Source organism: Janthinobacterium sp. Mn2066 (genome assembly GCF_049319705.1).
Taxonomy (GTDB): domain Bacteria; phylum Pseudomonadota; class Gammaproteobacteria; order Burkholderiales; family Burkholderiaceae_D; genus Janthinobacterium.
In genome coordinates this window covers 630,173-686,480 of the sequence record NZ_JBMOUF010000002.1, presented here as the reverse complement: position 1 = coordinate 686,480, position 56,308 = coordinate 630,173, and the positions used below count along the sequence as shown (strand labels likewise).

Below are 56,308 nucleotides of genomic sequence, written 5' to 3'. Positions count from 1 at the left end.
CAGACGTTGATGCCGAGAAAGCTCAGCGAACTGTGCGAGCCATGCCTGCCATTGCGCTTGTTGCATGCTGATCTCCCTGTTTGACTGGTCTGATGAGTCAGACCTCAGCCTTGCAGGAAGATTCCCCTATTTATCGAGGACAGAGCCTTTTTTCATGCCGGCAGGCCATACCTATTTTTTGGCCGCCGTAACTTCATGCCGGCCAGCATGCTGGTGGTCGTCATGCGCATGGGCCTTGTCGGGCGCCACCTCGATGCGCGTGATGCCGGCGTCGACGGAAATCGGATCGCTGGCGGGGAACGTCATTTCAACGGCATCATCGAGCAAGGCATCCTTGGCCCTTTCCTCGCCGCTCATGCCTTCCTCGTCCGCCAGGATGGCCAGCGCACTGGCCCATTTGACGAAGTTCAGGTTCGATAATTCACGCACGGTGCTGACGCCAAATGCCTGCTGCAAAGCCTTGGCGTCCTTCGCGCTGACGCCGCGCAAGGCGCTGATGGGCGCATTGACGATGTCGCGAAAACTTTTATCGGCATATTCCTGGTCAACGATGGTATCGATATTCATGGTATTTCCTTTCAACTCGGTGGTAGGGCCGTGGGCGCGTGTGATCGCCACGACAGGACAGCCCCACTATGGCAGGGACATGCGCGGCGGTATGTGCGCAGCCGTACGTAGAAACCGAGGCTTGCGATACCCACCCGGCAGGGATTAAATGATCCGGACACACGATAATTGCCCAAAAGACATATTTTTTCCATACATGCGCCTTGCGGCGAAATCCTCATGTATGATCCTCACCTTCCATCCTGTCATATTCTTTTATTATTTACGGGGCGCCATGTCCGCACAAAAAAATCCGAACCAGGAAGCTTTCAGGGCCGATGCGGAACGCGCTGCCGATCTCAGCGAGTTGCTGGGGCATGTCAATACCAGTTGGGACAATGAACGGCGCGCCCTGTCGCGCCAGTTGCACGACAGCCTGGGCTCCTCGCTGACGGCGCTGACCATGCATCTGTCGCTGCTGACGCAAAAGATGCCACAGGAAGCGCCGCTGCTGGACCGTGCGGCAACCATGAAGCAATTGCTGCTGAACGTGATTGAAACCAATCGCCAGATGCAGATGAAATTGTGGAACGACAAGCTGGAATTTTTGGGCGTGAATGTGGCGCTCAGCGAACTGGCCGCGCAATTTGCCGAGCAGCATAAAATCACCGTACGCTGCAGCCTGCCCGAAGATGAACTGATTTGCCCGCGCAACGTGGGCGTGGCCCTGCTGCGCACCCTGGAAGAAGCGCTGGGCAACATCGCCGCACACGCGCACGCAACCGAAGTGGACATCATCGTCGATGATAATGACGATGGGCTGATGCTGACCATCAAGGATGACGGCGTGGGCCTGCCTGTCAACAAGCCCGTTGAAATGAGCAAGCATGGCTTGCGCGCCGTGCGCGAGCGCGTGCACTACCTGGGCGGCAGCTTGAGCCTGTCGGCCAATCCACAGGGCGGAACGATCCTGCAAGCAGTCTTGCCACGCATTTTACCGAAAGAATAAATCAGACAAAGGGGACGACATGCACAGATACACCACCGCTATTTTGCTGGTAGCGCTTATCGGTATTGGAAATGTGCAGGCGGCCGAAAAAATCGTGCCGCCGCCGGAGACGGTCGACAAGCTGGCCTGGCTGTCCGGCTGCTGGCTGGTCGATGGCGCCGAACCGGGCACGGGCGAGCAATGGAGTACGGCGGCGGGCGGCACCATCCTGGGCCTGAGCCGCACCGTCAAGGGTGGCAAGACCACCGAGTTTGAATTCGTGCAGATCCGCATCACCGAGCCGGGCCAGCTCGCCTACATCGTGCAACCGTCGGGCAAGGCGCCCGTGGTCTTCAACCTGCTGCGCCAGGACAAGCCGAACGAATTTATTTTCGCCAACCTGGACAACGATTTCCCTAGCCGCATCATCTACCGCCACGACAGCGAGCGCATCTTGCACGCCAGCATCACCGGTACCCTGAAGGGGAAATTCACCACCATCAATTTCCCGATGACGCGGGCGCGCTGCGATACTGTCACCGGCGAGCGCTCCCGCTAAGGCCAGGCAAGCCCGCACACCTCGTCAGTGCAGCTTGACCTGCGGCGTGCTGCGCTTGATCAGGAAACGGCCCATCGCCATCACGCCCGTGCGCACGCTGCCCAGCACGGCCTTGTGGTGCATCAGGTGCAGGCTGACATACATCATGCGCGCAATAAAACCTTCGACGAACCAGCTCAGGCCTTTGAGCGAGCCCATCAGGGTGCCCACCGAAGTGGTGCGGCCGAAGGACACCAGCGAACCGTAATCGAGATATTCATACGGCCTGGTTTGCGGCGGCTTGCCTTTCACCTGCAACAGGAAGGTCTTCAGCAGGTAATCGGCCTGCTGATGCGCCGCCTGGGCGCGTGGCGGCACCAGCTTGCCATCGGCGCCGGCGCACGCGGCACAGTCGCCCAGCGCAAAGATATTCGCATGGCCCTGCACATTGAGCATGCCCGTCACTTCCAGCTGGCCGGCGCGGTTGGTCGGCAAGCCTAAAGTCGACAGGAATTCGGGCGCGCGGATGCCGGCCGCCCAGACGCAGATATCGGCCGCATAGGTGGTGCCGCTGGCGATGGTGACCTTGTCCGCTTCGATCGAGGTGACGCGCGTATCGGTGGCCACCGAGATGCCATGCTGGTTGAGCAGCTTCAAGGCCGCCCGCGAAACACGCTCGGGCAGCGGCGCCAGGATGCGCGGCGCCCCTTCCAGCAGGGTGATGCGCACATCCTTGATGGCGTTCAGGTTCTGGAAACCGTACGCCGCATACACGCCGCTCGCTTCGCGCAATTCGGCCGCCAGTTCCACGCCCGTGGCGCCGCCACCGATGATGACGATGTCGACGCCGGGATGGCCCAGGTCACCCTGGCGCTGCTCGGCCATGGCCAGCAGTTTGAGCAGGGTCAAACGGAAACGTTCGGCGTCTTCCGTGGCGTTGAGGGAAATCGTGTGCTCCTGGGCGCCGGGCACGCCGAAATAATTCGAGGTGCTGCCTACGGCCAGCACCAGCTGGTCGTAGCCGATCTGGCGCTCTGGCAACAGTTGCTCGCCTTTATCGGAAGCGATAGCGCCCACCGTCACGCGGTTGGCCGCCGCATCGAGTCCGGTCAAGGGGCCGTACACATAGGTAAAGCCGTTATCGTGGGCCAGCATCTGGTAGGACAGGCCTTCCTGGTGGATGTCCAGGGTGCCCGCCGCCACTTCATGCAGCGACGGTTTCCAGATATGGTAAAGACGGCTGTCGACCAGGGTGACCTGGCCGGGGCCGAGTTTGCGGCTAAGTTTGCAGGCCAGCTCCAGGCCGCCTGCCCCACCGCCTACGATGAGTATTTTACTGTGCAAAGATCCTCCGTACGATTGCTATGATGAATTCTGTTACTGCCTGGTTTTTGCTTAGTTCCTGCGGTCGCCGCCGCGGTCGCCGCCACGGTCGCCGCCACGATCATTGCCCGGGCCACGGTCTCCTGGCCCACGGCCATTGCCGGGCCGGTCGCCGCGATGGTCGTCGCGGCGGTCATCGGGCCGGTTGGGCCTGGCCTGCGGTGGAGGTGGCGGACGATAGCCTGGACGGCCATGGTAGCGGTCCGGATGCTGCTGGCGATAGCGCGGTATAAACTGGTTGGTATACCAACGGTCCTGGACAAAGTATACCTCTTGGTTACAGGCATTGTACACGCGGCAGTAGCGGGGCCAGTTTTGCGCGTAGCCGGGCGGCACGCGCAGGTAGATAGGACGGCCAGCATAATGGCTGGGGCGCTGGACGATGATCGGTTGCGGATAGATCAGTTCGGGGGCGGGATAGTCTCCCACGTCGATACGGCCGAAGAAGCCGGGCTGGCCGATACTGATCGATACACCTGTTTGCGCCTGGGCGCCGGCGGTGATCGCCAGCAAGGCAGCGGCAAGGGTCAGGGTTTTCATTGAGAACTCCTGTAGATGGCAGTACGTCAATTGTAGTCCTTGTTTGAAAACAAGTCGGTACGCATGAACACTTAGAGCCTCCAAGGCGCGCGGCGCACGCCATCCACGGAGAAATGCGCCGGAATCAGGCCAGGCGGCGCACCTGTGCCACAGGCGACGGACGGCGCAGCGGCGTCACATTGCTGGCTGGCGCCGCGGCCGGGCCTTGCTGCTGGGAATGCAGGCGAAACACGCCCACCAGGTCGGTCAAGGCATGCGCCTGCTCCTGCAAGGATTCGGCCGCAGCGGCCGCCTCTTCCACCAGCGCCGCGTTTTGCTGCGTCACCTGGTCCATCTGCACCACTGCCTGGTTGACCTGTTCGATGCCCGCGCTCTGCTCGGCACTGGCGGCCGTGATTTCCTGCATGATATCGGCGACCCGGCGCACGCTAGTGACGACTTCATCCATAGTCAGTCCCGCATCGTGCACCAGCCTGGCGCCGATTTCCACCTGCTCGACCGAATCGCCGATCAGGGTCTTGATTTCCTTGGCCGCCGCCGCGCTGCGGTGCGCCAGGTTGCGCACCTCGGTCGCCACCACCGCAAAGCCACGCCCCTGCTCGCCCGCCCGCGCCGCTTCCACGGCCGCGTTCAAGGCCAGGATATTGGTCTGGAAGGCGATGCCGTCGATCACGCTGATGATATCGACGATCTTGCGCGAGGAAGCGTTGATCGATTCCATGGTCTGCACCACCTGCCCGACCACCGCGCCCCCCTTGCCGGCCACTTCGGAAGCGGCGCCGGCCAGCACATTGGCCTGGCGCGCATTGTCCGCATTCTGGCGCACGGTGGAGGTCAGCTCTTCCATCGACGAGGCGGTTTCTTCCAGCGAACTGGCCTGCTCTTCCGTGCGGGACGACAGATCCAGGTTGCCCTGGGCGATTTCACCCGATGCCGTATGAATGGTGTCCGTGCCGGCGCGCACCTGGCTGACGATGCCAACCAGTTTGTCGCGCATGCCTTTCATGGCATACAGCAAGCTGCTCTCGTCATGGCGGGCCGTGCGGATCTCGATCGTCAGGTCGCCCTCGGCAATCGCGCCCGCAATTTTGACGGCATAGTCCGGTTCGCCACCGAGCTGGCGCGTCAGGCTGCGGGTGATCAGCGCACCGAGCGCCAGCCCGGCCACCAGGCTTCCCAGCACCAGCGCGATCATGAAGCTGCGGCTGGCCTCGTAGACACGATTGGCCTGCTCGGCGGCAACCTTGGCCCGCTCTTCCTTTTGCTGCGACAAGGTATCGAGCACGCTGTCGAGCTCATTGGCGTGCGCGCGCGTCTTGTTCAACAGCGCATCGAGCTCCGCGCTGTGCTGCGACAGCGGTTCGGCAGTGGCCAGCGCCAGTGCCTGTTGCATGGTGCTGCGGTATTCGGCGTCCACCGTGGCAAAACGGGCAAACAATTGCCTGGCCGCCGGCGTGACGAACAGCGGTTCCGCCTTGGCCAGGTTGGTCTTGTTGATGTCGAGGTATTTGGCGATATCGGCCTGGCGCGTGCTGCGTTCTTCCGGGGTCGTGGCCAGCAAGAAATTGCTGCGCGCCCGGCCCACCTTGGTCAGCGCAATATTGGCTTCCTTGATGTAGGACAGTCCCAGCAACTCATTGTGGTACATCTGTCCAGCCATGGTATCGATCTTGCCCATATTGAAGATACCGATGCCCGCCACGATGGCGCCCAACAGCGCGACGCAAAAGAATGCTGCGATCAAACGTGTTCCGACCTTCATCCGATTCAACATGTTTCCTCCTTTTCTAGTCGTCCGACACATTGGCTATATAGCTAATCCATTGATTATAAAGAAAAAAAGGCAGAACATATGCTCGGATTGTCACTAAGCAATAATTCCTTGATTCAAAGCAACATGTAAAACGGCTTGCCATGCTAGGCAAGCCGTTTGTTGCACTGCGGCATGATCCGCTATATTAATGGTCCATCGGTCCAGCAGGTTTGCGCACCGTCATCTCAAGGCCATGTTGACCGGGCGCCAGGTGCTTGCCCACGCCCTGCCCCCTTACCGGTTCCGGCAAGGCGCCCGTCCATTCATAGGCCAGGGTGCCGGCCGGGTGCTTATACCAGCCCGGATCGCGGTAGTCGCCCGGTTTCTGGTCCTTGCGCACCTTCACCGTGGTAAACATGCCGCCCATGCCGATCGCGCCAAACGGACCATCGCCTGCCATCATGGGCAGGGTATTGTCGGGCACCGGCATCTGCATCTCGCCCATGTCGGCCATGCCCCGCTCGCCCATCACCATATAGCCGGGCACCAGTTGGTTGATCTTGGCGGCGATGCCCTTGTGGTCGACGCCGATCATGGTGGGCACGTCATGGCCCATGGCATTCATGGTGTGGTGCGACTTGTGGCAATGAAAAGCCCAGTCGCCCAGTTCGGTAGCCGTAAATTCCATGGCGCGCATCTGTCCCACGGCCACGTCCACCGTCACTTCGGGCCAGCGCGATTCGGGCCGCGTCCAGCCGCCATCGGTGCCCGTTACCTCGAATTCATGGCCATGCATGTGGATCGGGTGATTGGTCATGGTCAGATTGCCGACACGCACCCGGACCTTGTCCCCCTGGCGCACCACCATCGGATCGATGCCGGGGAACACGCGGCTGTTAAAGGTGTACAGGTTAAAGTCGTTCATGGTCATGATCTTCGGCGTGTAGCTGCCGGGATCGATATCGTAATTGCTGAGCAGGAAGACGAAATCGCGGTCGACCTTCATGAAATTCGGGTCTTTCGGGTGGGTGACCCAGAAACCCATCATGCCCATCGCCATCTGCGTCATTTCGTCGGCATGCGGGTGATACATGAAGGTGCCGGGGCGCTTGGCGATGAACTCGTACACAAAGGTCTTGCCGGGAGCGATGCCGGGCTGGGTCACGCCCGTGACGCCATCCATGCCATTGGGCAAGCGCTGCCCATGCCAATGCACGCTGGTGTGTTCCGGCAATTTGTTGGTGACGAAAATACGCACGCGGTCGCCCTCCACCACTTCGATGGTCGGCCCCGGCGACTGGCCGTTGTAGCCCCACAGATTGGCCACCATGCCGGGCGCCAGTTCGCGCACCACGGGTTCGGCCACCAGGTGGAATTCCTTGACGTTGTTATTCATGCGCCAGGGCAAGGACCAGCCATTCAGGGTGACCACCGGATTAAACGGCCGGCCATTCGGCGGCGGTGGCGGCGTTTTGGTGTCGGCCGTGGCCATCGTCACCGCTTCCGGCAGGGAGGCAGCGCCCACGCGGCTGACGGCGGCCGCGCTCAAGGCGACGGCGCCCGCATTCATGAAGAAATTTCTACGTGTGATCATCATTATTCCTTATGCGCAGAGCCAGAGCCATTGATGGCGGCCTGCAAGTCGGTTTGGGCGATCCAGAAGTCGCGCTGGGCTTCGATGGCGCCATTCACGCTCATCACCTGTTCGCGCGCATCGGCCAGCAGCTCGAACACGCTGGCCAGCATGCCGTTGTAGCGCAGCAGCACTTCATGCGAAATCGTCTTGCGCAAAGGCACGACTTCATCGCGGTAATGGCGCGCCAGGTCATACGCCGTGCGGTAGCCGGAATACGCCTCGCGCACTTCCGAGCGGGCGCGGATGGCGGTGTCGGCCGTGCGGTGCATGGACTGCTCGTACAGCGCTTGCGCCCTGGCGTTGCGGGCCGTGCCCCAGTCGAACAGCGGCAGTTCCAGCGACACTGCATAGCCGTTTTCACGCGGCGCGCCATTCACGCTCTTGTTGGTGTAGCCGGCGTCGAGCACGTTGACCAGGCTGGTCACTTTCGACAGCCCCAGCGCATCGGCCGTGGCGTGCGTTGCAATCTTCGCGCTTTGCACGTCCAGCCGCTGCTCCATCGCCTGCGCCTCGATATTGCCCGCTTCGGGCAAGGTGGCCGGCAAGTCCGGCAAGCGGTCCGGCAGCTTGATGTCGGCCTGCGTGCCCCACAATCCCAGCAAGCGCGTCAGGCGCTCGCGCGCCACCGTCGCCTGGTGCTGCGCACGGGCCTGTTCGCTGACGGCGTCCGCATAAAACACTTGCTGGCGCGCCTGGTCGAGCCGGCTCCAGTTGCCCACCTGCTGCATGCGGCCCGCCAGTTCGGCGCCCGCTTCGGCGGACACCCTCGCCTGCTGCATGAATTTTTCCGTCTGCACGCTGGCCACGGCAGTGAAATAGGCGCGGCGCGTCTCGGCCGCCAGTTGCACGGCGCTGCTGGCCGCTTGCAGCTTGGCCTGCTCGAAGCGGTTCCGCTCGATCTTGACGCGCATCGGCATGGTCAGCAGGCCGGCCAGGTCGAAACTGACGCTGCGGTCGATTTCGTTACCATCGCCGCCATGCACCCGGCCAAACGACAGGCCGGGATTGCGCAGGCGCCCCGCTTGCACCAGGTCCGCTTCGGAAGCGCCCAGCTCGGCCAGGGCGATTTTCAGGCTGCGATTGTTCAGCAAGGCAATCTGTACGGCGCTGTCGGCGCTCAAGGGCTGGGACAGTAATTGCGCCAGTTGCGCATCATCGCCGTCTTTCGCCAGGCTGGCGGGCTGGCCGACGCGGGCCGAGGTCAGCGCCGACACATCGTGCAAGCCGCCATCCTGGCTGAAACTGGCGCATCCGCCCAGCAGCAAGGCCAGCGCCAGGGCGCTCAATTTTGGATACGCCATGTCAGTGCCCCTCATGCCGGTGTTCAGCTGGCTTGGCAGGCGCCACGGCTGGCATCTTCATGCCGTCCATCTTGTCCATTTTCATGCCATCCATCTTCATGTGGTCCATCTTGCCCATGCCACCCATGTGGCCCATATGGCCGCCGGCATCGCCGACGGTCTTGTTGGCGGCCACCCAGGCTGCATCGGGCGTGCTGTCGGCTTCCTCGAACGCCTGGTAATTGTCCAGGGCGGAGTGGAATCGGGTGGCGGGAACGGATGCGGCGGCATCCTGCGGCTGTGGCGCCACCGGAGATGCGGCGGCCAGCAGCGGCCAGGCGACGAACGCCAGGCAGAGTAATTGCTTCATGTTATTTCCTGATGGTAAAGAATCGCGCACGGGGCGCGCCAAGACAATGGCATAGCGGCAGGCGCAACAAGACAGCGCCGCCGGCTCAAGGGCGGTCAGGCGGAGCGGACCAGTCTCGGGGGGCGTTCCAGGCCGGCAGGGATATGCCCGCTGAACAGCAGGCTGCCGGCGATGGGCATGGGCACGCCCGACAAGCTCAAAGGCTGCAGCAGCGGCATGCCAGGCGGGGCCGTGGCGCCCACGGTGCACGCGCCATGGTTGCTGCAATCGTGACCGTGGTGCATGCCCATGTCGGCATGCTCAACATCATCGGCAGTGTGCACCATCGGCTCGGCCATGTCGTGGCAATGGGGCGTCTGCGCCGTCATCACCGGCCTTGCCGGCGTTACCGTCGCGTCCTCCACGCAACAGGCGCGCATGGACGACGCAAACCCTTGCAGGGGGAGCGCGGCGATCAGCAGCCAGAGCAGGAAGCGGAAAAAAACGCGGTGCATGGAGTCAGGTATTTTTTATAATAAACTTCATCAATGAGATTACTATAAACCTTCCCATGCAAGGAAGGTCAAGCATTATCGCTCAGCAAATGTGCATGCGCATCGGCCACGCCCACGCAGTTGCGGCCCTTTTTCTTGGCTTCATACAGCGCTTCATCGGCGGCGTGCAGGATCGCGGCGACGTCCCCGGCCTCTTGCGCCGAGGCCACCACGCCCAGCGACACCGTGACGGCGCCGGCGCCTGGAATATCGGCTTCGGCCACCCGCGCGCGCAGGCGCTCGGCCACCCGCACGGCCGCGTCCAGGCCGGCGTCCGGCAGCAGCATCAGGAATTCATCGCCGCCATTGCGGCACAGCACGTCGGCATCGCGCGAACAGGCCCGCATCAGCTGGGCCAGGCGCAAGATCACTTCATCGCCGACGGCATGGCCGCGCTGGTCGTTGACCTGCTTGAAGTGGTCGATATCGATGGCCACCACCGAGAATGGCCGCGCCTGCGCCTGCCACGCTTCCAGCGCCGCCGCCATGCCGCGCCGGTTGGACAGCCCTGTCAGCGGATCGGTCTGCACGTCGAACTTCAGTTTGCCTATCTTGTGCTGCAACAAGGACAGGCCCTGCAGCAGCGCTCTCTTGATCTGCGACGCTTCCAGATACCACGAACGGATGGCGGCGATATGCTCGGCCGTGCCCGGCTTGTCCATGCGGCTGGCGTTTTCCGCCAATTGCCCCAGCGGCCGTGAAATCAGCCTGGCCAGCCACCAGATGAAGGGCAGGCTCAGCAAGGCGATCGGCAGCGAATGCCAGACGGTATCGGCCATCAGCTGGTTCAGCGGGGCCAGGGTCATCGCCGTGGGCCGCTGGGCCACGATGCCCCAGCCCGTCGACGGCATCACGGCGTAGCCGGCCAGCATGTCGACACCGACGCTGTTGACCATGCGGGTGCTGCCCGCCTCGCGCTGCGCGATGATGGCATCGATCATGCTGTTGGCGCCGACCTGCTCGCCCAGCCGTTCAGGGTCCGGGTGGTACAGCAGGCGCCGGCTCTGGTCCACCACATATAAATAGGAGCCATCGCGGTAGTAGTGATGGCCGAGCATGCTGAACAGGATGCTCTTTTGCTTCAAATAAATGCTGCCGCCCACGTAACCAAGATAACGGCCGCCCTTGTCGATGATGGGGTGCGAGATAAAGACCACCAGATTGCCTGCCGAGGAGACATACGGATCGCTGATGACGGGGCGGCGCTCCTGCAGCGCATGTCTGGCGCCCGGCGAATCGAGCTGGCGGTTTATCAAGCCCAGGGTTTCCGGCGACACGCCCAGCACCTTGCCCTGGGCGTTGACGATCAATACGGAATTAAAACTGTTGGTTTGCAGGCGCAAACGTTGCGCCTCGTCGGCCAGCATATCGCCATTGGCCATGTGCCCCGGCAAGCGGTCGGCGCTGTAGGCCAGTTGCTGGCGGGCCGATTGCAGGAAGTCCTCGGCCGTGCTGGCCAGCTTGCTCGCGTACGCGTGGTTGGCTTCCAGTGTGGTGTCGATCAGCAGCTGGCGCTGCACCTTGTAGCTGGCATAGAAGGTATTGACCAGGGAAATCAAGGCGCTGGCGAAGGCGACCAGCACGATCAAACGGCGCAAGTTCATGCGCAGAACAGGTTTAGTCCACATGGAGTCGGCAACGATGCGCACGATTGCGCGTAGCAAAAGTGCACATTATACGAGCAGAAAAGTGGGCCTAAGCTGTAAAAAAACAAATACACGCCATAAAGGACTGTTTTCAGGCGGCAATGATCACCTTGCCGCCCGAGCCAGCTACTGCCTTGATCAGGCGTGAATCGCGTGCTTTTTCACCCAGTCCACATAGCGCTGCATCCAGCCCTGGAAAAAGCCCAGGCTGGCCGCTCCGATGGCGCCATGCTCGTCAAACAAGCCTTCTTTGGCCTGGATAAACATTTCCGGCTGCCCCAGCAGCGGCACGTCCAGGTAGGCCAGCACATTGCGCAAATGCTGCTGCGCCAGGGCCGTGCCGATGGCGCCCACGGAGACGCCCAGCACGGCGCCCGGCTTGCCTGCCCACACGCTCTGGCCATACGGGCGCGAAGCGTGGTCGATGGCGTTTTTCAGCACGCCGGGGATGGAGCGGTTGTATTCGGGGGTAATGAAGAGCACGGCTTGCGAATCGGCAATCTCCGTCTTCAGGCGCCGCACCTGCCCGGCCTGGGCGCCGTCGTCGTCCTGGTTATACAGGGGCAAGTCGCCGATTTCGATGTGTTTAAAGGAAAATTCAGGGGGCGCCAGCTTGATGATGGCGTCGGCCAGTTTGCGGTTGAAGGAATCCTTGCGCAGGCTGCCAACGATGATTGCCACTTGGTATTGACTCATGGGAACTCCTGATATGGTTGAAAAAAAGCCCTGGAGCAGAACATCACGCCAGGGCCATCTTGCCACAAAAATCAGGAATGCTTCCTGCTACCGTGCCGCCCCTGCCAGGCCTTGATATTCGCGGTAATAACGCCCGCCCAGGTTCGTCAGCACCTCGTAGCCGATGGTATTGGCCATGGCCGCCACGGCGTCGACCGGATGTTCGGCGCAGATCAGGTCGACCAGGCTGCCAGGCGCCAGGCGTTCCGGCGCGATCGCGCTGACGTCGAGCGTGATCGAATCCATCGATATATTGCCGATTTGCGGCACCTTGACGCCATCGACGATCGCCAGGCCCTGGTTGCTCATGCTGCGCAGCCAGCCATCGGCATAACCGACGGACACCGTCGCCACCTGGCGCGGCTCGCTGGCCGTGTAGCGGCGGCTGTAGCCCACATGGTCGCCAGCGGCAATCGTGCGTGTCTGTAACACCTTGCCTTGCAAGCGCACCACCGGACGCAGCGGATTCGGCGCATCGGCGTGCGGCGCAATGCCGTACAGGGCGGCGCCGGGACGCACCAGGTCGAAATGATAGTCGGGCGACAGGAATACGCCCGATGAATTGGCCAGGCTGGCGCGGTATTGCGGCAGGCGCGCGCGGATGGCCGTGAAGCGGGCCAGCTGCTCGGCATTCATCGGGTGGCTGCGTTCGTCGGCGCAGGCCAGGTGGCTCATGATGTAGCGCACGTTGATGCCATCGAGAAAGTGCGCATCGCCCAGCCAGGCGTCCACTTCCTGCGGCGACAAGCCCATGCGCGACATGCCGCTATCGACTTGCACGATGGCGTCCAGCGGCTTGCCCAGGGCGGCCGCGTGCGCGCGCCAGCCGGCCACCTGCTGCGTGCTGTTGAGCACGGGGATCAGGCCATGGGCCAGGAAGGCGCCTTCCGTGCCGACCGGCGGGCCATGCAGCACAAAAATGGCGGCATCGATCGCCACGTGCGGGCGCAGGCTGATGCCCTCTTCCAGGTGGGCCACGAAAAAGTGGCGGCACCCCTCTTCATACAGGGCCGCGCCCACTTGCGCAGCGCCCAGGCCATACGCGTCGGACTTCACCACGGCCGAGCAGACGGCCGGGTGGGCAGTGTCACGCAATAAACGGTAGTTGGCGCGCACGGCGCCCAGGTCCACCGTCAGGATGGCGCCGCTACGCTCTTTCGGAGGCATCGTCATCTCAGGCACCCGCGTATTGCAGCTTGCCACCACGCTGTGCGCCGCTGTAACGGCTAACGGACAGGTCGTCGGCCAGGATGGCGGGCTTTTTCGACGACATCAGGTCCGACAGCAACTGTGCCGAACCGCAAGACATGGTCCAGCCCAGGGTGCCGTGGCCCGTATTCAGGAACAGGTTGCGCAGCGGCGTGCGGCCCACGATCGGCGTGCCGTCCGGCGTCATCGGACGCAAGCCCGTCCAGAAGGTGGCTTCGGCCGTATTGCCGCCACCGGGGAACAGGTCGTTGACGACCATTTCCAGGGTTTCGCGGCGGCGTGGATTCAAACGCAGGTTGTAGCCGGCGATCTCGGCCATGCCGCCGGCGCGGATGCGGTCGTCAAAACGGGTAACGGCGATCTTGTAGGTTTCATCGAGGATGGTCGAGGCCGGTGCTTTGCTGCCATCGACGATGGGCACGGTGATCGAATAACCTTTCAGCGGATACACGGGAATGTCCAGCAGCGGCTGCATGAAGCCGGTCGAATACGAACCCAGCGCCACCACATAGGAATCGGCCTTGACCACTTCCGCGCCACACTGCACGCCGGCAATGCTGTCGCCTTCCGTCAACAGGGCGTCGATCGCCACGCCGTAGCGGAATTTCACGCCCAGCGCCACGGCCATTTCCGCCAGGCGGGTGGTAAACAACTGGCAGTCGCCCGTTTCATCGTTGGGCAAGCGCAGGCCGCCAAACAATTTGTCTTTCACCGCTTCCAGCGCCGGTTCGGCGCGCGACAATTGATCGCGCTGCAGCACTTCGAACGGCACGCCCGCGTCTTTCAGCACTTCGATATCCTTGGCGGCATCGTTGTATTGTTTTTCGGTGCGGAACAATTGCATGGTGCCTTGCTGGCGGCCTTCATAGGTGATGCCCGCTTCGGCGCGCAAGACTTTAAAGCAGTCGCGGCTGTACTCGGCCAGACGCACCATGCGCTCCTTGTTGACGGCATACGCTTCCGGCGTGCAGTTCTGCAGCATTTGCCACATCCATTTCAGCTGCGACAGGCTGCCATCGAGCGAAATCGACAATGGCGCGTGGCGCTGCATCATCCATTTCACGGCTTTTAAAGGAATGCCAGGCGCGGCCCACGGCGAGGCGTAGCCGGGAGAAATCTGACCCGCATTGGCGAAGCTGGTTTCCAGTGCCGGGCCGGGCTGGCGGTCGATCACGGTCACTTCATGTCCCGCCTTGGCCAGATAGTAGGCACTGGTGACGCCGATGACGCCGCTACCCAGAATCACGATACGCATAATTTCCTCAATTAAATTTAGGGCACATTGCCAGATTTACCGCTATCATATTGGGAATGATCCAGTATTTGTTCACGTATAAATCGAGAAATTCAGCAATAAATCATGAGAATTCTTAAAGAATCGGCGCGGGGACTCGATAAGCTGGACCGGCACATCCTGCGCATCCTGCAACAGGATGGCCGCGTGTCGATGAAAGAGCTCGGTGAACAGGTAGGTTTGTCGATCACGCCCTGCATCGAAAGAGTCAAGCGCATGGAGCGCGACGGCGTCATTACCGGCTATCACGCCAAGGTCAATCCGGCTGCGCTGGGCGCCAAATTGCTGGTGTTTGTCGAGATTACCCTGAATCAAAAGTCGGCGCTGGCCTTCGAGCAATTCCGCCGCGAAGTGCTGCAAATCCCCGAGGTGCAGGAATGCCATCTGGTGTCGGGCGACTTCGATTACCTGATCAAGGCGCGCATCCACGAAATGGCCGAGTACCGCAAATTGCTGGGCGACATGCTGCTGCAGCTGCCCGGCGCCGCGCAATCGAAAAGCTATGTGGTCATGGAAGAGATCAAGGAAACCCTGGCGCTGTCCACCGAGGTACTGCAAAACCGCTAAAAGTACCGGCATACGGTACTGGCGGCATCATTATTTGCACCTTTGTATAATCATGTAGCCTGTTTGACGAAACGCCAGCACACTGCAGTCCTGACATCACGCCCCGCCCCCAGGATGGGCAGTGTGATGCACACAGGGAGCATGTTATGAATACAATCATGAAACTGGCGTTTTGCTGCCTCGCGGGCCTGGCCGTTGCCATGTGCACCGCCAGCGAATACAAGGTCAACCGCGCCCCGGTGAATGGCGCCATTTATCAGAACATTACCGTCGGCAAAACCACCCGCGTCGACCTCGACGCTGCCCTGGGCAACGCCACCGTCGTCAGCTTCGATCCCGGCTATGAAGTCTGGGTGTATAAAAACCAGCTGCAATCGCCGGCCGTCAGCCGCTACATCCCCCTGCTGGAACCGAAAGGCACGCGCGAAGTAGCCGTCATGTTCGACCAGGCCGGGGTTGTGAAGAAATACCGGATCCATGAACCAAGGCGATAACAGTCGCCCAGATCACCAGTCACCCCGCTCAGCCTGATGGCATGCCATCGGGCTGAGTCCTTTTCAGCGCCACCTGCGGCGATGGCCGGTGGTGGGCCATGGCGCAGGCCACCACGCCCGCCACCAGCAAGCTCATCGCGGCGCACTCGGCAGCCGTCGGCCAGCGCTGCTCCCAGAGATAGCCATATAACAGGGCGAACAGGAATTCAAACACGATCATTTGCCCCATCATGGCCAGGGGCAAGACGCGGCTGGCGTAATTCCACAAGCCATTGCCCACCACCGAACATAAAATCGCCACGCCGCTGACCACGCCGGCAAATACCAGCCATTGCGATGGCGTACGCCCGGCCGTCGCCAAGCCCAGCGCGGGGATCACCAGCAATAACGCGCCAACGCCCGTCACCAGCCCCGTCAGCAAGTTCCATTCATGCGCCGACACGCCGCGCAGCCGGCCCAGCCATCGGCTATTGCTGACGGCATACATCGTCCACGACAGCAGCGCCGCCATCGCACACAGCAAGCCGATCAGCGAGGCATGGCCCGGATGCGACAGCGATTGCCAGCTGATGCACAGCAAGCCGCCAGCGCTCAACAGCAGCGAAGGCAGCAGGCGCCGCAGCGGCACGGCGTGCCGGTCGCGGCTGCCGACCAGCGTGACGACCACGGGCAGCAAGCCGATCACCATCGAGGTCAGCGCCACGCCGCCCGTTTGCACGGCGCTGGCCAGCAAGATGTAATACACGATATTGCCTGTCAGGCTGAGCCAGATCAACGCGCGCCAGTCCTGCCAAGTCAGGGTGCGCAACAAACGCTTCCAGGCAGGTGCGATCAGCATGGCGGCAATCAGGCCATAGGCCAGGTAGCGCCTGGCCGCCAGTTCCAGAGGGTGAAACGCGGGGATCAGGGCCGGCGCCAGGAATACCAGTCCCCACAGCGCCCCCGCGACTATGCCCGCGGCCATCCCCGGACGGGTCTTGTTCACTTCCATACACAATCTCCTGAAAAGAAGACAGTGTGGCCGGAGTAAGCCCGCCATTCTTGACGTGCTCTACTGCACTTTTGACCTGGTCTCGCGAGATTGCCGGCGATATGCGGACGGCGTCACATCGATGCTGTCGCGCATGGCCCGCGTCAATGCGCTCTGGTCGGAAAAACCGGCCGCCAGTGCAATCTGCGCAATCGTGGTCTTGCTGGACGCCAATAGCTCGCATGCGCGGCTGAGGCGCTGCTGCAACAGCCAGGCATGCGGCGTGGTCTGCAGCTCCGAACGGAACAAGGCGTGCAGGCGGCTCACGCTGAGGTTGGCGCAACGGGCCATGGTGTCGGTCGACCACGGCTGGCCCGGATCGCCTTCCACGCGCACCAGCAGTGCACTCAGGCGTGACGTAGCCTGCGGCTGCGCCTCATCGAGCGCCAGCGTGTCGAGCAGCAACGGTGTCCAGCCCTGCGCCAGGGCCGGCGTCAGCCTGTGTTGCTGCGCCATCAGGCCCATGTATTCAATCAGTTTCCGCGCCCCCTGGCCGAGCGCCATATACGGCTGGTCCAGCAGCCGCTGCCACCGGCCAGCGGTCACGGCACTTTCCGCCACGTCGAGAATGATGGAACTGTTCGCCACCCGGCTATGCTGGGCATGCCAGGCGCCCGAGGGAATGATCGCGCCCTGCTGCGTATCGACCCGCCCTGTCCTGCCCTCTATTTCCAGCAGCAGCTGCCCATGCATGGGCAACACCAGCTGCACGTAGTCATGCCGGTTCGACGCGCGCAGTTCCGCATAACTGCGCAGGCTGAGGTCGATGAGAGTGGATGAGGTGCTGGACATGGCATGGCCGTGTGGTACGGTGAAGTGTTTATTTTAGCAGTTCAGCTTGCTGCCGGAACAGCTTGCGGTAGGCCGACGGTGACGTCTGCAGGCTGGCGCGGAAATGCTGGCGCAGCGACAGGGCCGTGCCGAAACCGGCTTCCTGCGCCACGACATCGATCGAAGCTGCGCTTTTCTCCAGCATACCTTGTGCGTGGGCCAGGCGCTGGCTCAGCAGCCATTGCTTGAAGGAGGTACCCGTGGCCTGGCGGAAATGCCGGGTGAAGTTACGCCGGCTCATGGCGGCCCGCTCGGCCAGGGCATCGATGTTGTGGTCCATACCCAGGTTGGCCGTCACGCAGGCCAGCACCTCGGCAAACCGGCCGTCACTGCCAGACACGGGCAATGGCCGTTCGATGAATTGCGCCTGTCCGCCCTGGCGATGGGGCGCCACCAGCAGGCGCCGCGCCACCCGGTTGGCCACCTCGGCGCCCGCCAGCTGGCGCAGCAGAAACAAACAGCAGTCCAGACCCGCCGCCACGCCGGCCGAGGTCAGCACGCCGCCGTCATCGACATACAGCACTTCGCGGTCGACTTTGACTTTGGGAAAGCGGGCCGACAGCACGTCCGCCATGCTCCAGTGCGTGGCGGCGATCTTGCCATCCAGCAATCCGGCCTGGGCCAGCGGAAACGCGCCCAGGCACAGGCCCACCATCCGGGCGCCGCGTGCACTGGCGGCGCGCAAGGCATCGAGCAAGAGCGTAGTTGCGTCGCGGCCATCGTCATGCCAGGCCGGCATGATGACGATGTCGGCGCCGTCCAGGCCATCGAGCCCGAACTCGGGCGTGATGGCAAAGCCGGCTGCCGTGCTCAGAGGCACAGGATCGGCGGCGCAGACGCGTACGTGGAACTGCGGTAGTCCAGGCTCGTTCATCAGGCGGCCGAACACCAGGCAAGGCACGGACAGGTGAAACGGCGTCATGCCATCAAAGGCCAGCACGGCCACGGTCAGGGGAGTGTTTATATTCAGCATGGCCTGATTCTATCGCATAATGGCCTTCAGGCCACTCGCCGGGCAAAGCGCAGCAATTCAGAATGCGGATATCAGCTTTTCAACCACCGGACTTTTCAAGGAGAACTCCATGTCCCCAGCTCCACGCCGCGCCCTGCTCGTCATCGATGTGCAAAATGAATACTTTACGGGCAATCTGCCGATCGCATTTCCGTCGGTGGATATTTCATTGCCGAATATCAGCAAGGCGATGGATGCCGCCCGCGCCGCCGGCATACCTGTCATCGTGGTCCAGCACGACGCGCCGGAAAACTCGCCCGTGTTTGCCAAGGGCAGCGACAACTGGCAATTGCACCCGGCCGTCGCCAGCTTCCCGGCGGACCACCGCATCAACAAGAGCATGAGTAACTCTTTTGTCGGCACCGACCTGGCCGCGTGGCTGGCCCAGCACGCTATCGACACCCTGACCATCGTCGGCTACATGACGCACAACTGTAACGCAACGGCTATTTTCCACGCCGCCCAAAACGGCTTGCAAGTGGAAACCCTCAGCGATGCAAGCGGCTCCCTGCCTTACGCCAATGCGGCAGGCCAGGCCAGCGCCGAAGAAATCCACCGCGTCTTCAGCACAGTCTTCCATTCCAACTTTGCCCCCGTGGTCAGTACGCAAGAATGGATTGCGGCCGTGCAGCAAGGCAAGCCTTTTGAAAGGGACAATATTTACCTGTCGAACCAGCGTGCCCGAAAAGGACAGGTATGATGTTGCCATTCCCTGTTTTCCGATAAAAGATGCACAAACTCATACTGCTGACCTTGGCCGCTGCCGGCGCCTTCCTGCTGGCCACCGGCGCCCTGGTTGCCGCTGGTCTGCATGATCAGGAAGCGCAAGCCGACCTGATCGTCGTTCCCGGCAATACCATCGCGCCCGATGGCAGACCCAGTCCCCGCTTGCAGGCGCGGCTCGACGTTGCCTTGAAGCAGTTCCGGGAACGGCGCGCGCCGCGCCTGTTTGTCAGTGGCGGCACGGGCAAGGAAGGTTTTGATGAGGCCGCTTCAATGGCCAGCTACCTGCGCCAGCAGGGCGTGCCGGACAGCGCCATCATCGAGGATAACCAGGGCTGGACCACCGAAGCCACCGCCCGCAACGCAGCCGCCTATCTGCGCGGCCATGGCTTGAAGACCGCCATGGTGGCAACCCAGTATTTTCACGTGCCGCGCTTCCGGCTGGCGCTGGAACGCGCCGGCATCGCCGTCAGCGGCAATGTGCACGCGCCCTATTTCGAGCTGCGCGACCTGTATTCGATACCGCGCGAAACGGTGGGCTACGCCGTGTATTACGCCAGAAACTAGGCGCCGACCGGTCCCCTACTCGCTCCAGTCGCGCGAGCGGTCCACGGCGCGCTGCCATTTATGCAGGCGGGCCAGGCGTTCATCGGCCCCCATGGCGGGCTCGAAGCGCCGCGCCACCTGCCATTGGGCGGCAATTTCCTGTTCCGACTTCCAGAAACCCACGGCCAGGCCTGCCAGGTAGGCGGCGCCCAGAGCCGTCGTTTCCGTCACCACCGGGCGCACCACGGGCACGTTTAAGATGTCGGCCTGGAATTGCATCAGCATATCGTTGCGGGCCGCACCGCCATCGACGCGCAATTCGCGCAGCGCAATGCCGGCGTCATCCTGCATGGCGGACAGCACGTCCACGTTTTGATACGCCACCCCTTCCAGCGCGGCGCGCGCGATATGCGCCTTGCCCGTGCCGCGCGTGATGCCGATCAGGGTGCCGCGCGCATACGGGTCCCAGTACGGCGCGCCCAGGCCGGCAAACGCGGGCACGAACACCAGGCCGCCGGATTCGGGCACGCTGGTGGCCAGCGCTTCGACTTCCGATGAATCGCGGATGATGCCCAGGCCGTCGCGCATCCATTGCACGGCCGCGCCGGCGATAAAGGCGCTGCCTTCCAGCAGATAGTCGGTGCTGTTTCGCGCTGCGCCCAGGCTCCAGCCCACCGTCGTCAACAGCCGGTTTTTCGAGGGCAGCGGCTGCTTGCCCACGTTCATCAGCATGAAGCAGCCCGTGCCATAGGTATTTTTCGCCATGCCCGGCTGCAAACAAGCCTGGCCGAAGGTAGCGGCCTGCTGGTCGCCCGCGATGCCGGCAATCGGCACGGGCTTGCCCAGCAGCGCCGCATGCGTGTGCGCGGCCACGCCGCTCGACGGCACGATGGCGGGCAGCAGCGCAGCGGGAATATCGAGCAGCGCCAGCAAGTCCGTATCCCATTGCAGGGTGTGGATATTGAACAGCATGGTGCGCGAGGCATTGCTGGTGTCCGTGATGTGCGCGCCGCTCAGTTGATAAATCAGCCAGCTATCGATGGTGCCGAAAGCCAGTTCGCCCCGTTCGGCGCGCGCGCGGGCGCCCGGCACGTGATCGAGCAGCCATTTCAGCTTGGTGGCGGAAAAGTAGGCGTCCAGCACCAGGCCCGTCTTTTGCTGTATCGATTCCGCCTTGCCCTGCGCCACCAGCTGCTCGCAAAACGCGGCATTGCGCCGGTCTTGCCAGACGATCGCGTTCGCGATGGGCTCGCCCGTGGCCCGGTCCCACAGCACGGTGGTTTCGCGCTGGTTGGTCACGCCAATGGCGGCCAGCTCGCTCGCTTGCACGCCGCTGTCGCGCATCACCTGCTGCAGCACCGCCAGTTGCGAGGCCCAGATTTCATTGGCGTCGTGCTCCACCCAGCCTGGTTGCGGGAATAACTGGCGAAATTCCTGCTGTGCGCTGGCGTGCGGACGGCCCGCGTGGTCGAACAGGATGGCGCGCGAACTGGTGGTGCCTTGATCCAGGGCAAGTATGTATCGTTTCATGGTTGTTAAAGGTCTTATATGGGATGGTCTTGCAGCCAGCTTTCCAGCCTGGCAGCCGTCTCGGGCGGCAAATGCAGGCCCAGCTTGGAGCGCCGCCACAGTATATCGCCGGCGCTCATCGCCCATTCGTAGCGCCGCAAATAGTCTACTTCAGCCGCATACAGGCTGGCGGCAATTTCCTCGCCCATCTCGGGCACACTGCTGCGGCCGGCAAGCAACACGTGGATGCGGGTGCCGTAAGCACGTGCATAACGGGCCACCAGCGCAGGCGGCAGCCAGCCATATTGCTGCTGCAGCGCCAGCACGAACTGGCCAAATTCGCGCACGGAACGATTATCCGGCACGCTGCCAAACAGGTCGCCGCCGGGCAGGCAGGCGTGTTTCGTCCAGGCGCCGCGGGTATTGCCCAAGAGCGGCGCCAGCAAGTCCAGCGCCTCTTCGGCCAGCTTGCGGAAGGTGGTGATCTTGCCGCCGAAAATGCTCAACAGCGGCGGCCCTTGCTGCTCCAGCTCGAAACGGTAATCGCGCGTGACGGCTTTCGCATCTTCCTGGCTACCTGCCTGCGTCTCTTCCACCAGCGGACGCAGGCCCGCATAGGTCCAGACCACGTCGGCAGGCAGGATGGGCTGGCTGAAATACTCGCTGGACAATGCGCACAAATACGCAATTTCCTCCGCCTCGATTTCCACCTTGCCACTGTCGCCGTGGTAATCGAGATCGGTGGTGCCGATCAGGGTAAAGTCGTGCTCATACGGAATCGCAAACACGATGCGGCCGTCGTGGTGCTGGAAGATATACGCATGATCATGCGCGTACAGGCGCTTGACGACAATATGGCTGCCCTTGATCAGCCGCACATGCTGGCGGTGGCTGCCAGGCGCCGCCAGCTGCAAGAAATCGGAAGTCCAGGGACCGGCCGCATTGACTACGGCGCGGGCCCGCACGGCGAACTGCCTGCCATCGGCATGCTGCAAGCTCGCCCGCCAATGCTCGCCGTCGCGCGCCAGGCCCGTGCAGCGCGTGCGGGTATGGATGCGCGCCCCCTTTTCCCTGGCATCGAGGGCGTTGAGCACCACCAGGCGCGCATCGTCGACCCAGCCATCGGAATACACGAAACCGCGCGTGAACTCCGGTTTCAGCGGCTGGCCCGCCACATGCCTGCGCAAGTCGACGCCATGCGAGGCAGGCAGCAATTCGCGTCTGGCCAGCCGGTCGTACAAAAACAGGCCGGCCCGTATCAGCCAGGCCGGGCGCTGTCCCCGGGCGTGCGGCATGACGAAGCGCAAGGGCCACATGATGTGGGGCGCCGAGCGCAGCAGCACTTCGCGCTCGGCCAGCGCCTTGCGCACCAGGCCAAATTCGTAATATTCCAGGTAGCGCAAGCCGCCGTGTATCAGCTTGGTGGACGCGGACGAGGTATGCGCGGCCAGGTCATGCTGTTCGCATAACAGCACCGACAGGCCGCGGCCGGCCGCGTCGCGCGCGATGCCGGCGCCATTGATGCCGCCGCCGACGACCAGCAGGTCGCATTCGGCATGCATGGAAGCTGGCGCTGAAACGGGTACGGCAGCTGATTCATCGTACGGTGTTGCGGCCATCTGGACTCCATGATTGCCTGCGCCGGGCAGAAACAGGAAGGTTACGCCAGAATATGGACACTGGGCAACCGATGCTCGCCCGGTCGCTGCTAACCATCTGTTTGTTTTTATGGCTTTCAAGTGGTCTATCGCGATCGGCAGAGGCGAGGCCCCACGCGGCCACTATCAGAAAGTCCAATCAAAGGTTGATCGATGCACCAAAATGGTGTTACCATAGATACAACATGCATTATTTTTTTAATCTTGCTATCTAGCAATACAGTTACACAAAAGACATTGCCTTAAGTGCATCTTAAGCAAAGAAAATAAAGATCTGCATGGAACGTTGTAATTCTTGTCAAATCAGTGAGAAATAATTTCGCAATATGACTGTTCCCCAACAAACCACTCGACAGCAAAAGCGCGAAGGCCTCAACCCCGCCGGTTGCGCAGCGAAGTGAAGGAAAAAAAATGAGCCATAATTTTGAAGCGGCCGTCATGCCGCCTGTGTCCCACCCGAATACGGCCCCTGTCAGCGAACTTGAAGCGCACCTGGGCTACTGGCTACGCTTTGTTTCCAATCACGTCTCGCACAGCTTCCAAAAGAAAGCCGAAGCCAATGGCGTGACCGTTTCCGAATGGGTGGTTTTGCGGGAAATGTTCCGCCTGGGCTGCACTTCGCCCTCGGTGCTGGCGCAAGTGGCCGGCATGAGCAAGGGCGCCGTCTCGAAACTGATCGATCGCCTGGAAAGCAAGGGCATGGTCAGCAAGTCCATCTTGCTGGCCGACCGCCGCCAGCACTCGATCGAACTGACCAGCGAAGGCGAGGCGCTGGTGCCGGTACTGGCCGACATGGCCGACCAGAACGACGAGGAATTCTTTGGCAAGCTGCCGCAGCAATTGCGTGAGGACTTGCTCGAAGCGATGAAGGAAGTGGCGCGCACCCACCAATTGAAGAGCGTCCCGCTGAATTAAAAGCGGAACAGGCGCGCCGGCGTATCGCGCAGCACCACCTGGCGCTGCGCCAGGTCGGGCAGCCAGCTTTCCATCAACTTGAATTCGGCGTCGTAATACGCGGTTTTCTCGAACAGCGTGTGCGGCCAGTCGCTCCCCCACAACAGCCGTTCCGGACCAAATTCGCGCAATAGCAAGGGCATTGCGGCCAGCGCCGTTTCCTCGCCGCGGCCACCAGGGCCATTGCGGTAGGCGCCGGACAGCTTGACCCAGACGCGCCGCGTCTGTCCCTGCGACAGCAGATAGCGAAAACCGGGATCATTCACCCCCAGCATGGCGCTGGGGCGGCCAAAATGGTCCACCACCACCTTGACACCGGCGGCCAGCAAGGGCGCCAGCACCGGCTGCAGTTCCTGCGCAACCTGGTGCACCTCGACTTGCCAATCGCGCAAGCGCACCTGCTCCAGCAACTCCGGCCAGCCAGGACTGGAAAAATCGGGCGCCGGCAAGCCGACCAGGTTCAGGCGGATACCCACCACACCAGCCTGCTGCAAGGCGTCCAGCTCTTGCAGCGAGACGCCGGGCGCCACCACGGCGATGCCGCGCAAGCGCTGCGGATGGGCGCGCAATACACTGAGCAGGTAGCTATTGTCGAGGCCGAGAAAACTGGGCTGCACCAGCACGCCGTGCGACATGCCGTGGGCGTCCAGCAAGCCCAGATAGGTGGCCGGCGCCGCATCATAACCGGCCGGTGCGCGGCGCGGGTCCGGCATCGGCAAGCTGTGCAGGAATACGTGGGCATGGCAATCGATAGCGGTCATGGAAGTCATTCTTTGCGTGGTCGCGCATCCGGCCAGCGGCGCAAGCGCCATCCCCGCAGCCGAACACATCAGGGTAAAAGTAAAATCGCGGCGCGTCGTCATCGTGGTCATCCGATTCGTGCATCAATGGGCAACTGCAGCATCGGGCGTGCCGTCAAGTTTCTTGCCCATCGTTTCAGGCAGCAGCAACACGGTGATCACCACCAGGCCATAGGCGATGGCGGCGTCGATGCCGATCGCCTCGCCCAGCGGCATGGAGCGGCTCATATAGCCGACCAGCAGCGGAAATCCGGCCGAGGCGATACGGCCGAAGTTGTAGCAAAAGCCGACGCCAGCGCCCCGTATCGCGGCCGGATACAGTTCATTGAACAGCGCTCCCAGGCTGGCCGGAATGCCGGCGGCAAAAAAGCCCAGCGGAAAACCGAGAAACAGCATGGCCGTATTGCCCATCGGAATCAGCAGATACACCAGCACGGTAATCGTCGAACAGATGGCGAACAGGGCCACGTTGCGGCGCCGCCCTATGCGGTCCAGCAATTGCGCGCTGGCGATGCAGCCGAGCCAGAACGCCACGATAATGACCGCCAGGTAGCCGCCCGTGCCGAGCACCGACAGATGGCGCTCCGTGCCCAGGTAAGTCGGCAGCCAGGTCATCAGCGCGTATAGCCGCCGTGCGCGCCCATGCCCAGCAGGCTGCCGATCACGGTGGTTTTCAGCAAAGCGGGGGAAAAGATGCCGACCAGCGCCACCTTGTCGCTGGATGGGGCAATCACGGCCCTGGCCGGTTCGGGGATCGAGCGCCGCACATACACCACCAGCAAGGCTGGCAGCAAGCCCAGCATGAACATGGCGCGCCAGGCCAGGTCCGGCGACAGCCAGGAAAACAGTACCGTGTACAGGATCACCGCGGCAGCCCAGCCCACCGCCCACGCGCTTTGCACGGTGCCCATGGCCTTGCCGCGGTGCTCGCTGCGCACCGATTCGGCCATCAGCACGGCGCCGGCCGCCCACTCGCCGCCAAAACCAAAGCCCTGCAAGGCTTTGAGCACGATCAATTGCGGGAAGGTTTGCGCAAACGAGCATAAAAACGTGAACAGGGAAAACCACACGATGGTCAGTTGCAGGGTACGCACGCGGCCCAGGCGGTCCGATACGGCGCCGATGAGCCAGCCGCCCAGCGCCGACGAGACCAGGGTGGCCGCGCTGATCATGCCGGCCTGCCCCTTGTCCAGGCCGAAGGCGGCGATCAGCGCGGGAATCGCGAGCGTAAAAATCTGTACATCGAGCGCATCGAGCGCCCAGCCGCTGAAGCAGGCCCAGAACGTCTTGCGTTCCAGCGCGGATACCTGCCGATACCAGTTAAACATTGTGTCTCCTCACATTGCGTCTCATGAATTGCATGCCGACCGATGGCCTGTCTGTTTTTATCAAATCATCCAAACATATATATGTTTGAATGAATCTTAGGCGCAGAGACTGGCTTTGTCAATCGACTTTGGCCACCGCCGCAGGATGGACTGGCAGCCCATATCCAGATACAGTGCTGTGCATTCCCCTTATTCTCGTCCAGTCCATGATGAAACACACCGTTCCCGCCCTCGATGACCGTTTGCCCCTGTACCAGCGTCTGCGCGACGACATGCTGGCCAGGATCGCTGGCGGCGAGTGGCAAACGGGGGTGGCGATTCCCACGGAAATTGAATTGACCAGGCTGTATGGCGTGGCGATCGGCACGGTGCGCAAGGCGGTCGAAACGCTGGTGGCGGACGGCATGCTGGAACGCAACCAGGGACGCGGCACCTTTATCCGCCGGCCCAGCTTCGACAGTTCCCTGTTCCGTTTTTTCCGTCATCAGGTCAGGCAAGGCCAGCCCGTCGTGCCGCAAAGCCGCATCCTGGAACGCAGTTTGACGACGCCGCCGGCAGCCGTAGCCGCCGCGCTGGGATTGACAAAGAAGGCGCAGACCTTGCGCCTGGAGCGCTTGCGCCTGGTCGATGGCAAACCGGTGCTACTGGAGGAAATCTGGCTGCCGCAAGCCCCGTTTGCCGCGCTGATGAAGGTCGAGGTGGAGGACTTCCCCGATTTGCTGTATCCGTTTTATGAAGCGCGCTGCGGCAAGGTGATCGCTTCGGCGCAGGAAACCTTGACGGTCGCTTCCGCCAGGGAGGACGAGGCCAGGCTACTGGAAATCCAGGCCGGCCAGCCGGTGGTGATCATCGAGCGCCTGGCGCTGGGCTATGACCGGCAGCCGCTGGAATGGCGGCGTTCGCGCGGCCCGGCCGAGGGTTTCCGCTACCAGGTAGAGATACGCTGACTAGCCTGCCAGCCGGCGCCGCAACAAGGCAACCGCCTCGTCGAGCGACAATAGGCCCGTGTCGAGCGACAGGGCGGGCGCCAGCGGCGCCTCGTACGGTGCGGAAACCCCCGTAAATTGGGGCAGTTCGCCGGCGCGCGCCCGCGCATACAAGCCCTTGGGATCGCGCGCCTCGCACACTGCCACCGGCGTGCTGACATGGACCTCGATGAACTGCGCCGCGCCGATGATTTCGCCCGCCATGCTGCGGTCGTCGCGGTACGGTGAAATCAGCGCCGCGATCACCAGCACCCCAGCCTGGTTCATCAGCCGCGCCACTTCAGCCGTGCGGCGGATATTTTCACGCCGGTCGCCCGGCGCAAAACCCAGGTCGCGGTTCAAGCCTTGCCGTAACACATCGCCATCGAGCACGAACACGGTCCGCCCTTCTGCGCGCAGCTGTTGCTCCAGCGCCTGCGCGATGCTGGTCTTGCCCGCGCCGCTCAGGCCCGTCAGCCAGAGCGTGGGCGGCGGGGTAATGGCGTAGGTCGGCTGTGGCATCGTCAGTTCCTGTTCAATTTGTAGATTGCAATATAGCAAAGCACTGAAAAAAAACCTACCCTCGCCGCTCATCTGGGCATCCATTTGCGCCAGATCATGTTGCATCCTCATTCCGGCCAACGACAGGGATTGCCGGGGAACCCTGGCATTGCGGTTTTGTCCAATCGTTATTGACATGAAAAAGCGGAGGTCGGCATGTGCCGGCAGCACGCGAAGTGGATGGCTTGCACCATGTGTATCGGCTTGCTGATGCTGGCCTGGAGTACGACGGCCGCCATGCAGGCAGATGTCCACGTGAGCCGGCCCGAAGCGAAGGAGCACAGCGAACTCGAGGCCACTTTATATGTCCCCTTCCGCGCTGCGGCTGGCGACAGGCGCGCGCAGGGCCGCAGCTTTCAGGTGAGCCTGGCCTATCCGGATGGCGGCCAGCCGCATCGCGTAGCCTGGACGGTAACCTTGGCCGGTTCCGCGCCGCAGGCTGCCGTGTTGCAGCAATGGTCGGGACAGGACAGCCTGGGGGCCAGCGCACTCGACATCAATCTGCACTGGGATGGCTGTGCCCGCGCACGCGCGCCGCCGCACGCGGCCTGCTCACCGGCGCCCGATGGCCTGTACCAGTTGCGCCTGACGGCCATCGCCGACCAGGGGCAAGGCAATGAAGAGGTGGTCGAGCAGCAATGGCAGCTTGCCGTCGATCGGGGTAGTGGCGTGCGGCCGCACGTGCCCGCCTTCGGCATGAAGGCAGGCACCGGGCCTGGCGCCACACCCGACTCCCCGCTGGAAGCATCGCCCTACCGCGTGGTCTACGCCAACCTGCATAGCCAGACTAACCACAGCGATGGCGGTGGGGCGCTGGCTGCCTGCCACGGCGCGCAAGAACCGCAAACCGGGCTCTTCGGTCCGCTGGACGCGTATGCCTATGCGCAGCAGCATGGCCTGGACGTGCTGATGGCGTCGGAACACAACCATATGTATGACGGTTCGGACGGTACGAATGGCACGGCCGATCCGGCCGCCGCGCTGGCCTTGTACCGGACCGGATTGGCGCAAGCGGCCGCCTACACGGCTGGCCATCCGGGATTCCTGGCCTTGTACGGCATGGAATGGGGTGTCATCAACCAGGGTGGCCACCTGAACATTGTGAACAGCGATCTCTTGCTGGGATGGGAAAGAAATGTACTTGGGGAATTACTGGCCGACGTGGAAACGCCGAAAAGCGATTACGCGGGCCTGTATGCGCTGATGCGCGCACAGGGCTGGATCGGCCAGTTCAACCATCCGGCGTATGCAGGGCAATTCCTGCTCGATGGCCAGCCGCTGGGCTACAGCGCCGACGGCGATGCCGTCATGGTGCTGTGCGAAGTAATGAACACGTCCGCCTTTTCCAATAACGACAGCGAAACGGAAACCCGGCGCAGCAATTATGAAGCGGCGTGCAACCGGGCCCTGGAAGCCGGCTATCACGTCGCATTCAGCAGCAACCAGGACAACCACTGCGCGAACTGGGGCGCTGCCTATGGCAACCGCACGGCAGTGCTGGTGGCGGCCGGAACACCACTCTCGCGCGACAGCCTGTTCGAGGCGCTGCGCGCGCGGCGCGTGTTTGCCACCATGGACAAGCATGCGCGCCTGCTGTTGACGGCCAATGGCCACCTGATGGGCGAGCGCTTCGACAATCACGGCCCCTTGCTGCTGGCGACCAGTTTCAGCAATGACGCCGGGCGGCAGGCGGCGGCCATCACGCTATTTCAAGGCGTGCCCGGGCGCAATGGCACGGTCACGCCCCTGTCCGACCAGCCCAGCATCAGTCTTACGCCGGCGCCCGGCCCGCACTTTTATTTTGCGCGCCTGATCCAGGACGATGGCAATGTCATCTGGTCGGCCCCGATCTGGGTGATGCAGGGTGAAAAGACGCGGGGTGAAGAAGCGCAGTGGCAAGAACGGCCTCCGGTGCCTGAAAAAGTGGCCGCAGATTCTACGGCCAACGGACACACAAGCAAATAATATTGGAAAGGCATGTCTTTTCCTCACTATAACGACACGACACTGGTTCCTCGAAGCAATTCATGGCAACATGGCTGCGCCGTTTTGCTTGCAAAACGCCATAGACCAGAATCCTCGAGGAAAAAACGCAATGTCTTTATATCGCAAACTGGCCGGCAGCATGCTGCTGGGCCTGGCGGGCATCGCCCACGCCCAATCCCCCACCCCGGCCGCTGCCCCCGTCAATGATCCCGCCGCCACTGATGCCGCAGGGACGGATCCTTATCTGTGGCTGGAAGACGTGCTCGGTGAAAAATCCCTGGCCTGGGTCAAGCAGCACAATGCCGTCAGCGTCAAGGAGCTGGAAGGCCAGCCGGGTTTCCCTGCCTTGCAGGCGCGCCTGAAAACCATCCTCAATTCCAAGGAGCGCATTCCTTACGTCAGCAAGAACGGCGAGTATTACTACAATTTCTGGCGCGACGCCCAGCATGTGCGCGGCATCTGGCGCCGCACCACCCTGGCGCAATTCCAGAAAGCAGACCCCGCCTGGGAAACCGTGATCGACCTCGATCAGCTGGCGGCCAGCGAAAATGAAAACTGGGTCTGGGCTGGCGCCTCTTGCCTGTATCCAAAAGGCGAACGCTGCCTGATCTCGCTGTCGCGCGGCGGCGGCGACGCCAACGTGGTGCGCGAATACGACGTGACCAGGCGCGCCTTCGTCGAGGGCGGCTTCAGCCTGCCCGAAGCCAAGGGCAGCGCCAGCTGGATCGACCAGGATACCTTGTTCGTCTCTACCGATTTCGGCCCCGGCTCGATGACCAGCTCCGGCTACCCGCGCATCATCAAGCAATGGCAGCGCGGCACGCCTTTGGCGCAGGCGCACACCTTGTACGAAGCCAAGCCGGAAGACTTGAGCGCAGGCGCCTACAAGGATTTCACGCCCGGCCATGAGCACCAGTTCATCGAGCGCCAGATCGATTTCTATAGCGGCGAAATGTTCCTGCGCGATGGCGATCACCTGAAAAAAGTCCCAAAACCGGATGACGCCACCGCATTTACCGTGCGCGACCAATTGCTGATCACCTTGCGTTCGGCCTGGACCGTCAATGGCAAGACGTATCCGCAAGGCGCCTTGCTGGCGACCGACTTCAATGCCTTCATGCAAGGCAAGCAAGACCTGGAAGTGCTGTTTGCACCCACGGCCACGTCGTCGCTGGATAATGTCACGGCCACCAAATCGGCCATCCTGATCACCGAACTGGACAAGGTCAAGAACCGCATCACGGAACTGCGCCACGTCAACGGCAAGTGGCAGCGCCGCGCCGTCGATGCGCCGAAGCTGGGCACCCTGGCCGTCAGCGCACTCGACCACGTGGACTCGGACCAGTATTTCCTGACCGTCACCGACTTCCTCAACCCGACCACCCTGTACCTGGGCACGGCGAACAAGGACCAGCGCACGAAGATCAAGTCCTTGCCCGCCTTCTTCGACGCCAGCCCCTACAAAGTGGAACAGTTCGAATCGACGTCGCAAGACGGCACCAAAGTGCCCTACTTCCTCATCATGAACAAGCAGACGAAGTTTGACGGCAGCAACCCGACCGTCCTGTATGGCTATGGCGGCTTTGAAGTCTCGCTGAAACCGAATTACAGCGGCGTCATCGGCGAAGCCTGGCTGAACAAGGGCGGCGTGTACGCGCTGGCCAATATCCGTGGCGGCGGCGAATTCGGCCCGCGCTGGCACCAGGCGGCGCTGAAGGAAAACCGCCAGCGCGCCTATGACGATTTCATCTCGGTGGCGCAGGACTTGATTAAGCGCAAGGTATCGAGCCCGCGCCACCTGGGCATCATGGGCGGCAGCAATGGCGGCCTGCTGACGGGCGCCGTGCTGGTGCAGCGGCCTGACCTGTTCAACGCCGTCGTCAGCCAGGTGCCGCTGCTCGACATGCGCCGCTACAACAAGCTGCTGGCCGGCGCATCGTGGATGGGCGAGTACGGCGACCCGGACGTAGCGGAACAATGGGCGTATATCAGCAAGTACTCGCCGTACCAGAATGTGTCGAAGGATAAAAAATATCCACGCACCCTGTTTACCACCTCCACCCGCGACGACCGGGTCCACCCTGGCCATGCACGCAAGATGGTGGCAAAAATGGAAGCGCAAGGCCACGACGTGCTGTACTGGGAAAACACGGAAGGCGGTCATGCGGGCGCTGCCAATAATGACCAGCAAGCGCTGATGTGGGCGCTGACCTACACCTTCCTGCTGGAACAGCTGCGTTGATCCACACCCTTTTGCAAGACTGACACTCTCCCCTGTCCGGCGCACTGGCGCCGGGCAGGGCAAACCAGGCGCCGCACATGAAGCTGCGCCTGGTTTGCCCTATGTAAAATGTTTATATTTAAATAACAATTAACCGGGAATGTGCATGAATCAATCATTGCTGCAGGAAGTACAACGTCAGAATCGTTTATTAAAAGGCATGCTGGGCGTGGCCGGCATCGGCCTGGTGGCCTTGCTCACGATGGCTGCCAAGAAAGATGACCGCGCCACCTTTTCCGAAATCAATGTCGAGCGCATCAATGTACTGAACGCCGATGGTGGCCAGGCCATCGTGATCGCCAACCGCGAACGCCTGCCGCAGGAATTCAAGGTCGATGGCAAGACCATGAGCAGCCATCGGGGCGAAAAGCCAGGCATGATTTTCTACAATGGCCGCGGTGACGAAGTGGGCGGCCTGATTTTCGATGGCAAGCTCGATGACAAGGGCAAGCCAGCGTCCGGCATGCATTTCTCGATGGACCGCTTTGGCGGCGACCAGCAAGTGTCGCTCAGCCATATCGAAAACAATGGCAGCATGGAAACGGGCCTGAAAGTCTACGACCGCGGCCTGGTCAGCGACTATGCACCGCTGCAGGAAGCCATGGACAAGGCACCGCCAGGCCCGGAAAAAGATGCGCTGCGACAAAAGTGGAAAGAAGCGGGCGGCGCCCAGACCAGCCGCGTCTTCGTCGGCCGCACGCGCGGCAAATCCTCGGCCGTGATCCTGGCCGACGCGCAGGGACGTCCGAAAATCATGATGCTGGTGTCGCCTGACGGCAAGCCTGCCCTGAACTTCCTCGACGACCAGGGCAATGTGACGCAAAGCTTCCCGCAAGAACCAGCGGCGAAGTAAGACGGCATACGCTAAAGTTACATTCAAGCCAGCATCAGAGAATGCCGAAAAATGTTCAGGGCTAGGCGCATGGCCGAAGGCAGTACGAATAGTACGGCGAGGCCTTGCAACAACGCCCTGGATATTTTCTCGGCTTTCTATTTGATTTGAGCGCTGGGGCGTGCGGCAATCCGGTCACGGAAGGCCTGCAAATGCTGCAAGCCTTCCGCTCCTGGCCGGTATTTCATCAATCCCCGCGCAAACTCCAGCGCACAAAAGGCCGTGATGTCGGCGATGGTGAAACGTTCACCAGCGATATACGGCTGCTGCGCCAGCAACTGGTCCAGCCATGCCGCCGTCTCGCGCATCTTTTCTCCCTGCGCTGCGCCGAAATCGGGAAACTGCGGGTTTTCCAGCGCGACCAGGGCGGGATGGCTGTGGCGCACGCAGTTGGCGATGCCCATGAACAGGTGCAATTCCACCCGGCGATCGGCCATTTCGATAAAGGCGCGCTCTTCAAATCCCTCGCCCATCAGGTTCGGCTCTGGCTGCACGCCTTCCAGATAGGTGCAGATGGCGCGCGTCTCGGCCAGCACGCGGCCGTCCGGCAACTCCAGCGCCGGCACCCGGGCCATCGGGTTTTTCGCCCGGAACGCGGCATCGCGGTGCTGGCCCGCCATCAGGTCGAGCCGCACTTCCTCGATGCCGACGATGCCTTTTTCGGCGATGAACATGGTCACGCGGCGGGGATTCGGCGTGCGGGGGCTGGTGTACAGTTTCATGGTTTTGTCTCGTTATCATTAATGGAATGCTCTTATTTCGCTACCATCATAGCAGCCTGGCAAGACGGCCAAAGCGCGTTGACTTTGACCCGTTTACAGCTTAGATTGCTCGGCGGAAGCGCTGACATCGTGTGCCAGCGCCTCCGCACACTGATCGACGCGGACGGCCCATGAAGCCGGTCCGCGTTTTACCCCATGACCAACAGGCACTCCATGTATCGCAATCTTTCCCGCAGCCGCATCGCCGCAGCCGTGCTGACACTGACGGCACTGACAGGCGCCAGCTACGCCGCCACGACTTCGCCAGCCAAACAAGCCAGCGCCACCAATGCCACTACCACGCAATTGCCGCGCGGCGTCACGCCGCAGCACTATGCGCTGTCGCTGACACCGAACGCGCAGGCGGCCACGTTCGCCGCGCGCGCCGTGATCACCATCGACGTGGCCGCGCCCACCAGCTCGATCACGCTCAATGCGCTGGAACTGGTTTTCCAGCATGCCGATATCGCCGGTGCTGGCGGCAAGAAGCAAACGGCCAGCAAGATCGATGTCGATGCCGCCACGCAGACGGCCACCTTCCATTTCGCCCGTCCGCTGGCCAAGGGGCAATACAAGCTGGCGCTGGATTACAGCGGCAAGATCGGCACCCAGGCCACGGGCCTGTTCTCGCTCGACTACGATACACCGGCAGGCCACCAGCGCGCACTGTACACGCAGTTCGAGAACTCCGATGCGCGCAGCGTGATCCCGTCGTGGGATGAACCCAACTACAAAGCCACGTTCGCGCTCGACGTGACGGTGCCGAGCAGCCAGATGGCCGTCGGCAACATGCCCGTGGCGACCAGCAAAGACCTGGGCAACGGCAGCAAGCGCGTGAGCTTCGCCGTCACGCCGCGCATGTCCACCTATCTGCTGTTCTTCGGCCTGGGCGACTTCGAACGCGCGACAACCATGGCCGATGGCACGGAAATTGGCGTGATCACGCAAAAAGGTTCGCTGGCGCAAGGCAGCTTCGCGCTCGACGAATCGGCCAGGACTTTGCGCGAATACAATGATTACTTTGGCGTACGCTATCCGCTGCCCAAGCTGGACAATATTGCCGCGCCGGGCCGCAGCCAGTTCTTTGCCGCGATGGAAAACTGGGGCGCCGTGTTCACCTTTGAAAACAGCCTGCTGTTCAATCCGGCCATCTCGACCCAGGCTGACAAGGAAAATATCTACTCCACCCTGGCCCATGAAATGGCGCACCAATGGTTTGGCGACCTGGTCACCATGCGCTGGTGGGACGACCTGTGGCTGAACGAAGGTTTTGCCTCGTGGATGGAAAGCCGCACCACCGCCAAACTGCATCCGGAATGGAATACGGCGCTGTCCGCCGTGGGCGTGCGCGAAGCGGCCATGGGCCTCGATGCACTGGCCACCACGCACCCGGTGGTGCAGCGTATCGCCACCGTGGAACAGGCCAGCCAGGCCTTCGACACCATCACGTACCAAAAAGGCGAATCGGTGATCCGCATGCTCGAAGCGTATGTGGGCCCGGACACCTGGCGCGCGGCCGTGCGCAGCTATATGCGCAAGCACGCCTACAGCAACACGGTGTCGGACGACCTGTGGCGTGAAGTCGATGCGGCCGCCGGCAAGCCGGTCAGCGCCATCGCGCATGACTTCACCTTGCAGCCGGGCGTGCCTTTGATCAATGTCAGTGCAAGCACTTGCGCAGCTGGCAACACCACCGTCACCTTGACCCAGGACGAATTTACCAAGGACCGCGACAACAAAAAAGCCCTGTCGTGGCGCGTGCCCGTGATCGCGCAAATCGTCGGCAACGCGCAGCAGACACGCGCGCTGGTGGAAAACGGCAAGGCCGTCTTGAGCGTGCCAGGCTGCGGCCCTCTGCTGGTCAACGCCGGCCAGACCGGCTACTACCGCACCGTCTACACGCCGCACAATGCGGCGGCGCTGGCAGCGAGCTTTGCCGGCCTGGCCTCGATCGACCAGTTGGGCCTGCTGTCGGACAGCCTGTCGCTGGGCCTGGCCGGACGCCAGGACCCGGCCCAGTTTCTCGACCTGGTCAAGGCCACGCCCCTGAGCGCCGATCCGCAAGTGTGGGGCAAGGTGGCCGGCTCGCTGGCCAGCCTGCATGAGCAATATGCCGGCAGCAGCGGCCAGCAGCACTTCGACGCCTGGGCGATTGCCCGTTTGGCGCCGCTACTGGCCCAGACGGGCTGGCAGGCGCGCACCGGCGAAGCGGCCCCCGTGGCCACCTTGCGCAGCCAGCTGATCTCTACCCTCAGCGACCTGGGCGACCGCAACGTGATCGCCGAAGCACAGCGCCGTTATGCCGCACGCGCGCAAGACCCGGGCGCGCTGCCGGCCCCGCTGCGCCGCACCATCCTGGCCGTGGTGGCCCAGCATGCAGACGCCGCCACCTGGGACCAGCTGCACGCCGACGCCCAGGCTGAAAAAACGCCGCTGATCCGCAGCCAGCTGTATGACTTGCTGGCCTCGCCGAAAGACCCGGCCCTGGCCAGCCGTGCACTGGACCTGGCGCTGACCGATGAACCGGGCGTCACCAACAGCCCGGCCATGATCAGCCGCGTGTCGCGCGCGCATCCGGAACTGGCCTTCGACTTTGCGCTGGCCCACCTGGAGCAAGTCAACGCCCGCATCGACGCCAGCTCGCGCAGCCGCTACTTCCCGCGCCTGGCTGCCGCATCAAGCCAGGCAGCCATGATAGGCAAGCTCGAAGCCTACGCCCAGGCTCACCTGGCGCCGACCGCGCGCGGCGACGCCGACACCTCGGTGGCCGGCATCCGCTACCGCATCACCGTGCGCGAACAGCGCTTGCCGGCAATCGACGCCTGGCTGGCCAGGCAGGCTGGGTGATGTTGTAAATTAGTTGTAAAGTAGTCTGCAGGGATATGCTGCCTGGTACCGGGGCGGCATATCCCAAGCTCATCCTCAGAGTGGCGTCAGCCAGACGCCCGTCAAATCCCCCCTCAAAAAATACCCATAACGAAATGGGGGGGGAAATTCATGGACATCATTCGTACTAAAATCATCGATGCAGCGAATCGTCGCGGAGAAGCCAGGAAAGCGGCTTATGCTGGCGTAACGGCTGCGCGCTATGATCGCCACGTTTCCCGTATCGTGATTTCTTTCGATACCGGCCTGGACCTGTCATTTTCACCGCACCATGCGCAGGGGCTGGAACATGCGCGCCCGGCCGATCTGGACGTGATTGAAATCAGCCCATCTGGCCTGGGCATACACTTTCCAAAGATCGATGCAGACCTGTATATCCCGGCGCTGGTCGACGGTTTTTTAGGCTCCAGACGCTGGCTTGCGTCGCAAAATGGCAAAACCGGCGGCGCCGCATCGACCCCGGAAAAACGCAAGGCAGCCCAGGAAAATGGCAAGTCAGGTGGCCGCCCAAGAAAAACGCCAGCGGCAACCGTCAAAACCGGGGAACCGGCATAAGCAGCCGTCAACCTGGTTCCGGGCCACCATGACGACAATACCAGCACAAAAAAAAACCGGCTTCGCCAGTGCGGCAGCCGGTTGAAACGCTGTATCAGAGCGCAGGGATAAACAGGGTGGTCAGTAACAACACAATTCGTGCCGGTCAGTGAAGGTGTCCGGCAACCTTGGGGACGGGTATTCCGTCTTCCATGTGCATACTATGCCAGTCCGGCCCAATGATAGGCTTAGGACTTCATTAAGAACACCTAACAATACCTACTGCGCGTCGCGACTTGCGGCCTCCGATGCTCACTACCTCGGCGGCCCCGTGCAAGCACAGCTCCGCTTCTCAGCCACAAATCTCATCCGTTCGCTACGGTTTTGTCAGGTGTGGTAAGCCCCCTGCTTTTTCCCTCTTCGCATGTCTGGTGCCGATGGTTGAGCTCACCGGCTAAGCTGTTGAGTCATGCCCTGCATCCTAGCGCTCCCGGAGCGTAGTGATCTGCGCAAGACATGCTGTGTGCCAACAAGAGCATCATAACAGCGCCATATGACGGCCTTATGACGTAGCGCTAACCTTGAACCTGTTCCGCTGCCCCGCGCTCCTTACCGCATCGACCAGCGCTGTCACGGCAGGTGTCTTGCTCCGCGTAAACGCGTGGAAACGCGCATCGGGCAAGGCCGGCAGTCCTTCGGCCAGTCCCAGCGTGCGCAAGCCTTCGCGCATTTGGCTGGCGGCCAGCGGCGTGATGGCGAAACCGGATAGCGCGGCCGCCACGCAGCCAGCCATGCTGCTGCTTTCAAACGCCAGCCGCCAGGCTCGGCCTGCTTGCGCCAAGGCTAGCAGAGCCGCCTCGCGGTAGACACAAGAATCGGGAAACAGCGCCAGCGGCAACGCCTGCTGCGCATCGGGCAAGCGGCCTGCCGCATACGCCCACACCAGCGGCTCGGCCCACAGCAGTTCGCCGTCGGCCTCCGTGCGCGCACATTGCTTGCCGAAGATGACATCGATCTGCTCGTGTGCCTGGCGGCGCAGCAGCTTGGACGTGATGCCGACCTTCAACTCGATGCTCGCCTGCGGATGCCAGCGCTGGAAGGTTTCCAGCACCTGCGGCAACCAGCTGCCCGCGAAATCTTCCGACACGCCCAGCTTCAGCCGCCCCTGGATGGCCGAACCGTTCAAGGTGGCCCGCGCCTCCCGCTCCAGGTCGACAATATTGCGCGCATACCGGTACAGCACTTCGCCGGCCGCCGTCAGTTCCAGGCTGCGCGTCGTGCGGGTCAGCAATTGCTTGCCTGCACTCTGTTCGAGGCGCTTGATATGCCCGCTGATGGCCGATGGCGTCAGCGCCAGGTTCTGCGCCGCCAGCGCAAAACCGCCAGCGTCCACCACTTCAAGCAGGCTGCGCAGCAAGACGATGTCAAGGGTCGGGGATGCCGATGCGTGCCAGCTTGCGTCCATACCTGCTCCAATTCATCAAGATATGCACATAATATCGATGAATTACTCACGAATCAAATAGATACAGGGCGCTACGATGGATGGCATACCCCCTTCATCTGGAGCGACCATGCAACCGTATCACACCATCTCGACGCCATTGCTGGAGGTGGCTTACCTGGAATGGAATCCGGCCGGCCACCGCACGGCCGTGCTGGTGCACGGCTGGCCCGACAGCCCTGAAAGCTGGCGCGGCACGGCCACAGCGCTGGCAGCGGCTGGCTACCGCGTGCTGGCGCCCGCCCTGCGCGGCTGCGCCCCCACCCGCTTCCGCCATGCGGCCACGCGGCGCAGCGGGCAACTGGCCGCGCTGGGCCGCGACCTGCTCGATTTTATCGATGCCATGCAATTGCAGCGCCCCTTGCTGGTGGGCCATGACTGGGGCGCGCGGGCGGTGGCCAATGCCTGCGGTCTGCGCGCCAGCGCCGCTTCCGCGCTGGTCATGCTGTCGGTTGGCTATGGCACCAACGATCCACAGCAAGCGCTGTCGTATGGACAGGCGCGCAATTACTGGTATCACTGGTTCATGGCCACGCCCAGGGGACAGCATGCCGTCGAGCATGATCGCCAGGCGTTTACCCGCATGCTGTGGGATACGTGGTCGCCCGCTGGCTGGTACACGCAGGCCGATTTCGCCCGGGCCAGCCGGGCTTTCGACGGTCCCGACTGGGCCGAAGTGGTGCTACATTCCTATCGCCACCGCTGGGCCTTCGTCCAGGGCGACCCCGCCTATGCCGCTGACGAAGCCGCCCTGCAACCGGCGCCCGTCCTGCACCTGCCCACGCTGGTGCTGCACGGCGCGGCCGATACCTGCAACCATCCGGACACCTCAGGCGGACGCGAACGCTACTTCAGCGGGCCGTACCGGCGCGTGCTGCTCGAGGGTATCGGCCATTTCCCTCAGCGCGAAGCGCCGCAGGCGGTCGCCGGCGCCATCCTGGTGTTTGCCGACGGCCACCAGGCCAAGCAGCTCACGGCTGGGCGCTACTCTTGACACCTGTCAACTCAATCTCCACCCGCCGGTTCGGCTGCAGACAGGCGATCAGGGCGGTACGCGGCGCCACCTTGTCGCAGGCGGCGACCGGTTCGGATTTACCCTTGCCGTAGGCGCTGATGACGTTGGCGATGCCTTGCTCGCGCAGGAATTGTTTCACGGCCAGCGCGCGCTTTTCCGACAGGGCCTGGTTGTAGGCGTCCGAACCCAGCCGGTCCGTATGGCCCGTGACGGACAGGGTATCGATCTGCACATAGCCCTGCTTCAGGCGCGCGGCCAGTTCGCGGATCTGCGCTGCGCCCTGCGGCAGCAAATCGGTCGGCCCCGCTTTGTCGAACGGGAACAAGGCATCCATGTCCAGGGTAACGCGCTCGTGCGCGATGCGGGGCCGCGGCGGCAGCGGCTCTGGCGGCGGCTTGGGTAGATCCACCGGGCAAGCGGCGGCAGCGGACTGGGCCGCCGCCTGCGCATCTTCGGCCAGTTGCACATAGGGATTGGCGTGGCGCCAGCCTTGCTGCCTGTATTCATTGCCGGCATGCACCAGTTCCACTTCGCCACAGGCCACTTTTTGCGCCGCGCAGGCAAAGCCGGGCGACTGGTGCAGTTGGGCGAAACTGCGCCATAAATCGTCGCGCAAGCGCGTGGCACCATTCACCAGCGGCGTCTCGTCTCCGGGATTCGGCTTGCTGCCGGTTTCCAGCGAGGCAACGATCTTGGCCGATTCCTGCAAGGCCAGCAGGGGGAAGTCCGAACGGTCGTTGCGCGTATATTCATGGTAGGACACGTCCAGCCAGCATTGCGCCTTGGACAGATAATAGTCGCCTACCCGCACCCCGCCATCGTTGAGCTTTTTGATGCGCTCCTGCAGCAGCCGGTAAGCTTGCTGGTCGCCGGAAATGGCCTGGTCGGAAATACGCGCCTCGGGCAAGGCCAGCGGCGCCGCAGCCTGGATGGGAGTTGCTGCCTGGACCAGGCCTACGGCCAGCAGATTGGCCAGCGCTATCAATGTCGGTTTTTTTGTCAATTTCATGGTCAATACTTTCCGCATGGTGAGGTTCATGGCCGGGCCAGGGTGCGATTGATGGCAGGATCTTTGCCTTTGAACAGCTTTTCATCGAATTTGAAGCGCAGGCGCACATACGGGCCGCGCGCCGTATAGTCGGCGCCCGTCAGGTCGCGGTCGGAAAAACCGGACCAGTTATGGCCGGCCGACAGCCACAGGTTCTGCGCCAGCAGATAGCCCACTTCCAGGCCATTGGCCCATTGGCGCGTGCCCCCTTGCGGGCTGCCCATCACGGCCGTCAGTACGCCCACGTCCCAGTTCTTGCTGATGTCGTACACGGTGCGGCCCGAGAATAGCCAGGCCGTGTATTTTTCCTGGCCGGCCGGCAAGTTCTTATCGTTGTTGTGCTTGGCAGCCACCCGCCCCGTGAACCACCACGGACGGCTGGGGTGGTAATCGAGGTGGGTGGAAACAATATGGGCGCGGTAATTGTCGCCATCGATCTGCGACTGGTCGCGCACCGTCTTGTACTCGTAGCGGGCCAGGCCGTTAAAACGGTTGTCGTCCACCGGACGCCAGGCAAAGCCCAGCTGGGCCCGGTCCTGCAGCACATTGCCGATCGGCGCGCCGCTGGCGTCATCGTTATTGCGCGTGTACAGCAGGTAATTACGGGCCAGGAAAGTCCAGTCGCGGCTCAGCTTGCGGGCCCAGGCAATGGTATTGAGCCATTGGTCCTGGCGCTGGTCGCCCGGCGCGATCTGGCTGTCGAACAGGCGGCGGTATTCCAGCTTGACGGAAGCGCGCCACAGCGGGTTGGCGGAATAGTCGAGCCCGGCCGCCACGGCCACCGCTTGCTGCTGCTGGCCATTGATGACTTTCAGGTACTCCACATTGGTGCTCGCTGCCAGGCCTTCGCTGAGATTCCAGGTGTTGCGCACACCCGAGGCCAGTTGCAGATCGCGCTGATTGCTGAGGCTGTAATCGAGCGCATCGCGCATGCGGTACTCGCCAAACACGGTGCCGCCCGGCATGTAACCGGTATCCACGCCGGCGATAAAGCTGGTGCTGCGGTCGGCCGGATTCAGGGAATAGGCGGAGGCCAGGCCCGTCTGGTTTTCATAGCGGCCATACAATCGGCTGCGTTCGGCCAGCTGGTACTGCGCCCCCATCGCATAGCGGTGCTGGTCCGTGTCGGAGACGCTTTTTTCCACTTCGCCGTTCAGGGTCCAGCGGTCGGTAGCCTTGTATTGCGTGCCCAGCCGCACGGTGGTGGCGTCCAGCGGGCCGCTGGCGCCGCCGCCCACGCCAGGGTTGATCGGCGCAAAGGTGGTGATGCTGCTGCCGGTGACGGGGTCAATCGCCGTGTTGGCCGTGCCATTGCCAAAGAAGCCGCCAGTCGGGTTCAAGCCCGTGCCCAGCGGCGCCGTGTTTGGCGCTATGCCGGCCGTGGAAGGCAAGCCGCCGCTTTCCTTGATGTGCTGCACGGACACGTCGAGCAGCCAGCGCTCGGTGGCGTTCCAGGCCAGACCCAGCCGGGCTGCATCGCGGTGCGCATCGGTGCTGCGCTCGTCGCTGCGGATGGCCTCGCCGTAGACGGTGATGGCCGGATTGATTTTATAGCCAGCCTTCAATCCCGTTTCGCCGCGCCCGCCCGTGATGCCGGCCGCCGTGTTATTAAAATCCGTGTCGGAACGGCTCCAGTAGGCGCGCGCCTCCAGCTTGTCGTCCTTGTGCTGCAATTCCACCCGGGCCGCATTGCCGCTCACATCATCGCGCATTTCTCCCGCCTGGCCCGATGGCGTGGTGTAGATGCCGCCGCCCGCGTTGTAGGTGGTCGAGGTGGTGCGCGCCGCTTCGAGCACCAGCAGGGTATTGTCGCCGAAGCGCAAGCCGGCATTGACGCTATGCAATTTATACGGCGACAGCGGATTCTTGTCTTCCACGATGGCGCCGCCCAGCGAGACCATCTTGCTCACTTGCACCTGGCCATCGGCGCCCACGGTCCAGAATTTTTCGCCGCCCTGGTCCACCTCGTAGCTGATGCGGATCGATTGCGGATTGCCCGTCGCCGTCAGCGCGGGGATCGCCTGCTTGAACAGGATGCGACCGCTGAACGGCTCGAAGCTGTAATCCTCGAAGCGCTGCAACTGCGTCACTTGCAAAATGTTGCCATTCTGATTCTTGTCGCGCACCACGATCTCGATTTTTTCCGAGTTCTCGATGCCATTGTTGTTGCGTACGGCAAATGGCCCCGAGGTGCCGTTGGCGCGATATTCCTCGACCACCTGTTTTAAACTGTCGTTGATGGCAAAGACATTGGCGACGATGCCGTCTTTTTCATAATGGCCGCGTCCGCCCGTGGCCGTGCGGTTGTACTGGCCCAGCTTGCGTTGCTGCAAGTTCGCCACGCTGCCGCCGCCCGTCATCTGGCTGAAACCCTCGCCGGTGGCAAAGTCGCCATACAGCACATAGCTTTTTTCCTGGTCGATGCGCACATACAGGCGGTCGCTGGAACGGGCGTCGAAGTTGCGGATGGAACTGTCGCCATACACGGGGTAAAATTCTTCCGGATTGACGTCGCGCAAGAGGCGCGAACGCGTATCCTTGTCCGAGTCGTAGGCCGCCGTCAGCAAAGCGTCGCCACGGATGGTGCCTTTCAAGAACATCGCGGCGCGCCCCGCGATATTGGCCTTGCCATTATTAAAGCTGCGGCTCCAGCGGTCGATGTCGCGTTCAAAACCGTCATTGAAACGCGACGGTGAAATCGCGCTGCTCGACAGGCTGCGCTTGCTGATCACGCCGTCGATCAAGCCCACGGCCAGCATATCGCGCAATTCTGGCAAGAAACTGATCACGCCCTGGGCAGCGGTCGCACCGGCCGACACGCGCAGCAGCACGTCCTGCGGCGTGCCGGGCGCGATCAGGCTGAAACTGGCCTCGCCATTCTCCACTTTCAGCTGCGTGCCCGGCGTGACTTTATCTGCATCGCGGCGTTCCGGGCCCAGCTCGTCGGTACGGGCGCCGGCCAGCAGGATGCGCCCGCCGCTGGCCTCGATGGTCAGCAAGGCCGGCCCCTTCCAGGGCTGGCCCTGTTCATCGAACAGGGTAACGCGCACCGTGACGGCGCTCTGGCCATCGGCCGGCACGTCACTTTGATCCGTGTCAAATACGATGCGGGCAATACCCCGGTTGATGCTGTAATCCACGGCGCCGATACGGTCGTTAAACAAAGTTGGCGGCGCCACGCTGGGGCCGGCCACGCTGTCAGGCAAAGGCATTTGTGCGTGGCTGGCGGCCGGCAGCATCAGCAGCGCCAGCACCATGACCAGCCGCTTGCGTACAGGGAGAGGGTTCTTCATAGGCGACTTTTCATGAAATGGGGCATCAAACATGGCCAGGGTGCGCTTATTGAGCATGATTGCCTCCCGCTGCCGGCGTGGTGGCTGGAACGACGGCAGGCACAGGCTGGCTGCTGAAACTCTGGCCCGGCCCTGCCCGCTTGCCGCTTTCCGCGCCGCGTGTCTCGCCCTGCGCCCGGCGCTGCCTGACTTGTTCCAGCACCGGCGCCGAGCAGGAACCTTCGATGAAGTCGGCACGCATCAGCTCGCCGTTCTTGGTATCGAGGAACAGGCTGTGCGCATCGCCCAGGTTGCGGTTCGACGCTTCCATCATGCGGCTGCCGCGCGGCAAGGTCGAACCATCGACCTTGATCACATGACTGTTCGGCGTGATGCCGCAATAGCTGTACTTGCCTTCCACGTCGGTGGTGAAGTTGGTGCCATCCTCCATGTACAGGCGCACGCCCGGTATGCCCAGTTCCTCGGCATCCTGCACATGGTTGTGATTGCAGTCGACAAACACCTTGCCGGCGATACAGGCATCGGTGGTGAACACGCCGCCCGTCACCTTCACCCTGGCCCGCGCCTCGTTCGACGGCGGACCGTTGCTGGTGCTCGCCTGGGCCCGGTTGATGCCGTCCCCCTGCAAGGCGCCGACACCCACCCGCAGGCGGTAGCGGAAGGTCACGCTGGTATTCGGCGCCAGCGATTCGAGCTTGAACGACAGTTGCGGACCTGGCTTGCCGTCCGGATCGGCCTGCACCACATTGTTGCGCGTGGTGCTGCCATCGATGTAGCGGAAGCCGGCTGGCAGCTTGTCGAGCACGGTCACGCCGAATGCCGTCGCCACGCCCGTGTTTTTGACCTCGATGGTGTACTGCAAGCTGTCACCGAGTTCAGCCGTAGTCTTGTTGGCGATTTTGCTGATCAACAACATCGGCTTGTCCTGCGTGTTGAACACCACCGGCGTATAGCTGGGCGGCGTGGCCCCTGGCGTGGCCGGCAGCACGGCGCTATTGGCCGAACTGCCCTGCGCCAGCGCCCCGGCGGGCGGCACCGGCGACATCACGCCCGTGCCATCGACCACATAGCTGTGGCCGATATTGAAGCCGCCGCTTCCCGTGCCTTGCGAGGTGCTGGCATAGACCTGGTTCAACTGCGGCACGGTCGGAATCGCCGCCACGCTGCCAAAGTCCACCACCACCGTGAAGGCGATACTGCAACTTTCCTGCGGCAGCAAGTCGCCCTTGCCGGTGAGCAAGCCAAACACCGTCACGCCATTAAAGTCAGGATTGGCGACACAGGCCGTGGCGCCGGCAGGCTGCGGCGTCACCAGCAGGCTACCGGGCTTGAGGGCAACGCTGGTGGCCGTCGGGAACACCGCCTTCAGGTTTTCCACCACCTGCACCATGGTCGAGGCAGGCGCGCCGGCCGGATAGCGGTTGGCCGCCTGCACCACATAGCCGATCTCGAACTTGCTGGCATCGAGCTGCTGCTGCGACGCCACGGACTTGATCACGTCCACCACCTGTGCCTGCAGTACCACCGGCGTGGGCGTATCTTCGCCCGTGAACGGCACGCCGCCCACGGTTTCCGAGGCATTGCCATTACCGTTGGGGTCCACCTTGGCGATGATGGCCACCACTTCAGCCGCCGTTGCCACCGTGCCGACATAGGCTGGCGCGTTATTCGATGCATCGAACACGGCGTTGCCTGCCGGCGGCGTATAGCTGGGGTTCGGTGCGGCAGTCGCATTGGCTGCAGCGGCCACACTGGCGCGCGCCGCCAGCGCCCGTGCCAGGCTGATGGCGCCACCGGCATTGGCGCTCGCGCCGCTGACCGAGCTGGCAAATACGCTGTTGTTGTATATCGGCAAAGGCGTGCCCTGCACGGTCACTTGCACCGTGAAGGTAATCACCGTCAGCTCGCCTTCGGCCAGCGCCGCGTCGCCCGTCAGCAGACGCAGGTCGCTGCCATTGCAAGCACCCGTAAAGCCTGGGTTGACCGGCAATTGCTTGCTGCCGGCAATCGCTGGCGCCGCCGGTGGCGTCACGATGCTGCAACTGGCCGGCGCCGGGAAGGTGGCGAGCAGGCTGTCGAGCGCCTGCACATTGGCGGTCGTGCCCTTGCCCACGTTCTTGACCACCACCGTGTAAGGCACGGTGTAGACCTGGGCCGACAACTGCGTCACCTTGCCGACGGCCAGCGCCGCGCCGATGGCAGGCACGGCCACCTCCGTCACAGCCGTGCAATCGCTGGCCTGGGCGCAGCGCGGCCCATCGGGACCGGACGGCACTACCGTGTTGTTGAGCGCACCACCGCTGCTGACGGTGGCGCTGACGGTGACGGCCGCCACCGCATTCGGCGCCAGGCCGGCCGGCACCGTGCACACCAGCTTGTTGCCCGCCAGCGGCGCACAGGTGGCCGGCGCTACCGGCGTGACCGTGATATTGCTCAAATTAGCCGGCAAGTCATCGCTGAGGGTGACCGGCGCCGTAGTCGCGCCACTGCCGTTGTTGGCGGCTGTGATGGTCCAGCTGACCGTATCGCCGACCGTCGCCGTGGCTTTGTCGGCCACTTTTTTCACGAGTACGCTGGGGCTGCTGACGGTGGTGCTGGTCTGGCAATCGGCCGGCTGCAGGCAGGACGGCGCGTCGGGACCGGATGGCACCACGCTGTTGACCGCCACGCCCGCCTGCGTCACCCTGGCCGTGACCACGATGCTGGCCACCCCGCCATTGCCGCTCAAGCCAGCCGTGACGCTGCAATTGAGCACATTGCCCGCCACCGGGCTGCACGTGGCACCCGTCGCGTTGACGGTGATGCTGGCCAGGTTGGCCGGCAAGGTATCGACCAGGCTGATGGCGGCACGGGTGGCGCCGCTGCCCGTATTGGTGGCCGTGATGGTCCAGCTCAAGGTATCGCCCAGATTCGCCGTCGTTTGGCCGGCCACTTTCTTGATGGCGACTTTCGGCCCCGTCAGCACCACGTTCGACTGGCAATCGCCAGCCTGGGCGCAGGCCGCATGGTCGGGACCGCCAGGCACCACGCGGTTCGATAAAGTACCTTCCGCACTGCCGCTGGCCGTGATGCGGATGCTGCGCGTGCCATTCACGGCCGCCAATTGACCGGCGGCAATAGTGCAGGTTTGCACGCTGCTGGCCAGCCAGCTGGACAATGGCGGACAAGTCACGCCCGCGTCCGCTACCACGTTCGACACCGTCAGGTTGGCCGGCAGGATATCGGCCAGGGTCACCACGCCCAGGTTGGCCGCACCGCCGCTGTTGACGGCAGTGATGGTCCAGACGATGCTGTCGCCCAGCCTGCCCGTCGCCACGCTGGCCGTCTTGGTGACGCGGATCAGCGCGCCCGGCATGGTGACGATGGCCGTGTTGGGCAAATCGTTCTGCACTTCGGTGGAACTGGTGCCGATGTTGCTGACGATGGTAGAGAGATTGCTGGCGGGCTGGATATAGGCCAGGGTGAAGCTGTGCGTCTCGCCGGCCGCCAGGCTGGACGGCAAGCCTGTCACGATCAGCATGCCGCTGGACGGATTGTAGCTGCCGGCCGCGCCAGTCAGGTTGACACCCAGCAGGCCCGGCGCCAGCGTCAGGCGGTACGTGACATTATCGGCCGTGCCGGGCCCCACGTTGCTGAAACTCACCGTGCCCGAAATTTGCATGCCGGCGCTGGTGCTGCCGGGGAAGCCGTTCAGGCTGGTGGTGACGTCGACCAGCAGCTTGTTCACCGTGCTGCTGGTCTGGCAATCGCCGGCCTGCGCACAGACGGCATTATCGGTGCCACTCGGCAAGACGCTGTTTTGCAGCAAGCCGGCCGCCGTCGCCGTGGCGCTGACGACCACTTGCGCCACCGCGCCCGGGACCAAACCTGGCGCCACGCTGCAGCTGAGGATGCTGCCCGCCGCCGGCAAGCAGCTGGCCAGTTGCGTCGACAACACTTGCACATTGCTTACGCCGGCCGGCAAGGTGTCCGTCAAGCCTATCGCCGCCCGGGTAGGACCCGTGCCGTTATTGCTGGCAGTAATCGTCCACGTCACCGTATCGCCCACGTTCAGGCTGGTTTTGTCGACGCTCTTGCGCACGGCCACATTCGGCGCGGACAAGGTCGTCGTTGCCTGGCAGACGCTGGCCTGTTCGCAGGCAGGATTATCCGGGCCGCCCGGCATGACCCGGTTCGACAGCGGACCCGCCACGCTGCCACGGCCCGTGATGCGCACGCTGCGGCTGCCGTTGAGGGCCGCCAGCTGGCCGGCCGCCACGCTGCAGCTTTGCACGCTGCCGGCCGTCCAGCTGGACAGTGCCGGGCAGCTCACGCCCGCATCGGGCGTGACGCTGAGCACGGTGATATTGGCTGGCAATACATCGGCCAGTGTCACCGGGCCCTGGTTGGCCAGGTTGCCCGTGTTCCTGGCCGTAATGGTCCAGCTCAGGGTATCGCCCACGGCCGCCGTGGCCTTGTCGACCGTCTTGATGACGCGCACCAGGGGGCCAGGCAAGCTGGTGGTCGCCGTCTTCGGCAAGCCCACAGGCACGGCCGGCGAGGTAGTGGCAATCACGCTGGTGATGCGCGAACTGTTGCTGGCCGGCTGCATATAGAACAGGCGGAAACTGGCGCTCTGGCCGCTGACCAGGGTCGCTGGCAAACCGCTCAGCACGTACAAACCGGTGCTGCCGTTATACACGCCGCTGACGCCAGGCGCACCGCTGATCGCACTCAGCGAGACGCCTGCCAGGCCTTTTTCCAGCTGCAGGCTGTACGTGACATGCTCCGCCACGCCTGCGCCCTGGTTGCTGAAAGTGACCACACCATTGATGGTGTCGCCCGCATTGCTGCTCGGCGGGAAATCATTCAAGGTGGTGGTCACGTCCACCAGCAAGGCCGACACCAGCGTGTTGCTGTTGCAATCGCCTGCTTGCAGGCAGACCGGATTATCCGGCCCGCCCGGCACCACAGTATTGTTCAGGCTACCTGCCACGGTGGCGGTCGCGCTCAGCTTGACACTGGCGCTGGCGCCGGCGGCCAGGCCAGCCGGCACGCTGCAGGTAACGACATTGCCCACCGGCGCAGCGCACGTGGCTGGCGCCACCGGCGCCAGCAGTATATTGCTCAGGCCCGCAGGCAAGGTATCGGTCAAGGTCACGATACCGGTGCTGGCGCCGGTGCCGCTATTGCGCACGCTCAAGGTCCAGGTCAGCGTATCGCCGACATTGGCAGCCGCCTTGTCCACGCTCTTGCTGACATTCAGGCTGGGGCTGCTGACAGTGCTGCCGGTGCTGCAATCGCTGGCCTGCAGGCAGGCAGGACGGTCTGGACCGCTGGCCGTGACGCTGTTCTGCAGCGAACCGGCCACGGTGGCGCGGGCGCTGATCTGCACGCTGGCGTAAGCACCGGCAGCCAGGCCAGCCGGCACGCTGCAGCTCAGCACATTGCCGGCGACCGGCGCGCAAGTGGTGGGCGCCGCTGGCGTGACGACGATATTGGCCAGGCCGGCCGGCAAGCTGTCCGTCACGGTGGCGACGGCCGTGCTGGCGCCGGTACCGTTGTTGGCCAGGGTAATGGTCCAGGTGAGCGTGTCGCCGATATTGAGGGCCGCCTTGTCGACGGTTTTCTTCAGTGCCAGCAGCGGACTGGTGACGTTGACCGTGCTGAGGCAGGCGCTGGCCTGGGCACAGGCTGGATTGTCGGGACCGCTAGGCATCACCTGATTCGCCAGGCTGCCACCGGCGCTGGCGTGGCCGGTCAGCACGATCTTGCGTGCCCCATTGTTGGCCGCCAGTTGACCTGCGGCAATGCTGCAGCTCTGGCTGCTATTGGCCAGCCAGCTGGCCAGCGGTGGGCAGGTGACGCCGCTGTCGGGCGTGACGCTGGTGACGATAATGTTAGGGGGCAAGATATCCGTCAGGGTGACGACGCCCTGGTTGGCCAGGCTGCCGGTATTGCTGGCGGTAATCGTCCACGTGATGTCCTCGCCTACATTGGCCACGCTCTTGTTGGCCGTCTTGCCTACGCGCACGATGGAACCCGGCGTAGTCACCGTGGCCACGTTCGGCTGGTCGTTCGGCACTTCGGTCGAACTGGTGGCGATGCGGCTGGTGACGGTCGACAAATTGTTGGCCGGCTGGGTGTAGCGCAGCTGGAAGCTCACGCCCTGCCCTGCCGTCAAAGTCACCGGCAAGCCGACAAAACTCAGCTGGCCGCTGGCGGCGTCATAGCTGCCCGACACACCGCTCACGCTGACACCTGTCAGGCCAGGCGTCAGCTGCAAACTGTAGTTCACGCCTTCAGCGGCGCCAGGGCCGATATTGCTGTAACTCACCGTGCCCATGATGGTATCGCCCGCATTGCTGCTGCCGGGGAAACCATTGAGCGTGGTCGTCACGTCGACCAGCAATTTCACCACCGTGCTGCTGGTGCTGCAATCGGCAACCTGGTTGCAGACGGGATTGTCGGGGCCGGAAGGCAGCACCGTGTTGACATAGATGCCTGCCGCCGTGGCCACGCCCTTGACAACGATATTGAGCGAGGCGCCCGCCGCGAAACCGGCCGGTATGGTGCAGACCAGCTGGCCGCCAGCCGGCGCGCCGCAAGTGGCCGGCGCTGCCGGCAACACCTGGCCCAGGGTCAGGTTGGCCGGCAAGCCATCGGTCAGGGTAATCACGCCCGTGGTGGGGCCGGTGCCGTTATTGCTCACCGCAATCGTCCAGGTCAGCGCATCGCCGACATTGATATTGCTCTTGTCGACGCTCTTGCGCACCGTCACTTGCGGGCTCAATAGCGTGGTGGTGCTCTGGCAGGAAGACGCTTGTGCGCAGGCCGGGTTATCGGGTCCGCTCGGCAATACCTTGTTGCCCAGGTTACCCGCCAGCGTGCCGCGCGCTGCAATCGTGATGCTGCGGCTGCCGTTCGGCGCCAGTTGGCCGGGCGCGATGGTACAGGCCTGGGCGCTGCTGGCTTGCCAGCTGGCCAGTGGCGGACAGCTGACGCCGGCGCCCGGCGTCACTGCCGTGACGGCCACGTTGGCCGGCAAAATATCGGTCAGGGTCACCGGACCCAGGTTGGCCAGGCTGCCCGTATTGACGGCCGTGATGGTCCACGTCACCGTATCGCCCACGTTGGCCACCTGCTTGTCGGCCAGTTTGGTAACGCGGATGATAGGACCAGGCACCGATACGGAGGCCGTATTCGGCAGGTCGTTCGCCACTTCCTGCGAAGTGGTGGCGATGGCCGACGTCACCAGCGACAGGTTGTTGGCCGGCTGCGTATAGCTGATATTGAAACTGGTGCTCTGGCCGCTGACCAGGCTGGTCGGCAAGCCTGCCAGGGTCAGCACGCCGGTGCCGCTGTTGTAAGTTCCGCTTGCGCCCGTCACCGTCACGCCGGACAGGCCGGCCGTCAGCTTCAGGCTGTACGTCACGCCATCGGCCGCACCCGGTCCCACGTTGGCATAGCTGACGACGCCGGAAATCAGGTCGCCGGGCTGGGTATTGGGCGGGAAGTTATTCAGGGTAGTCGTCACGTCCACCAGCAGCCGGACGACATTGGTGGTGGTGCCGCAATCGCCAGCCTGCGCGCAGATGGGGTTGTCGGGACCGGATGGCAGCACGCTGTTGACGGCGGCGCCGGCCAGGGTCGCCGTGGCTTTCACCACCACCTTGGCCGAGGCGCCAGGGGCCAGGCCGGCCGGCACGCTACAAGTGAGGGTGGCACCGGCGATCGCTGCGCAGGTGGTGGGAGCTTGCGGCGCGACCTGGATATTCGTCAGGCCGGCCGGCAAGGTATCGAGCAGGCTGACGATACCGGTAGTCGGCCCCGTGCCGCCATTGCTGGCCGTCAAAGTCCAGCTAATCGTGTCGCCCACATTGGCATTCGCCTTGTCGGCGGTTTTCTTCACTGTCACGCTGGGGCTGGTGACATTGCTGCTGGTCTGGCAATCGCCCGGCGTGGTGCAAACGGGGTTGTCCGGACCGGACGGCACGACGCTATTGGCAAACGTGCCGGCCATGGTTGGCTGCGCCGTGACATTGACGCTGGCCGTGGCATTCGCGGCCAGGCCGGCCGGCACGGTACAGGTCAGGATATTGCCGACGACCGGCGCACAGGTAGCGGGGGCTACCGGCGTCACCACCAGGGCTGTCAAGTTGGCCGGCAAGGTGTCGACCAGGGTCACGGGGGCCGTGGTCGCGCCGCTGCCGCTGTTGCTGACCGTCAAGGTCCAGTTCAGGCTGCCACCGATATTGACGGTGGCCTTGTCGACAGTCTTGCTGACGGCCACTTTCGGGCTGGTGACGGTCGATGTGGCCTGGCAATCGCTGGCCTGCCTGCACTGCGGTTCATCTGCACCGGACGACACCAGGCTATTGACATACGTGCCCGCGATGATGGGGCGCGCCGTCACGGTAAAGCTGGCGGCGGCGCCAGGCGCCAGGCCGGCCGGCACCGTGCAAATGAGTTCATTGCCCACCGGTGCAGTACAGGTGGTGGGGGCCACAGGCGTGACCACCAGGTCACTCAGATTGGCTGGCAAGGTATCGATCAACAGCATGGGCGCGTTCGTCGCGCCATTGCCGGTATTGTTGGCCGTCACGGTCCAGCTCAGGGTGCCGCCGAGATTCACGCTGTTCTTGTCGACCGTCTTGGTCATCACCACCTGCGGCTTGGTGATGGTCGTGGCCGTCTGGCAAACGGCGCCCGAAGCACAGGCAGGATTGTCAACGCCAGCAGGCCGCACCAGGTTCAGCACGCTGCCTGCCTGCCAGGAATGCCCGATAATCGTGACCGTGCGCACGCCATTGTTGGCCGCCAGCTGGCCGGCGGCAATCGTGCAGGACTGCGAGCTCGACGCAACCCAGCTGGCCAGCGGCGGACAAGTCACGCCGGGCGCCGTCACGGAGGTGATCATCAGGTTGGGGGGCAGGATATCGGCCAGGGTCACCACGCCCTGGTTGGCAATACTGCCCGTGTTGCGGGCCGTAATGGTCCAGGTAATATCCTCGCCCGCGTTCGCGGTGGTTTTATTGGCCGTCTTGGTCACGCTGATATTGGGTCCCGGCACGGCCACGGTGGCCGTATTGGGCAAATCATTGGCCACTTCCACCGAGGTAGTCGCAATCGTGCTGGTCACCGTCGAGGCATTCGTACCGGGCTGCGTGTAAGACAGGCGGAAACTGATGCTTTGTCCGGGCGCCAGACTGACCGGCAAGCCGGACAGCGCGATAAAACCCGTACCCGCGTTATACACGCCAGTCAGACCAGTCACACTGACATTGCCTATGCCAGCCGGCAACTTCAGGGTGTAGCTCACGCCTTCGGCCGTACCCGGCCCCTGGTTGGTATAGGTAACCGTGCCGCTGATGGTGTCGCCTGCATTGGTCACGCTGGGGAAACCATTCAAGGTCGTGGTCACGTCGACCAGGGCTTTTTGCACGGTGGTGCTGGTCTGGCAATCAGCCGGCAACAGGCAGGCCGCGCCATTGCCGCCCGATGGCAGCACGCTATTGACGAAACTGCCATTGAGCGTAACCACGGCCGACACTTTCACCTGGGCGGCGGCGCCCTGCGCCAGGCCGGCCGGTACGGTACAGCTAAGCGTATTGCCAACCAGGGTAGAACAGGTGGTCGGCGCCGTGGGCGTGATGACGATATTGCTCAGGTTCCCAGGCAAAGTATCGGTCAGGATCAAAGGCGCGGTGGTGGCGCCCGTGCCGCCATTGCTGGCGGCCAGGGTCCACGTCAAGGTATCGCCCACATAGGCGCTGGCCTTGTCGACGGTTTTCTTCACGCTCACGAGGGGATTGACGACACCCAGCGATTTGGTGTCGACGTTATTGGCCGGGGTCGGGTCCAGCGTCGCCGAAGCGGCCGTGGTGGTAATCGACAAATTGCCGCTGGCGGGCAAATTGAAGGTCGCACTGCAGTTGATGCGCGAATTGACGGTAAACGGTACGGCCGGGGCGCTGCAGGTTGCCGTGGCGCCTGCGGGCAAGCCGCTCATCACGCAGCTGGGCGTGACGGCGGGATCGGGGCCGTTATTCGTGCACACGCCCGTGACGGTAATGCTATCTCCCGCATTGTAGGGACCGGCCGGTATGGTGGTGACGGCTTGCATGTCGGCCTGCAGCCGGCGATTGCTGATGGTGCACGTCACGGGCGCATCGGGCATCGTCAGGCTGCCCGAGACCGTTGCGCCGGTAGCGATAACGGCGGCCGTATCGGTGCGCGCGCAACTGTAGCTGCTCTGGTATTGCGCCAGGCTGGTCCCCGTTCCTGCCGTTTCTGCCAGGTTCACCGAAGTGCCCACCCGCACCGTGGCGCTGGCCGTCGCGCCATTGCCGGCGGCCGTGCCCAGCGTGCCGTTTGCATTCATGATGAACAAACCAGCATCGGTCGCTGGCGTGAGCGCCTTGAGCACCGTCAGGGTATTGCTCTTTGCCGTGGCGGTGGTGGTGCTGCTGTTGTTGCTCAGGTCTGGATCGGTTTCGTTGGGCGAGACCGTCACGCTGGCCGTGTTGGCGATGCTGGCGACATTGCCCGGCGTGGCGTTGATGGTGATCGTCAGGTAAGCGCCACTGGTGGGCGCGTTGGCGGCCGCATTGACGGGCAGGATGCCCATGGTGAGGTTGATGGTATTGCTGCCGGAACCCGAGCTGGTCGCACCGCAGGAAGCACCGCCGCTGGCCACGCAAGTCCAGCTGACATTGCTCAAGCTGGCCGGCAGCACATCGGACAACTTGGCGCCGGTGCTGCTGGCCGCCCCCCGGTTCCACACTTTCACGGTATAGCTCAACGGCGTGCCGACGGTGAACTGGGCTGGCCCCGCCTTGTTGACGGCCAGGTCAGCCTTGCTATTGGTGCAACTGGCATACGAACTGGCCAGGCTGGGGTCGCGCAGCTGGGAGGCCGGGATGATTTCACTGACGCCATCGGGACGCGTCCAGCGCATGTGCATGTAATTGATGCCGCCCACGTTATTCCACAGCACGCGGGCCAGATAACAGCCGCCCGGCGTGGCGCTATTGAAATTGCCGGGCAGATTCTGGAAATCCGTTTCGTTCGATGAATAATCAGAAACACTGCCCACCGGCACGTTATAGGCAGCAGCGCGGTAATTGGTGGAATACTGGGTGGAGAAATCCACTTTCACGTCATCGTCATGCGCTACGCTGAATTGGTAATTGCCGGCCTGCGGAAATACCACCAGCGTGTACATGACGCGGCCCTGGATCCAGTTGCGGCAGGCGCTCAGCGTGCTCTGGCTATCCGTATTGCATAACTGCGCGCCGTCGCCCGTGCCCGCATTGCTCCAGTTCATCTGCGGCGAGCTGCCCGTACGCGCAGCGTTCAGGCCGGGATTCGCATCGAGCGCCAGCAGGCTGGCCACCCGCGCGCTGGTGCCGGCATTAAAACTGTTGTCGTAGTTGGGGGTGGGTGGATTGGCCGGCACGCGCGAAGTGCCCCGGTAATCGGACCACAGCACCTGCGCACTGGCTGGGACAGCGGCACCCAGCAGCATGGCTGCAAGGGCCAGTACGCTGGCCTGGCGGGAATGCCGCAAGGAACGCAAATTGCAGAACAGGCGTGACACCAGTGACGTGAGATGCTGGCGGCTGCGACGTGGGACCGCTCCCAGGAAGAGTTTTGTCATATTTTTCGCTATGAAATGCTGCTACGTGAAGTAACACAGACATGCATATCAACCTGTCATCTTGTGACATGACGATATGAATACTTAACAGTTCAAGCGTACGACAGTTGAGTTCGGTTTCTTTTGCGCAACACCATTTTAATTATTTGTTGACATTTGACAACGAATTGCCGGCATTTTGCTGCGCACAATTAAGCCATTTTATTTTTTGGATATACTGGCCGATCCGAAAAATCGCAAAAGATAATTTTTATGCAACAAAATAAAACTATCAAATGAATAGTTTTTCCCATTAATACAAAATAAAAATGTGAATTATCACCAGTCAACTTCAATAAAATTCATATTCGCTTATTCATGCTGAAACGATTGAGTTTTCCAGCATTGCCGCTACGGCTTCCGCCGACGCTTCCGGCCAACCATATCCGGCCATGCCACAGGCCTGCCCCATGCCAGGCTGGACAGGCATGGCAACGCTGGCTGAAACAGCGCCGTATCGTTTACTATCGGGACATTGCGCCATGCGCCTTCGCCCTTTGCTGCACGCTACGCCAGGAGTTGTCACCGATGTCCACTGTCCGCCGCTACGCCCTGCTTGCCTGCGTCTGCGCCCTGCTTGCCGCCTGCACCCCGCTCTCGCCGCCTGCCGCCTCGACCGCGCCAGTCCCGGCCCCGGTCCCGGTCCCGGTCCCGGTCCCGGCGCAGCCTTCGCTGCCGCACGGTGCGCGCGTGCTGCATATCGCGCCACAGGAATCCCTGCTGACCATTACCGTGCGCCGCGGCGGGCCGCTGGCGCGCCTGGGGCATGACCACGTGATCGCCAGCCATACCCTGCAAGGTACGGTCGCGCCCGCGCTGGGACGGGCCGAGTTCCAGTTCCGTCTCGATGAATTAAGCGTGGATGAAGAGGGATTGCGGCAAAAGGCCGGGCTGACGACGACGCCGTCGGCCGACGCGATTGCCGGCACGCGCCACAATATGCTGGTGCGCGTGCTCGATGCCGAGCGCTACCCGTGGGTGCACATCGCGGCGCGGCGC

At 62.9% G+C, this 56,308-nt stretch carries 39 protein-coding genes and 1 pseudogene (1 of these 40 only partly in view); 15 read left to right on the top strand and 25 right to left on the bottom strand.

The window, feature by feature from the left end:
• Positions 1-171: 171 nt before the first annotated feature.
• Positions 172-567, bottom strand: coding sequence for a hypothetical protein (locus tag ACL9RI_RS06325; protein ID WP_422725721.1), 396 nt, complete (start codon positions 565-567; stop codon positions 172-174).
• Positions 568-841: 274 nt separating this feature from the next.
• On the opposite strand from ACL9RI_RS06325, the gene ACL9RI_RS06320 reads away from it, so the two are divergent.
• Complete coding sequence (locus tag ACL9RI_RS06320) at positions 842-1,555, top strand: sensor histidine kinase (RefSeq protein ID WP_422725720.1); 714 nt, start codon at positions 842-844, stop codon at positions 1,553-1,555.
• Between the two features lie 19 nt (positions 1,556-1,574).
• On the top strand, positions 1,575-2,093 hold the full coding sequence (locus ACL9RI_RS06315; protein WP_422725719.1) for a DUF6265 family protein: 519 nt from the start codon (positions 1,575-1,577) through the stop codon (positions 2,091-2,093).
• Positions 2,094-2,117: 24 nt separating this feature from the next.
• Here ACL9RI_RS06315 and ACL9RI_RS06310 read toward each other — a convergent pair whose 3' ends face one another.
• From ACL9RI_RS06310 to ACL9RI_RS06260, 11 genes are all read right to left on the bottom strand, one after another.
• Entirely contained in the window at positions 2,118-3,416 is a 1,299-nt protein-coding gene (locus tag ACL9RI_RS06310) for an NAD(P)/FAD-dependent oxidoreductase (RefSeq protein ID WP_422725718.1), read from the bottom strand.
• Positions 3,417-3,467: 51 nt separating this feature from the next.
• Positions 3,468-3,995 (bottom strand): hypothetical protein, encoded by a 528-nt coding sequence (locus ACL9RI_RS06305; protein WP_422725717.1) that lies wholly within the window; start codon positions 3,993-3,995, stop codon positions 3,468-3,470.
• A gap of 124 nt (positions 3,996-4,119) precedes the next feature.
• Positions 4,120-5,769, bottom strand: coding sequence for a methyl-accepting chemotaxis protein (locus ACL9RI_RS06300; protein ID WP_422725716.1), 1,650 nt, complete (start codon positions 5,767-5,769; stop codon positions 4,120-4,122).
• Positions 5,770-5,953: 184 nt separating this feature from the next.
• Positions 5,954-7,342 (bottom strand): multicopper oxidase family protein, encoded by a 1,389-nt coding sequence (locus ACL9RI_RS06295; protein WP_422725715.1) that lies wholly within the window; start codon positions 7,340-7,342, stop codon positions 5,954-5,956.
• A 2-nt stretch (positions 7,343-7,344) separates the two neighbouring features.
• Positions 7,345-8,685 (bottom strand): TolC family protein, encoded by a 1,341-nt coding sequence (locus ACL9RI_RS06290; RefSeq protein ID WP_422725714.1) that lies wholly within the window; start codon positions 8,683-8,685, stop codon positions 7,345-7,347.
• Between the two features lies 1 nt (position 8,686).
• Positions 8,687-9,034, bottom strand: a complete 348-nt coding sequence (locus ACL9RI_RS06285) for a hypothetical protein (RefSeq protein ID WP_422725713.1) — start codon at positions 9,032-9,034, stop codon at positions 8,687-8,689.
• Positions 9,035-9,129: 95 nt separating this feature from the next.
• Positions 9,130-9,528, bottom strand: coding sequence for a hypothetical protein (locus ACL9RI_RS06280; protein WP_422725712.1), 399 nt, complete (start codon positions 9,526-9,528; stop codon positions 9,130-9,132).
• Positions 9,529-9,596: 68 nt separating this feature from the next.
• Complete coding sequence (locus tag ACL9RI_RS06275) at positions 9,597-11,231, bottom strand: diguanylate cyclase (RefSeq protein ID WP_422725711.1); 1,635 nt, start codon at positions 11,229-11,231, stop codon at positions 9,597-9,599.
• 120 nt (positions 11,232-11,351) lie between these two features.
• Complete coding sequence (locus tag ACL9RI_RS06270) at positions 11,352-11,909, bottom strand: NADPH-dependent FMN reductase (protein WP_422725710.1); 558 nt, start codon at positions 11,907-11,909, stop codon at positions 11,352-11,354.
• 87 nt (positions 11,910-11,996) lie between these two features.
• A complete protein-coding gene (gene alr / locus ACL9RI_RS06265; RefSeq protein WP_422725709.1) occupies positions 11,997-13,121 on the bottom strand; it encodes an alanine racemase in 1,125 nt (374 codons plus the stop codon).
• 1 nt (position 13,122) lies between these two features.
• Complete coding sequence (locus ACL9RI_RS06260) at positions 13,123-14,412, bottom strand: D-amino acid dehydrogenase (RefSeq protein ID WP_422725708.1); 1,290 nt, start codon at positions 14,410-14,412, stop codon at positions 13,123-13,125.
• A 105-nt stretch (positions 14,413-14,517) separates the two neighbouring features.
• Between ACL9RI_RS06260 and ACL9RI_RS06255 the strand changes: the two genes are divergently transcribed.
• On the top strand, positions 14,518-15,018 hold the full coding sequence (locus tag ACL9RI_RS06255) for an Lrp/AsnC ligand binding domain-containing protein (protein ID WP_183743565.1): 501 nt from the start codon (positions 14,518-14,520) through the stop codon (positions 15,016-15,018).
• A gap of 146 nt (positions 15,019-15,164) precedes the next feature.
• Complete coding sequence (locus ACL9RI_RS06250; RefSeq protein ID WP_422725707.1) at positions 15,165-15,512, top strand: hypothetical protein; 348 nt, start codon at positions 15,165-15,167, stop codon at positions 15,510-15,512.
• Positions 15,513-15,540: 28 nt separating this feature from the next.
• On the opposite strand, the gene ACL9RI_RS06245 is transcribed toward ACL9RI_RS06250, so the two are convergent.
• Genes ACL9RI_RS06245 through ACL9RI_RS06235 form a run of 3 tightly spaced genes read right to left on the bottom strand, consistent with a single transcriptional unit; the run spans position 15,541 to position 18,325 of the window.
• On the bottom strand, positions 15,541-16,503 hold the full coding sequence (locus tag ACL9RI_RS06245; RefSeq protein WP_422725706.1) for a DMT family transporter: 963 nt from the start codon (positions 16,501-16,503) through the stop codon (positions 15,541-15,543).
• A 60-nt stretch (positions 16,504-16,563) separates the two neighbouring features.
• Positions 16,564-17,334: a helix-turn-helix domain-containing protein gene (locus ACL9RI_RS06240; protein ID WP_422725705.1), complete on the bottom strand. Its 771-nt coding sequence runs from the start codon at positions 17,332-17,334 to the stop codon at positions 16,564-16,566.
• A gap of 28 nt (positions 17,335-17,362) precedes the next feature.
• Entirely contained in the window at positions 17,363-18,325 is a 963-nt protein-coding gene (locus ACL9RI_RS06235; RefSeq protein ID WP_422725737.1) for a GlxA family transcriptional regulator, read from the bottom strand.
• 130 nt (positions 18,326-18,455) lie between these two features.
• On the opposite strand from ACL9RI_RS06235, the gene ACL9RI_RS06230 reads away from it, so the two are divergent.
• Together ACL9RI_RS06230 and ACL9RI_RS06225 are read left to right on the top strand one after the other, a co-directional pair.
• Positions 18,456-19,085, top strand: coding sequence for a cysteine hydrolase family protein (locus tag ACL9RI_RS06230; protein WP_422725704.1), 630 nt, complete (start codon positions 18,456-18,458; stop codon positions 19,083-19,085).
• A 29-nt stretch (positions 19,086-19,114) separates the two neighbouring features.
• A complete protein-coding gene (locus tag ACL9RI_RS06225; RefSeq protein WP_422725703.1) occupies positions 19,115-19,675 on the top strand; it encodes a YdcF family protein in 561 nt (186 codons plus the stop codon).
• A gap of 15 nt (positions 19,676-19,690) precedes the next feature.
• Here ACL9RI_RS06225 and glpK read toward each other — a convergent pair whose 3' ends face one another.
• Positions 19,691-21,184 carry a glycerol kinase GlpK gene (gene glpK, locus ACL9RI_RS06220; RefSeq protein ID WP_422725702.1) on the bottom strand — a complete coding sequence of 498 codons (1,494 nt, stop codon included), beginning with the start codon at positions 21,182-21,184 and terminating at the stop codon, positions 19,691-19,693.
• A 14-nt stretch (positions 21,185-21,198) separates the two neighbouring features.
• Positions 21,199-22,725 (bottom strand): glycerol-3-phosphate dehydrogenase, encoded by a 1,527-nt coding sequence (gene glpD, locus ACL9RI_RS06215; RefSeq protein ID WP_422725736.1) that lies wholly within the window; start codon positions 22,723-22,725, stop codon positions 21,199-21,201.
• Positions 22,726-23,232: 507 nt separating this feature from the next.
• Between glpD and ACL9RI_RS06210 the strand changes: the two genes are divergently transcribed.
• Positions 23,233-23,736, top strand: a complete 504-nt coding sequence (locus tag ACL9RI_RS06210) for a MarR family winged helix-turn-helix transcriptional regulator (protein ID WP_422725701.1) — start codon at positions 23,233-23,235, stop codon at positions 23,734-23,736.
• Here the strand turns inward: ACL9RI_RS06210 and ACL9RI_RS06205 are convergent.
• Together ACL9RI_RS06205 and ACL9RI_RS06200 are read right to left on the bottom strand one after the other, a co-directional pair.
• Positions 23,733-24,638 (bottom strand): amidohydrolase family protein, encoded by a 906-nt coding sequence (locus ACL9RI_RS06205; protein WP_422725735.1) that lies wholly within the window; start codon positions 24,636-24,638, stop codon positions 23,733-23,735. The two genes, ACL9RI_RS06210 and ACL9RI_RS06205, sit on opposite strands and share 4 nt — an antisense overlap.
• 21 nt (positions 24,639-24,659) lie before the next feature.
• Positions 24,660-25,903: pseudogene (locus ACL9RI_RS06200) on the bottom strand (MFS transporter).
• Positions 25,904-26,112: 209 nt separating this feature from the next.
• On the opposite strand from ACL9RI_RS06200, the gene ACL9RI_RS06195 reads away from it, so the two are divergent.
• Positions 26,113-26,850 (top strand): GntR family transcriptional regulator, encoded by a 738-nt coding sequence (locus ACL9RI_RS06195; RefSeq protein WP_422725700.1) that lies wholly within the window; start codon positions 26,113-26,115, stop codon positions 26,848-26,850.
• On the opposite strand, the gene cysC is transcribed toward ACL9RI_RS06195, so the two are convergent.
• Positions 26,851-27,390: an adenylyl-sulfate kinase gene (gene cysC / locus ACL9RI_RS06190; RefSeq protein WP_422725699.1), complete on the bottom strand. Its 540-nt coding sequence runs from the start codon at positions 27,388-27,390 to the stop codon at positions 26,851-26,853.
• A gap of 195 nt (positions 27,391-27,585) precedes the next feature.
• Between cysC and ACL9RI_RS06185 the strand changes: the two genes are divergently transcribed.
• The 3 genes from ACL9RI_RS06185 to ACL9RI_RS06175 all read left to right on the top strand — a co-directional run bounded on the left by ACL9RI_RS06185 (position 27,586) and on the right by ACL9RI_RS06175 (position 32,549).
• On the top strand, positions 27,586-29,394 hold the full coding sequence (locus tag ACL9RI_RS06185) for a CehA/McbA family metallohydrolase (RefSeq protein WP_422725698.1): 1,809 nt from the start codon (positions 27,586-27,588) through the stop codon (positions 29,392-29,394).
• 130 nt (positions 29,395-29,524) lie between these two features.
• Positions 29,525-31,657 (top strand): prolyl oligopeptidase family serine peptidase, encoded by a 2,133-nt coding sequence (locus tag ACL9RI_RS06180; protein WP_422725697.1) that lies wholly within the window; start codon positions 29,525-29,527, stop codon positions 31,655-31,657.
• A gap of 145 nt (positions 31,658-31,802) precedes the next feature.
• Entirely contained in the window at positions 31,803-32,549 is a 747-nt protein-coding gene (locus ACL9RI_RS06175; RefSeq protein WP_422725696.1) for a hypothetical protein, read from the top strand.
• 137 nt (positions 32,550-32,686) lie between these two features.
• Here ACL9RI_RS06175 and ACL9RI_RS06170 read toward each other — a convergent pair whose 3' ends face one another.
• Positions 32,687-33,310: a glutathione S-transferase family protein gene (locus tag ACL9RI_RS06170; RefSeq protein WP_422725695.1), complete on the bottom strand. Its 624-nt coding sequence runs from the start codon at positions 33,308-33,310 to the stop codon at positions 32,687-32,689.
• Between the two features lie 213 nt (positions 33,311-33,523).
• On the opposite strand from ACL9RI_RS06170, the gene ACL9RI_RS06165 reads away from it, so the two are divergent.
• Together ACL9RI_RS06165 and ACL9RI_RS06160 are read left to right on the top strand one after the other, a co-directional pair.
• Positions 33,524-36,196: a M1 family metallopeptidase gene (locus ACL9RI_RS06165; RefSeq protein ID WP_422725694.1), complete on the top strand. Its 2,673-nt coding sequence runs from the start codon at positions 33,524-33,526 to the stop codon at positions 36,194-36,196.
• Positions 36,197-36,346: 150 nt separating this feature from the next.
• Entirely contained in the window at positions 36,347-36,790 is a 444-nt protein-coding gene (locus ACL9RI_RS06160) for a DUF2442 domain-containing protein (RefSeq protein ID WP_422725693.1), read from the top strand.
• A gap of 541 nt (positions 36,791-37,331) precedes the next feature.
• On the opposite strand, the gene ACL9RI_RS06155 is transcribed toward ACL9RI_RS06160, so the two are convergent.
• The gene (locus ACL9RI_RS06155; protein ID WP_422725692.1) at positions 37,332-38,234 is read right to left on the bottom strand and encodes a LysR family transcriptional regulator; all 903 of its coding nucleotides are present in this window, start codon (positions 38,232-38,234) and stop codon (positions 37,332-37,334) included.
• 109 nt (positions 38,235-38,343) lie between these two features.
• Between ACL9RI_RS06155 and ACL9RI_RS06150 the strand changes: the two genes are divergently transcribed.
• Entirely contained in the window at positions 38,344-39,267 is a 924-nt protein-coding gene (locus tag ACL9RI_RS06150; RefSeq protein ID WP_422725691.1) for an alpha/beta fold hydrolase, read from the top strand.
• Here ACL9RI_RS06150 and ACL9RI_RS06145 read toward each other — a convergent pair.
• The 3 genes from ACL9RI_RS06145 to ACL9RI_RS06135 are packed head-to-tail and all read right to left on the bottom strand — an operon-like array spanning position 39,245 to position 55,270.
• Positions 39,245-40,297 (bottom strand): OmpA family protein, encoded by a 1,053-nt coding sequence (locus ACL9RI_RS06145; protein WP_422725690.1) that lies wholly within the window; start codon positions 40,295-40,297, stop codon positions 39,245-39,247. The two genes, ACL9RI_RS06150 and ACL9RI_RS06145, sit on opposite strands and share 23 nt — an antisense overlap.
• 26 nt (positions 40,298-40,323) lie before the next feature.
• Entirely contained in the window at positions 40,324-43,629 is a 3,306-nt protein-coding gene (locus tag ACL9RI_RS06140) for a hypothetical protein (RefSeq protein ID WP_422725689.1), read from the bottom strand.
• A gap of 46 nt (positions 43,630-43,675) precedes the next feature.
• Positions 43,676-55,270, bottom strand: a complete 11,595-nt coding sequence (locus ACL9RI_RS06135) for a hypothetical protein (RefSeq protein WP_422725688.1) — start codon at positions 55,268-55,270, stop codon at positions 43,676-43,678.
• A 567-nt stretch (positions 55,271-55,837) separates the two neighbouring features.
• Between ACL9RI_RS06135 and ACL9RI_RS06130 the strand changes: the two genes are divergently transcribed.
• Positions 55,838-56,308, top strand: partial view of a YceI family protein gene (locus ACL9RI_RS06130; RefSeq protein ID WP_422725687.1) — the 5' portion only. The gene runs 276 nt beyond the window's last position; 471 of the gene's 747 nt are visible here — the first part of the coding sequence; its start codon is at positions 55,838-55,840; its stop codon lies beyond the right edge, outside the window.

Bases quoted from the DNA above. Each gene is read 5' to 3' on its own strand.
- ACL9RI_RS06325 (WP_422725721.1), bottom strand. From the start codon at position 567: ATGAATATCGATACCATCGTTGACCAGGAATATGCCGATAAAAGTTTT.
- ACL9RI_RS06320 (WP_422725720.1), top strand. From the start codon at position 842: ATGTCCGCACAAAAAAATCCGAACCAGGAAGCTTTCAGGGCCGATGCG.
- ACL9RI_RS06315 (WP_422725719.1), top strand. From the start codon at position 1,575: ATGCACAGATACACCACCGCTATTTTGCTGGTAGCGCTTATCGGTATT.
- ACL9RI_RS06305 (WP_422725717.1), bottom strand. From the start codon at position 3,995: ATGAAAACCCTGACCCTTGCCGCTGCCTTGCTGGCGATCACCGCCGGC.
- ACL9RI_RS06300 (WP_422725716.1), bottom strand. From the start codon at position 5,769: ATGTTGAATCGGATGAAGGTCGGAACACGTTTGATCGCAGCATTCTTT.
- ACL9RI_RS06295 (WP_422725715.1), bottom strand. From the start codon at position 7,342: ATGATCACACGTAGAAATTTCTTCATGAATGCGGGCGCCGTCGCCTTG.
- ACL9RI_RS06290 (WP_422725714.1), bottom strand. From the start codon at position 8,685: ATGGCGTATCCAAAATTGAGCGCCCTGGCGCTGGCCTTGCTGCTGGGC.
- ACL9RI_RS06285 (WP_422725713.1), bottom strand. From the start codon at position 9,034: ATGAAGCAATTACTCTGCCTGGCGTTCGTCGCCTGGCCGCTGCTGGCC.
- ACL9RI_RS06280 (WP_422725712.1), bottom strand. From the start codon at position 9,528: ATGCACCGCGTTTTTTTCCGCTTCCTGCTCTGGCTGCTGATCGCCGCG.
- ACL9RI_RS06270 (WP_422725710.1), bottom strand. From the start codon at position 11,909: ATGAGTCAATACCAAGTGGCAATCATCGTTGGCAGCCTGCGCAAGGAT.
- alr (WP_422725709.1), bottom strand. From the start codon at position 13,121: ATGACGATGCCTCCGAAAGAGCGTAGCGGCGCCATCCTGACGGTGGAC.
- ACL9RI_RS06260 (WP_422725708.1), bottom strand. From the start codon at position 14,412: ATGCGTATCGTGATTCTGGGTAGCGGCGTCATCGGCGTCACCAGTGCC.
- ACL9RI_RS06255 (WP_183743565.1), top strand. From the start codon at position 14,518: ATGAGAATTCTTAAAGAATCGGCGCGGGGACTCGATAAGCTGGACCGG.
- ACL9RI_RS06250 (WP_422725707.1), top strand. From the start codon at position 15,165: ATGAATACAATCATGAAACTGGCGTTTTGCTGCCTCGCGGGCCTGGCC.
- ACL9RI_RS06245 (WP_422725706.1), bottom strand. From the start codon at position 16,503: ATGGAAGTGAACAAGACCCGTCCGGGGATGGCCGCGGGCATAGTCGCG.
- ACL9RI_RS06240 (WP_422725705.1), bottom strand. From the start codon at position 17,334: ATGTCCAGCACCTCATCCACTCTCATCGACCTCAGCCTGCGCAGTTAT.
- ACL9RI_RS06230 (WP_422725704.1), top strand. From the start codon at position 18,456: ATGTCCCCAGCTCCACGCCGCGCCCTGCTCGTCATCGATGTGCAAAAT.
- ACL9RI_RS06225 (WP_422725703.1), top strand. From the start codon at position 19,115: ATGCACAAACTCATACTGCTGACCTTGGCCGCTGCCGGCGCCTTCCTG.
- glpK (WP_422725702.1), bottom strand. From the start codon at position 21,184: ATGAAACGATACATACTTGCCCTGGATCAAGGCACCACCAGTTCGCGC.
- glpD (WP_422725736.1), bottom strand. From the start codon at position 22,725: ATGCATGCCGAATGCGACCTGCTGGTCGTCGGCGGCGGCATCAATGGC.
- ACL9RI_RS06210 (WP_422725701.1), top strand. From the start codon at position 23,233: ATGAGCCATAATTTTGAAGCGGCCGTCATGCCGCCTGTGTCCCACCCG.
- ACL9RI_RS06205 (WP_422725735.1), bottom strand. From the start codon at position 24,638: ATGACGACGCGCCGCGATTTTACTTTTACCCTGATGTGTTCGGCTGCG.
- ACL9RI_RS06195 (WP_422725700.1), top strand. From the start codon at position 26,113: ATGAAACACACCGTTCCCGCCCTCGATGACCGTTTGCCCCTGTACCAG.
- cysC (WP_422725699.1), bottom strand. From the start codon at position 27,390: ATGCCACAGCCGACCTACGCCATTACCCCGCCGCCCACGCTCTGGCTG.
- ACL9RI_RS06185 (WP_422725698.1), top strand. From the start codon at position 27,586: ATGTGCCGGCAGCACGCGAAGTGGATGGCTTGCACCATGTGTATCGGC.
- ACL9RI_RS06180 (WP_422725697.1), top strand. From the start codon at position 29,525: ATGTCTTTATATCGCAAACTGGCCGGCAGCATGCTGCTGGGCCTGGCG.
- ACL9RI_RS06175 (WP_422725696.1), top strand. From the start codon at position 31,803: ATGAATCAATCATTGCTGCAGGAAGTACAACGTCAGAATCGTTTATTA.
- ACL9RI_RS06170 (WP_422725695.1), bottom strand. From the start codon at position 33,310: ATGAAACTGTACACCAGCCCCCGCACGCCGAATCCCCGCCGCGTGACC.
- ACL9RI_RS06165 (WP_422725694.1), top strand. From the start codon at position 33,524: ATGTATCGCAATCTTTCCCGCAGCCGCATCGCCGCAGCCGTGCTGACA.
- ACL9RI_RS06160 (WP_422725693.1), top strand. From the start codon at position 36,347: ATGGACATCATTCGTACTAAAATCATCGATGCAGCGAATCGTCGCGGA.
- ACL9RI_RS06155 (WP_422725692.1), bottom strand. From the start codon at position 38,234: ATGGACGCAAGCTGGCACGCATCGGCATCCCCGACCCTTGACATCGTC.
- ACL9RI_RS06150 (WP_422725691.1), top strand. From the start codon at position 38,344: ATGCAACCGTATCACACCATCTCGACGCCATTGCTGGAGGTGGCTTAC.
- ACL9RI_RS06145 (WP_422725690.1), bottom strand. From the start codon at position 40,297: ATGAAATTGACAAAAAAACCGACATTGATAGCGCTGGCCAATCTGCTG.
- ACL9RI_RS06140 (WP_422725689.1), bottom strand. From the start codon at position 43,629: ATGAAGAACCCTCTCCCTGTACGCAAGCGGCTGGTCATGGTGCTGGCG.
- ACL9RI_RS06135 (WP_422725688.1), bottom strand. From the start codon at position 55,270: ATGACAAAACTCTTCCTGGGAGCGGTCCCACGTCGCAGCCGCCAGCAT.